53 protein-coding genes and 2 pseudogenes (1 of these 55 running past the window's edge) are annotated in these 55,239 nt (G+C 64.7%); 23 read left to right on the top strand and 32 right to left on the bottom strand.

The genetic code is table 11. The annotated features are described in order from the left end of the window. From PFLCHA0_RS25950 to PFLCHA0_RS25935, 4 genes are all read right to left on the bottom strand, one after another. A protein-coding gene (locus PFLCHA0_RS25950; protein ID WP_015637037.1) for a J domain-containing protein crosses the window boundary here: on the bottom strand, window positions 1-220 show its 5' end (the start). 1,502 nt of this gene lie to the left of the window's left edge; the window shows 220 of its 1,722 coding nt (coding positions 1-220); the start codon lies at window positions 218-220; its stop codon lies off the left edge, out of view. Between the two features lie 11 nt (window positions 221-231). Next, window positions 232-1,929, bottom strand: a complete 1,698-nt coding sequence (locus PFLCHA0_RS25945) for a molecular chaperone HscC (RefSeq protein WP_011063474.1) — start codon at window positions 1,927-1,929, stop codon at window positions 232-234. A 192-nt stretch (window positions 1,930-2,121) separates the two neighbouring features. Beyond that, window positions 2,122-3,825: an acid phosphatase gene (locus PFLCHA0_RS25940; RefSeq protein WP_015637036.1), complete on the bottom strand. Its 1,704-nt coding sequence runs from the start codon at window positions 3,823-3,825 to the stop codon at window positions 2,122-2,124. A 186-nt stretch (window positions 3,826-4,011) separates the two neighbouring features. Further along, window positions 4,012-5,430: a short-chain fatty acid transporter gene (locus tag PFLCHA0_RS25935; protein ID WP_015637035.1), complete on the bottom strand. Its 1,419-nt coding sequence runs from the start codon at window positions 5,428-5,430 to the stop codon at window positions 4,012-4,014. Between the two features lie 115 nt (window positions 5,431-5,545). Between PFLCHA0_RS25935 and PFLCHA0_RS25930 the strand changes: the two genes are divergently transcribed. Both PFLCHA0_RS25930 and PFLCHA0_RS25925 read left to right on the top strand, forming a co-directional pair. Then, window positions 5,546-5,779, top strand: coding sequence for a hypothetical protein (locus PFLCHA0_RS25930; RefSeq protein ID WP_041752579.1), 234 nt, complete (start codon window positions 5,546-5,548; stop codon window positions 5,777-5,779). Between the two features lie 4 nt (window positions 5,780-5,783). Beyond that, window positions 5,784-7,172, top strand: a complete 1,389-nt coding sequence (locus PFLCHA0_RS25925) for an aminotransferase-like domain-containing protein (RefSeq protein ID WP_041752577.1) — start codon at window positions 5,784-5,786, stop codon at window positions 7,170-7,172. Here the strand turns inward: PFLCHA0_RS25925 and panB are convergent. After that, window positions 7,160-7,987 (bottom strand): 3-methyl-2-oxobutanoate hydroxymethyltransferase, encoded by an 828-nt coding sequence (gene panB / locus PFLCHA0_RS25920; protein WP_011063469.1) that lies wholly within the window; start codon window positions 7,985-7,987, stop codon window positions 7,160-7,162. The genes PFLCHA0_RS25925 and panB overlap by 13 nt on opposite strands. A gap of 175 nt (window positions 7,988-8,162) precedes the next feature. Between panB and PFLCHA0_RS25915 the strand changes: the two genes are divergently transcribed. Beyond that, the gene (locus PFLCHA0_RS25915; RefSeq protein ID WP_041752574.1) at window positions 8,163-9,491 is read left to right on the top strand and encodes an MFS transporter; all 1,329 of its coding nucleotides are present in this window, start codon (window positions 8,163-8,165) and stop codon (window positions 9,489-9,491) included. A gap of 168 nt (window positions 9,492-9,659) precedes the next feature. After that, window positions 9,660-10,178, top strand: coding sequence for a hypothetical protein (locus PFLCHA0_RS25910; RefSeq protein ID WP_015637032.1), 519 nt, complete (start codon window positions 9,660-9,662; stop codon window positions 10,176-10,178). Window positions 10,179-10,250: 72 nt separating this feature from the next. On the opposite strand, the gene PFLCHA0_RS25905 is transcribed toward PFLCHA0_RS25910, so the two are convergent. Continuing rightward, the gene (locus PFLCHA0_RS25905; protein ID WP_015637031.1) at window positions 10,251-10,667 is read right to left on the bottom strand and encodes a lysozyme inhibitor LprI family protein; all 417 of its coding nucleotides are present in this window, start codon (window positions 10,665-10,667) and stop codon (window positions 10,251-10,253) included. An 87-nt stretch (window positions 10,668-10,754) separates the two neighbouring features. After that, window positions 10,755-12,125, bottom strand: coding sequence for a GntT/GntP/DsdX family permease (locus tag PFLCHA0_RS25900; RefSeq protein ID WP_011063465.1), 1,371 nt, complete (start codon window positions 12,123-12,125; stop codon window positions 10,755-10,757). Between the two features lie 248 nt (window positions 12,126-12,373). Between PFLCHA0_RS25900 and PFLCHA0_RS25895 the strand changes: the two genes are divergently transcribed. After that, a complete protein-coding gene (locus tag PFLCHA0_RS25895; RefSeq protein ID WP_015637028.1) occupies window positions 12,374-13,270 on the top strand; it encodes a cation diffusion facilitator family transporter in 897 nt (298 codons plus the stop codon). A gap of 57 nt (window positions 13,271-13,327) precedes the next feature. On the opposite strand, the gene PFLCHA0_RS25890 is transcribed toward PFLCHA0_RS25895, so the two are convergent. Then, complete coding sequence (locus tag PFLCHA0_RS25890; RefSeq protein ID WP_011063463.1) at window positions 13,328-14,002, bottom strand: heavy metal response regulator transcription factor; 675 nt, start codon at window positions 14,000-14,002, stop codon at window positions 13,328-13,330. A gap of 386 nt (window positions 14,003-14,388) precedes the next feature. Here PFLCHA0_RS25890 and PFLCHA0_RS25885 point away from each other — a divergent pair, with 386 nt between their 5' ends. The 3 genes from PFLCHA0_RS25885 to PFLCHA0_RS25875 all read left to right on the top strand — a co-directional run bounded on the left by PFLCHA0_RS25885 (window position 14,389) and on the right by PFLCHA0_RS25875 (window position 20,173). After that, on the top strand, window positions 14,389-15,639 hold the full coding sequence (locus tag PFLCHA0_RS25885) for a TolC family protein (RefSeq protein ID WP_015637027.1): 1,251 nt from the start codon (window positions 14,389-14,391) through the stop codon (window positions 15,637-15,639). Window positions 15,640-15,839: 200 nt separating this feature from the next. Further along, window positions 15,840-17,009 carry an efflux RND transporter periplasmic adaptor subunit gene (locus PFLCHA0_RS25880; protein ID WP_015637025.1) on the top strand — a complete coding sequence of 390 codons (1,170 nt, stop codon included), beginning with the start codon at window positions 15,840-15,842 and terminating at the stop codon, window positions 17,007-17,009. Window positions 17,010-17,035: 26 nt separating this feature from the next. Continuing rightward, a complete protein-coding gene (locus PFLCHA0_RS25875; RefSeq protein ID WP_041752572.1) occupies window positions 17,036-20,173 on the top strand; it encodes a CusA/CzcA family heavy metal efflux RND transporter in 3,138 nt (1,045 codons plus the stop codon). Window positions 20,174-20,346: 173 nt separating this feature from the next. Here PFLCHA0_RS25875 and PFLCHA0_RS25870 read toward each other — a convergent pair whose 3' ends face one another. After that, a complete protein-coding gene (locus tag PFLCHA0_RS25870) occupies window positions 20,347-20,568 on the bottom strand; it encodes a hypothetical protein (RefSeq protein WP_011063459.1) in 222 nt (73 codons plus the stop codon). Window positions 20,569-20,744: 176 nt separating this feature from the next. Continuing rightward, on the bottom strand, window positions 20,745-22,073 hold the full coding sequence (locus tag PFLCHA0_RS25865; protein WP_015637023.1) for an OprD family porin: 1,329 nt from the start codon (window positions 22,071-22,073) through the stop codon (window positions 20,745-20,747). Window positions 22,074-22,394: 321 nt separating this feature from the next. On the opposite strand from PFLCHA0_RS25865, the gene PFLCHA0_RS25860 reads away from it, so the two are divergent. Beyond that, window positions 22,395-22,727, top strand: a complete 333-nt coding sequence (locus PFLCHA0_RS25860; protein ID WP_015637022.1) for a DUF2790 domain-containing protein — start codon at window positions 22,395-22,397, stop codon at window positions 22,725-22,727. A gap of 60 nt (window positions 22,728-22,787) precedes the next feature. Here the strand turns inward: PFLCHA0_RS25860 and PFLCHA0_RS25855 are convergent, their stop codons facing one another. Next, on the bottom strand, window positions 22,788-23,282 hold the full coding sequence (locus PFLCHA0_RS25855) for a RidA family protein (RefSeq protein ID WP_011063456.1): 495 nt from the start codon (window positions 23,280-23,282) through the stop codon (window positions 22,788-22,790). A gap of 216 nt (window positions 23,283-23,498) precedes the next feature. Between PFLCHA0_RS25855 and PFLCHA0_RS32470 the strand changes: the two are divergent. The 4 genes and pseudogenes from PFLCHA0_RS32470 to PFLCHA0_RS32455 form a co-directional block, all read left to right on the top strand. Next, window positions 23,499-24,269, top strand: a pseudogene (locus tag PFLCHA0_RS32470) (PAS domain-containing protein); the annotation flags it as partial. After that, entirely contained in the window at window positions 24,255-24,815 is a 561-nt protein-coding gene (locus tag PFLCHA0_RS32465) for a methyl-accepting chemotaxis protein (protein WP_256656579.1), read from the top strand. The pseudogene PFLCHA0_RS32470 and the gene PFLCHA0_RS32465, both read left to right, overlap by 15 nt. A gap of 273 nt (window positions 24,816-25,088) precedes the next feature. Beyond that, window positions 25,089-25,865, top strand: a pseudogene (locus tag PFLCHA0_RS32460) (PAS domain-containing protein); the annotation flags it as partial. After that, entirely contained in the window at window positions 25,860-26,405 is a 546-nt protein-coding gene (locus PFLCHA0_RS32455) for a methyl-accepting chemotaxis protein (protein ID WP_370059450.1), read from the top strand. The pseudogene PFLCHA0_RS32460 and the gene PFLCHA0_RS32455, both read left to right, overlap by 6 nt. Before the next feature lie 39 nt (window positions 26,406-26,444). On the opposite strand, the gene PFLCHA0_RS25840 is transcribed toward PFLCHA0_RS32455, so the two are convergent. From PFLCHA0_RS25840 to PFLCHA0_RS25830, 3 genes are all read right to left on the bottom strand, one after another. Next, complete coding sequence (locus PFLCHA0_RS25840) at window positions 26,445-26,972, bottom strand: GNAT family N-acetyltransferase (RefSeq protein WP_015637021.1); 528 nt, start codon at window positions 26,970-26,972, stop codon at window positions 26,445-26,447. A gap of 53 nt (window positions 26,973-27,025) precedes the next feature. Continuing rightward, on the bottom strand, window positions 27,026-27,934 hold the full coding sequence (locus PFLCHA0_RS25835; protein WP_015637020.1) for a LysR family transcriptional regulator: 909 nt from the start codon (window positions 27,932-27,934) through the stop codon (window positions 27,026-27,028). A 109-nt stretch (window positions 27,935-28,043) separates the two neighbouring features. Then, window positions 28,044-28,817 carry an SDR family oxidoreductase gene (locus tag PFLCHA0_RS25830; RefSeq protein WP_015637019.1) on the bottom strand — a complete coding sequence of 258 codons (774 nt, stop codon included), beginning with the start codon at window positions 28,815-28,817 and terminating at the stop codon, window positions 28,044-28,046. Window positions 28,818-28,982: 165 nt separating this feature from the next. Between PFLCHA0_RS25830 and PFLCHA0_RS25825 the strand changes: the two genes are divergently transcribed. Next, complete coding sequence (locus tag PFLCHA0_RS25825) at window positions 28,983-29,588, top strand: flavin reductase family protein (protein WP_011063450.1); 606 nt, start codon at window positions 28,983-28,985, stop codon at window positions 29,586-29,588. Between the two features lies 1 nt (window position 29,589). On the opposite strand, the gene PFLCHA0_RS25820 is transcribed toward PFLCHA0_RS25825, so the two are convergent. Further along, a complete protein-coding gene (locus PFLCHA0_RS25820; protein ID WP_015637018.1) occupies window positions 29,590-30,672 on the bottom strand; it encodes an SDR family oxidoreductase in 1,083 nt (360 codons plus the stop codon). A gap of 95 nt (window positions 30,673-30,767) precedes the next feature. On the opposite strand from PFLCHA0_RS25820, the gene PFLCHA0_RS25815 reads away from it, so the two are divergent. After that, window positions 30,768-31,670, top strand: coding sequence for a LysR family transcriptional regulator (locus PFLCHA0_RS25815; RefSeq protein WP_015637017.1), 903 nt, complete (start codon window positions 30,768-30,770; stop codon window positions 31,668-31,670). 68 nt (window positions 31,671-31,738) lie between these two features. Next, window positions 31,739-32,245 carry a YbaK/prolyl-tRNA synthetase associated domain-containing protein gene (locus tag PFLCHA0_RS25810; protein WP_011063447.1) on the top strand — a complete coding sequence of 169 codons (507 nt, stop codon included), beginning with the start codon at window positions 31,739-31,741 and terminating at the stop codon, window positions 32,243-32,245. Between the two features lie 6 nt (window positions 32,246-32,251). Here PFLCHA0_RS25810 and PFLCHA0_RS25805 read toward each other — a convergent pair whose 3' ends face one another. After that, window positions 32,252-33,136 (bottom strand): LysR family transcriptional regulator, encoded by an 885-nt coding sequence (locus tag PFLCHA0_RS25805; RefSeq protein ID WP_019093555.1) that lies wholly within the window; start codon window positions 33,134-33,136, stop codon window positions 32,252-32,254. Window positions 33,137-33,233: 97 nt separating this feature from the next. On the opposite strand from PFLCHA0_RS25805, the gene PFLCHA0_RS25800 reads away from it, so the two are divergent. Continuing rightward, complete coding sequence (locus tag PFLCHA0_RS25800) at window positions 33,234-34,640, top strand: MFS transporter (protein WP_015637015.1); 1,407 nt, start codon at window positions 33,234-33,236, stop codon at window positions 34,638-34,640. Between the two features lie 5 nt (window positions 34,641-34,645). On the opposite strand, the gene PFLCHA0_RS25795 is transcribed toward PFLCHA0_RS25800, so the two are convergent. Then, a complete protein-coding gene (locus PFLCHA0_RS25795; RefSeq protein ID WP_011063444.1) occupies window positions 34,646-35,578 on the bottom strand; it encodes a DMT family transporter in 933 nt (310 codons plus the stop codon). A 102-nt stretch (window positions 35,579-35,680) separates the two neighbouring features. Here PFLCHA0_RS25795 and PFLCHA0_RS25790 point away from each other — a divergent pair, with 102 nt between their 5' ends. Next, window positions 35,681-36,580 (top strand): LysR substrate-binding domain-containing protein, encoded by a 900-nt coding sequence (locus PFLCHA0_RS25790; RefSeq protein WP_011063443.1) that lies wholly within the window; start codon window positions 35,681-35,683, stop codon window positions 36,578-36,580. A 36-nt stretch (window positions 36,581-36,616) separates the two neighbouring features. Here PFLCHA0_RS25790 and PFLCHA0_RS25785 read toward each other — a convergent pair whose 3' ends face one another. From PFLCHA0_RS25785 to PFLCHA0_RS25770, 4 genes are all read right to left on the bottom strand, one after another. Further along, window positions 36,617-38,857: an ATP-binding protein gene (locus PFLCHA0_RS25785; RefSeq protein WP_015637014.1), complete on the bottom strand. Its 2,241-nt coding sequence runs from the start codon at window positions 38,855-38,857 to the stop codon at window positions 36,617-36,619. Further along, window positions 38,854-39,468: a biliverdin-producing heme oxygenase gene (locus PFLCHA0_RS25780; protein ID WP_015637013.1), complete on the bottom strand. Its 615-nt coding sequence runs from the start codon at window positions 39,466-39,468 to the stop codon at window positions 38,854-38,856. Before PFLCHA0_RS25780 ends, PFLCHA0_RS25785 begins: the two co-directional genes overlap by 4 nt. 258 nt (window positions 39,469-39,726) lie before the next feature. After that, window positions 39,727-40,113 carry a cupin domain-containing protein gene (locus tag PFLCHA0_RS25775; protein ID WP_011063440.1) on the bottom strand — a complete coding sequence of 129 codons (387 nt, stop codon included), beginning with the start codon at window positions 40,111-40,113 and terminating at the stop codon, window positions 39,727-39,729. Window positions 40,114-40,194: 81 nt separating this feature from the next. Next, the gene (locus PFLCHA0_RS25770; protein ID WP_015637012.1) at window positions 40,195-41,004 is read right to left on the bottom strand and encodes an AraC family transcriptional regulator; all 810 of its coding nucleotides are present in this window, start codon (window positions 41,002-41,004) and stop codon (window positions 40,195-40,197) included. 242 nt (window positions 41,005-41,246) lie between these two features. Between PFLCHA0_RS25770 and PFLCHA0_RS25765 the strand changes: the two genes are divergently transcribed. The 4 genes from PFLCHA0_RS25765 (at window position 41,247) to PFLCHA0_RS25750 (ending at window position 43,963) form a co-directional block, all read left to right on the top strand. Next, window positions 41,247-41,888 (top strand): LysE family translocator, encoded by a 642-nt coding sequence (locus PFLCHA0_RS25765; protein WP_011063438.1) that lies wholly within the window; start codon window positions 41,247-41,249, stop codon window positions 41,886-41,888. 73 nt (window positions 41,889-41,961) lie between these two features. Further along, on the top strand, window positions 41,962-42,441 hold the full coding sequence (locus PFLCHA0_RS25760; protein WP_015637011.1) for a GNAT family N-acetyltransferase: 480 nt from the start codon (window positions 41,962-41,964) through the stop codon (window positions 42,439-42,441). Between the two features lie 43 nt (window positions 42,442-42,484). Beyond that, on the top strand, window positions 42,485-43,579 hold the full coding sequence (ddlA, locus tag PFLCHA0_RS25755) for a D-alanine--D-alanine ligase (RefSeq protein ID WP_011063436.1): 1,095 nt from the start codon (window positions 42,485-42,487) through the stop codon (window positions 43,577-43,579). 30 nt (window positions 43,580-43,609) lie between these two features. Next, complete coding sequence (locus PFLCHA0_RS25750) at window positions 43,610-43,963, top strand: gamma-glutamylcyclotransferase family protein (RefSeq protein WP_011063435.1); 354 nt, start codon at window positions 43,610-43,612, stop codon at window positions 43,961-43,963. Window positions 43,964-43,972: 9 nt separating this feature from the next. On the opposite strand, the gene PFLCHA0_RS25745 is transcribed toward PFLCHA0_RS25750, so the two are convergent. The 9 genes from PFLCHA0_RS25745 to ggt form a co-directional block, all read right to left on the bottom strand. Beyond that, entirely contained in the window at window positions 43,973-44,554 is a 582-nt protein-coding gene (locus PFLCHA0_RS25745) for a membrane protein (RefSeq protein ID WP_011063434.1), read from the bottom strand. A gap of 96 nt (window positions 44,555-44,650) precedes the next feature. After that, window positions 44,651-45,106 carry a GNAT family N-acetyltransferase gene (locus PFLCHA0_RS25740; protein ID WP_015637010.1) on the bottom strand — a complete coding sequence of 152 codons (456 nt, stop codon included), beginning with the start codon at window positions 45,104-45,106 and terminating at the stop codon, window positions 44,651-44,653. Further along, window positions 45,103-45,819 carry a purine nucleoside phosphorylase YfiH/LACC1 family protein gene (locus PFLCHA0_RS25735; RefSeq protein WP_015637009.1) on the bottom strand — a complete coding sequence of 239 codons (717 nt, stop codon included), beginning with the start codon at window positions 45,817-45,819 and terminating at the stop codon, window positions 45,103-45,105. Before PFLCHA0_RS25735 ends, PFLCHA0_RS25740 begins: the two co-directional genes overlap by 4 nt. Window positions 45,820-45,952: 133 nt before the next feature. Then, entirely contained in the window at window positions 45,953-46,765 is an 813-nt protein-coding gene (locus PFLCHA0_RS25730) for a MerR family transcriptional regulator (RefSeq protein ID WP_015637008.1), read from the bottom strand. Between the two features lie 78 nt (window positions 46,766-46,843). Continuing rightward, entirely contained in the window at window positions 46,844-47,215 is a 372-nt protein-coding gene (locus PFLCHA0_RS25725) for a helix-turn-helix domain-containing protein (protein WP_015637007.1), read from the bottom strand. Next, window positions 47,212-47,523, bottom strand: a complete 312-nt coding sequence (locus PFLCHA0_RS25720) for a type II toxin-antitoxin system HigB family toxin (protein WP_015637006.1) — start codon at window positions 47,521-47,523, stop codon at window positions 47,212-47,214. Before PFLCHA0_RS25720 ends, PFLCHA0_RS25725 begins: the two co-directional genes overlap by 4 nt. Before the next feature lie 115 nt (window positions 47,524-47,638). After that, entirely contained in the window at window positions 47,639-47,905 is a 267-nt protein-coding gene (locus tag PFLCHA0_RS25715; protein ID WP_015637005.1) for a DUF3077 domain-containing protein, read from the bottom strand. 463 nt (window positions 47,906-48,368) lie between these two features. Continuing rightward, window positions 48,369-48,863 carry a GNAT family N-acetyltransferase gene (locus PFLCHA0_RS25710; RefSeq protein ID WP_015637004.1) on the bottom strand — a complete coding sequence of 165 codons (495 nt, stop codon included), beginning with the start codon at window positions 48,861-48,863 and terminating at the stop codon, window positions 48,369-48,371. A gap of 154 nt (window positions 48,864-49,017) precedes the next feature. Beyond that, window positions 49,018-50,853 (bottom strand): gamma-glutamyltransferase, encoded by a 1,836-nt coding sequence (gene ggt / locus PFLCHA0_RS25705; RefSeq protein ID WP_015637003.1) that lies wholly within the window; start codon window positions 50,851-50,853, stop codon window positions 49,018-49,020. 235 nt (window positions 50,854-51,088) lie between these two features. Between ggt and PFLCHA0_RS25700 the strand changes: the two genes are divergently transcribed. Next, a complete protein-coding gene (locus PFLCHA0_RS25700; protein ID WP_015637002.1) occupies window positions 51,089-52,081 on the top strand; it encodes a cytochrome-c peroxidase in 993 nt (330 codons plus the stop codon). 49 nt (window positions 52,082-52,130) lie between these two features. Here the strand turns inward: PFLCHA0_RS25700 and PFLCHA0_RS25695 are convergent, their stop codons facing one another. Together PFLCHA0_RS25695 and PFLCHA0_RS25690 are read right to left on the bottom strand one after the other, a co-directional pair. After that, a complete protein-coding gene (locus PFLCHA0_RS25695; protein WP_011063424.1) occupies window positions 52,131-52,817 on the bottom strand; it encodes a T6SS immunity protein Tli3 family protein in 687 nt (228 codons plus the stop codon). Between the two features lie 118 nt (window positions 52,818-52,935). After that, entirely contained in the window at window positions 52,936-53,775 is an 840-nt protein-coding gene (locus PFLCHA0_RS25690; RefSeq protein ID WP_015637001.1) for a 5'-nucleotidase, lipoprotein e(P4) family, read from the bottom strand. Window positions 53,776-55,239 lie beyond the last annotated feature (1,464 nt).

The raw sequence follows: 55,239 nt of genomic DNA, 5'->3' as shown, positions 1-55,239 counted from the left end.
GCGGTGCCTTAGTGGAGGCGGTCTGGATCACCGCGACTTCATCCGCGATCTCTTCCCGCCAGCGGGCCAGTTGCAGCGCCCGCTCATAGGCTTCACGCAGGCGCTGGAAGCCTTCGGCATCCTCGTCCGGACGGGTGATCTTCAACTGCCGGGCATAGCTGCGCTTGATGCTGCGTTCGTCGGCGTCCTCGGGCAACTCCAGCAGGGACCAGCAATCCATGTTGCCGCTCCTCAGTGCCAGTGGCCGTTTTCCAGGTGTTGCAGCTGTTCACTGAGCTGGCTGCGCACTTCGCGGATCTTGCGCTCGTCCTGGGTTTCCAGCACTTGCTGGAATTGCCCGGCCCAATAGCCGATCTGTTCGCGCAACTCCCCCAGGCTCTCCTGATACAGGCGTTCCAGTCGGGCGCTGAGCAGCGTGTTGACCTGCTGGTCGCGGGGGTGAATCTTCAATTGCGCCAGGGCCTTGAGGCGCTCCTGGATTTCTTCCGGAGTCAGCACGCCGGGGTTGTTTTCGATCACCAGGGAATGGCTTTCCCCGGTCAGCGGGATGCTCACCTGGGCTTCCAGCAGGCCGTTGATGTCGTAGGTGAAGCGCACGTCCAACGAGACTTCGCCGGCGGGGCGCTTGGGCACGCGCATTTCCAGCTGGCCCAGGGCGACGTTGTCGCGCACCAGGCGGCTTTCGCCCTGGAAGATCTTCAGCAGCACCTGCTCCTGGTTGTCATGCAAGGTCTGCACGGTCTTGACCCGGCTTACCGGCACCACGCTGTTGCGCTCGATGATCGGCAGGTAGTGCCCGCTCTCGATCTGGTTGCCGTATTGCTGGGAGGTCTCGATCCCCAGGGTGTAGGAGCAGACGTCGGTCAGCACCACTTCTTCCAGGGCCGCCGAGCGTGCCTTGAGGGCCGCCTGGACCGCCGCGCCCTGGGCCACCACTTGGTCGGGATCGAGGCTGATGGAGGGAAAGCGCCCGAACAGCCCGGCCGCCAGCTTGCGCACCAGGGGCATGCGGGTGGCGCCGCCCACCAGGAGGATTTCATCCAGGTCGCTGACGCGGATCCGTGCATCGCGCAGGGCGCGTTCGATGGGCGCCCGCAGGCGTTCCAGCAGCGGCGCATAGAGGCTGGCCAGTTGCGCCTGGGTGATGGTCTGGGTCCATTGCCGGCCATCGACCCGCAGGCTGAATTCGGCACTGGGCTCCTGGCCGAGGGCGCGGCGCACGCGCTCGGCTTCCCGGCGCAGTGCCTGGAGCACGCTCTGGCGTTCGGGAAAGCCCGCGGCCTGGGCCTGCTGTTCGAGGAAGTGTTCCAGCAGCAGGTTGTCGAAGTCCTCGCCGCCGAGGAAGTTGTCGCCGGCGCTGGCGCGGACTTCCATGACCCCGTCGAACAGCTCCAGAATCGACACGTCGAAGGTGCCGCCACCGAGGTCGAAGACCAGGAACGAGGTTTCCCGGTCACGCTGGTGCAGGCCGTAGGCCAGGGCTGCCGCGGTGGGTTCGTTGATCAGTTTTTCCACCTTGAGCCCGGCCAGTTCGCCGGCAATCCGCGTGGCCTTGCGCTGGGCATCGCTGAAGTAGGCTGGCACGCTGATCACCGCTTCCTCCACCGGTTCGCCATAGGCCCGCTCAACGTCTTCCTTGAGGCTCTTGAGCACCAGGGCCGAGAGTTCTTCGGGGCGGTAGGTACGTTCCCCCAGGCGCACTTCGGTGGCGCTGCCCATGTAGCGCTTGAACAGCGCCGTGGTGAGCTGCGGGTGCGTGTGCAGGCGCTCCCTGGCGGCTTGCCCCACCAGGATCCGGCCTTCGTCGTCCAGGCCCACCACGCTGGGGGTCAGCAGTTCGCCCAGGGCATTGGGCACCAGCTCGCTGGCGGTTTCGCGCCAGACCGCGACCAGGCTGTTGGTGGTCCCCAGGTCGATACCTACGATCATGACGACGAACTCCCTTTCCAATCGGAAAACAGATGAAACAAATAGGTGGTGCGCAGGATATTACCCGCCGGGTGGATGGGTAAAGTGGGTGATGTTATATGGCTATCATTTGTGCCGGTGCCGCAGAACCGAAGCCGGGCTTGGGTTTCGGTTCTGCGGTGGCAGGTGGGCCCGTTGCGGGCCCGGCCGGGGTCAGGCCGTGAAGTGCAGGGCGTTGGTCAGGTCGCCCATGGGCTTCTGGCCCCGGGCGATCATGGCCTGGTCACGTTCCTTGATGCCGTCCAGGGTTTCCAGCTGGAACACCCGGGTGATCAGCCGCAGGATCGAGGCGGTGTCGTAGACCGTGTGGTCCACCGTGCCCTTGCGGGCGAACGGCGATACCACCAGCGCCGGAATCCGCGTGCCCGGGCCCCAGCGGTCGCCCTGGGGCGGTGCCACGTGGTCCCACCAGCCGCCGTTTTCGTCAACGGTGACGATCACCACCATGTTTTTCCACTGCGGGCTTTCCCGCAGCACTTTCAATGCCCGGTCGATATGCCGGTCGCCGGCGGCCACATCGGCATAGCCGGCGTGCAGGTTGAGGTTGCCCTGGGGCTTGTAGAAGGTCACCGCCGGCAGCTTGCCGGCCTCGGCGTCGGCGAAGAACTTGTTGGTGCTCGACTCGTCCCCCAGGCCGCCGTCCCGCAGGCGCTTGGCCCGTTCGGCGGGGTTTTCCGGGCCCTGGCGCACGAAGTAGTTGAAGGGCTGGTGGTGGTACTGGAAGTTGGGGATCTTGGGAATCCCGCCGGAATCCTTGAACTGCTCCAGGGTCGCCTGCCAGGCGCCGCCGTACCAGGCCCAGTCGACGTTCTTCTTCGACAGCTTGTCGCCGATGTGTTCGTGGGTTTGAGGCACCAGTACGCTGGGCAGGTCCGGCTTGGCGTAGTCCGGGCGCTCCGGGTCGCGGATCCAGGTCGGCCAGTAGGGCGGGGCCATGGTATTGACCGCGTAACCGTCCGGGGTCAGGGCGCTGGGACCGAACTGCGGAGCGCCGTCCATGGCACTGGCCGGGGACTTGTCCAGGGGCTTGAGGCGGGTGCCCTTGGGGTCGTCGCCCTGCAGGGTGGCGATCTGCGACTTGGCCACCGAGTTGGCGGCATCGGGGTAGAACGGCACCTTGGCGCTGATCAGGTACTGGTGGTTGAGGAACGAGCCACCGAATGCCCCCTGGAAGAAGTTGTCGCAGAGCACGAACTCCCGAGCCACGTCCCACAGGCGCAGGGAGTAGCGGGTCTGGGCGTAGTGGCCCATGGTCAGGGCGCCGGAGTCGGCCCAGGCCACGAAGCTGTCGTTCTTGCCGCCGTTGATCTGCATCTGGTTCTGGTAGAACACGTGCCACAGGTCGCGGGTCACCAGGCCCAGGGGCAGGTCCTCGCCACTGGGCCCCTTGAGGGCGAAGGGGGCATTGGGCAGGTTTTCCTGGAACTGGGTTTCCACCGGGTAGGTGATGCCGTCCAAGGTCTGCGGGCCCACCTGGAGAATGCCGCCCCAGATCGGCGGCAGTTTCTGCAACAGGTTGCCGTCGCGGTCGCGCTGCTGGAAGTCTTCGGGCTTGAGGGCCGAGAGCGGTTTCTCCACCCCGGGAAAGTTGGCGAACAGGTTGTTGAAGCTGCGGTTCTCGGCGAACAGTACCACTACGTTTTTCACCTGCTCCTGCAGCGCCTTGTCCAGTTCGGCCGGGGACAAGGGGCGTTCCACCGGCGGTTTGCCTCCTGGCTCGCCGGGCTGGCCGCAGGCGCTCAGGGTGGCGCCGACCCCCAGAACCGCAACGCCGCCTAGGAAGCGGCGGCGGCTGGTATCGGCAGGCTGGTCGGTGGCGGATTCGGGGGTGTCGCGCAGGTCGGTATCGTCGCTCATGTCGGCTCCTTGCTCGGCTCTCTGAGGATTCGTTACAAAGTATTTCGGTCGCACGGTAACAACCGAATATGACGCAAAGGCTACAGGAATGCGGCACGGCCTGGCTGTCTGGGCCCTGGATAAATCTGCGATTGGGCCGGCGGGCCGTTATCCACAGGCCCGCTGTGCAGCGGGCCTGTGGCTCTGTCAGGGAATGACCGGCGGCAGGTAGGACAGGGTGGTCCCCAGGGCCCAGAGCAGCACCAGCACCAGGGGCGCATGCACCAGCAACTGGACAAAGGAGAAGCCGATCAGGTCCCGGGCCTTCAAGCCCAGCACCCCCAGCAGCGGCAGCATGTAGAAGGGGTTGATCAGGTTCGGCAGGGCCTCGGCGGCGTTGTAGATCTGTACCGCCCAGCCCAGGTGGTACTGCAGGTCATTGGCCACCTGCATCACGTAGGGCGCCTCGATGATCCACTTGCCGCCGCCCGAAGGAATGAAGAAACCCAGCACCGCCGAGTACAGCCCCATCAGCAGCGCGTAGGTGTCGTGGGAAGCGATCTGCACGAAGAAGGTCGAGATGTGGTGGGCCAGGGTCTGGCCATCCACGCCCTTGACCACGGTCATCAGCGCGGCGATCGAACCGTACAGCGGGAACTGGATCAGCACCCCGGTGGTGGTGGGTACTGCCCGGGCCACGGCATCGAGGAAACTGCGCGGGCGCCAGTGCAGCAGGGCGCCGGCCATCAGGAACAGGAAGTTGTAGGTGTTGAGCCCGGAGATCGCGGTGATCGCCGGTTTGGTGGCGAACTCGTGATACAGCCAGCCGGCCGCCAGCAGCGCCAGGAGAAGGGTCAGCAGCGGGCTGTATTCCAGCCATTCGCCAGGGCGGGTCCGGGGTTGCGGCTTGGGCATGCTGAAGCTCGGGTCGACCCCGCAGGCCTGGGCATCCCGGGCGCTGCCGGGGCCGGGCGCCGTGGCGTAGGCGACGATCAGCGAGACCACCACCAGGGCCAGCAGCAGGACGCCGGATTGCCAGAGAAAGATGGTCTGGGAGAAGGGAATGACCCCGGTGATGGCCAGGATCGACGGTGGCAGGCTGCCGGGGTTGGCCTGCAACTGCGCCGCCGAAGACGACAGCCCCAGGGCCCAGACCGCGCCCAGGCCCAGGTAGGCGGCAGCGCCGGCGGCGCGGTAGTCCATGCGCAGTTCGGTACGCCGGGCCAGGGCCCGCACCAGCAGGCCACCGAACACCAGGGACAGGCCCCAGTTGAGCAGGGAGGCGACCATGGAAATCAGCGCCACCCAGGCCACCGCCGAGCGGCCGTTCCTGGGAATGCGCGCCAGCTTGTCGATCAGCTTCACCGCCGGCGGCGAGCTGGCTACCACATAGCCGCCAATGACCACGAAGGCCATCTGCATGGTGAAGGGGATCAGGCTCCAGAAGCCGTCGCCAAACGCCATGGCGGCATCGGTGGGCTTGGCGCCCATGGCCAGCGTGGCCAGGGCAACGATGATCACCGCCAGCGCGGCGAACACCCAGGAGTCGGGAAACCAGCGTTCGGCCCAGTTCGAGCAGCGCAGGGCAAAGCGGGCGGAGCGGCTATCTTGAATATCAGCGGCCACGTGAGTACCTCGGATTTCTTATGTTTATAAGGAGGTCGGCCGCCCCAGGCAGAGGCGGCCGAGAACTGTGCAAGAATGCGGCAATTGCCACGGACTGCAAAGGATCTCAACGCCCATGTCATTTTCCCCCGAAGAACGCGCCGCACTGCTCAAGGTCAAGGGTGTCGGTTCTACCGTGGTCGCTCGCCTGGAACAACTGGGCATCACTTCCCTGGCCCAGCTGGCCGCCGCCGATGCCCTGCACATCGTCACCCAGGCTGCGGCTCTGGTGGGTTCCAGTTGCTGGAAGAACAGCCCCCAGGCCCGCGCGGCGATCCAGGCGGCGATCGCCATGGCCAAAGGCAACTGAAGCGGTGCAGCGCCACCCGTCTTTCGCCTATCAGGCGGTCTACCGCTACCTGTTGCAGTGGATCGACAACGCCGCCAGCGATCAGGAGCAACGCCTGCCGTCATTGCGCGAACTGGCACAGCGGCTGAAGGTTTCCCTGTCCACCATCAAGTACGCCTACGCCCTGCTGGAAGACGAGGGGCGCATCTGTTCGCGGCCGCGCCAGGGCTATTTCACCCGGGCCCTGGCCGCCGCGACCGTGCCCGAGGCCGGTGAGGATCTGCTCGACAACCTCTATGCCCAGGCCCGCCTGCCGGGGCGCCTGGCGCTGTGCAGCGATGCGCCGGCGATGCTGCTGTCGCTGGAGCAACCCTTGCTGATGACCGAGCGCGAACTGGCCCGCCAGTACCCGCGCAACCAGGCACCGCTGTACCAGCCCCTGGGCGAGCAGGAGCTGCGCAGCGAACTGGCCCGGCGCTACACCTGCTCCAGCCGCGACTACTGGCAGGCCGACCAGGTGTTCCTGGGGGCCGATCTGCACAGCGTGGTGGAGTTGGCGTTGCGGGCGCTGGACCTGGACGGCGGCGTGGTGCTGGTGGAGTCCCCGTGTTCCTGGGCGATCCTGCGCCAGTTGCGGGCGGCGCGCCTGCGGATTATCGAGCTGCCCCTGGATGCCGGCGGGCGCTTCGATCTGCAGCAGGTGCAAGCGCTGCTTCAGCGCGAGCCGGTGCGCCTGGCGGTGTTCTCCTCGACGGTGAACATCCCCCACGGCAGCCTGATGCCCGCCGCCGACAAGCAGCAGCTGTGCCGCTGGTTTGCCGAGCGGGGGATCTGGCTGCTGGAGAACGACAGCTACGGAGCATTCAGCTTCGTGCCCGGCGCTGCTCGCTATCGGGATTTCGCCGACCCCGAGCGCCTGCTGGTGTTCGCCAGCCTGGACAAGGCCATCGGCGCCGAGGCGCCCTTGAGCTACGTGCTGAGCCGCAGCCTGGGCCCGGCCTTGCAGCGCCAGTGCCTGGAGCGGCGCTTTCGCCTGTCGCCGATCCGCCAGAAGGCCGTGGCCCGGCTCTTGAGTTCCGGTCGCGTAGACCAGCACGTGCTGAAACTGCGGGGCATGCTGCAACAGCGGATGAAGCAGTTGCAGCAACTGCTGGACGAGCAGGCCGGCGGGCTGTTGCATGCGCCGCTTGCCGCCGGCGGCGCGACCTTGTGGGTCGAAGCCAGGCGCCCGGTGCCGATGACCCGGGTCTACGAGCGCCTGCTGGCCGACGGCATCGTCATCGCCCCGGGGGCGATCTTCAGCCAGCAGGGCTTGTGGCAGCAGCACCTGCGCCTGAGCTTCACCCTGGACTGGAGCAAGGATATCCAGGGCGCCCTCGGGCTGTTGGCGCGGGCGGTGAGTCAGGCCTCCTGAACCACCCCATAACAATGCTGCAACTGCGGAAAGGCCTGCTCCCGAACCTCTGCGGCGAAGCGTTCGCAGGCCTGGCTGATCAGGGCGCCGGCATCGGCGTATTGCTTGACGAAACGCGGCACCTGGGGCCCGCCCAGCCCCAGCAGGTCTTCGGTCACCAGTACCTGGCCGTCGCAGGCCGGGGAGGCGCCGATGCCAATGGTCGGCATCGGCGAGAAGTCGCTGATGCGCCGCGCCAGGGGCTCCGCAACCCCTTCCAGCAACAGGCTGAAGGCGCCGGCCTCAAGGTGGGCCCGGGCATCTTCCTCGATCTTGCGGGCCGCCTCGCTGTCGAGCCCCTGGGCCTTGAACCCGCCCATCTGGTTGACGAACTGCGGCATCAGGCCGATATGCGCCATCACCGGAATGCCCCGCTGCACCAGGAACTCCACGGTGGGCGCCAGGGCCCGGCCGCCCTCCAGCTTGAGGGCGGCGCAACCGGTGCGGGCCATCACCTCGGCGCAATTGCGGTAGGCCTGTTGCGGGGATTCCTGGTAGCTGCCGAAGGGCATGTCGGCAATCACGCAGGCCAGGCGGCTGCCGGCCACCACCGCGCGGGTGTGGGCGATGATTTCCGCCAGGCTCATGTCCAGGGTCGAGGTGCGCCCGTAACCGACCATGGCGGTGGAATCACCGATCAGGATGAAATCCACGAAGGGGTCCATCAGCCGCGCCATGTGGCTGGTATAGGCGGTGAGGGAAACGATCTTCTGCCGGCCTTTCATGGCCACCAGTTGCGGGACGCTCAGGCGCTGGGTGCGGGTATGGCTGCTCATGACGACTTTCCTGATTCTGCTTGGGTGGGAAAGTGCCCGATTATTGGCCTGGCGCGCGGCCGTTCAAGGTACAGAAAACCCCGGAAAACCAACCCAGGGCCGGGAACGGGTTGTTCCCCGGATCTTTTGCGTAGACCATGAGCGCCTTTGCTTTGTGCTGCCATCGAGTTGCTTTATGACCCCTTCCACTGAGTCGTCGCCGGCGCGCTTTTCCCGCTCCGACTACAAGACCCTGGGCCTGGCCGCCCTGGGCGGTGCCCTGGAAATCTACGACTTCATCATCTTCGTATTTTTCGCCCTGACCCTGAGCCAGCTGTTCTTTCCCCCGGAAATGCCCGAGTGGTTGCGCCTACTGCAGAGCTTCGGAATCTTCGTCACCGGCTACCTGGCCCGGCCCCTGGGCGGCATCCTCATGGCCCATTTCGCCGACCGCCTGGGGCGCAAGAAGGTCTTCAGCCTGAGCATCCTGATGATGGCGCTGCCCTGCCTGCTGATCGGCATCATGCCGACCTATGCCCAGATCGGTTATTTCGCGCCCTTGCTGCTGCTGGCGCTGCGGGTGCTGCAAGGTGCCGCCGTGGGCGGCGAAGTGCCCAGCGCCTGGGTGTTCGTCGCCGAGCACGCGCCGCGGGCCCATCGCGGTTATGCCCTGGGCTTTCTCCAGGCCGGGCTGACCTTCGGCTACCTGCTGGGCGCCCTGACCGCGACCCTGCTGGCGCGGGTCTTCAGCCCCGAGGAAATCCTCGACCACGCCTGGCGCTATCCCTTCCTGCTGGGCGGCGTGTTCGGCGTGATCGGCGTCTGGCTGCGCCGCTGGTTGAGCGAAACCCCGGTGTTCGTGGCGCTGCAGCACCAGCGCGATGCCGCCGCCGAACTGCCCCTGCGCACCGTGTTGCGGGAACACCGGCTGGCGATCCTGCCGGCGCTGATCCTCACCTGCGTGCTGACCTCGGCGGTGGTGGTGTTCGTGGTCATCACCCCGACCATGATGCAAAAAAACTTCGGCATGAGCGCCAGCCACACTTTTGCCCTGAGCAGCCTAGGGATTGTCTTTCTCAACATTGGTTGCGTGCTGGCGGGGCTGATCGTCGACCGCCTCGGTGCCTGGCGCACGGTGATGCTCTATAGCCTGCTGCTGCCACTGGGCATCGCCGTGCTCTATGGCTGCCTGATCAGCGGCGGCGCCTGGATCGGCCTGGCCTATGCCATCGCCGGCTTGGGCTGCGGCGTGGTGGGGGCGGTGCCGTCGGTGATGGTGGGCCTGTTTCCGGCGCGGATTCGCGTGTCGGGGATCTCCTTCACCTACAACATCGCCTATGCCCTCTGGGCCAGTACCACGCCGTTGCTGCTGATCGCACTGATGCCCTGGAGCCCCTGGATCTGCGTGATCTACTGCGCAGTGATGGGAGCGGTGGGGGTCGTCAGCGCCGCTTACTTCGGCGGCCGTGTGGGTGAGGAAGGGCCTGCGGCAGCGAGAGAAAGCTGCATGGCTGACCAACGCTAGGACTTTTCTTCGGCCTGCTGTGATTCAGCGAGGCGGCGAGCTAGAGCCTTCACCAAAACGCCTCTTGATCCCGCGTGAAACCGGGCTGAAAAAGGGCTTTCAGCCCCCGGTTTTTTCCCGCTAATCTCCCGGAACGCGCGGCCTGCGCTTGGGTTTCCGGGAGCTGTCTTGATTCGTTCGACGCTGTGTTCCTTGCGAAATTTCTCCGCCTTGGCGCCACTGTTACAAGTGGCGCTGATGAGCTTCGTGCTGGGGTTGGTGTTTGCCCTGATCCAGGCCTGGACCTGCACTCAACTGGACTACGGCCTGGAGGGCGCCAGCCCCGACAGCTTGCGCTCCCGGGTGATCGCAGTGGAGGCCGGGGCGCTGCTGGTGGAGGAACTCGACACCGGGGAGCGCCAACGCTTGCGCCTGAACCGCGAACTGACCCGGCTCCAGCTGCCACTCGCTCAACTGCCGGGGCAGACCCTGGTTCTCAGCCACCTGCGGGGGTACCTGCTCAGTTGTCGCCGCGACGATCAACCCGGGTGCAGCGCCCTGTGTTCCAGCGCCGCAGAGTGCCAGCAGCGCCTGCGCCAGGGCGACTCGTGTGTTGGCATGCTGGGCTTTGCCTGGCTCGTCAGCCTGATCTGCGGGCTGCTGCATGGCTCGGGGCATCGACCGTTCTGGCCGCGAGCGGGCTCCTGAGGCCGCTTTCGCGGGCAAGCCCGCTCCTGCAGGTGCTCCGGCTTGCCGGCGAAGAGGCCCCCGGGCCTGCTGTCATTCGGGCAGCAGTTGTTCCAGATAGCGGGTGCGTTCGGTGCTCAGGCGGGTCACGCAGAGGTTGATCAGGGTCACATGGGCCGGCTTGCCCGGTTCCACTTCGAAGGCCTCCAGCACGCAGGTGCTGTCGCGGTATTTGATCCAGGCGCGTTGGGCGTTCTTCAATTTGCCGAGGTATTCCTGTTCTTGCAGCAGGCTGCTGGGGTACAGGTTGTGCACCCGGACCAGCAGCGCCTGATAGCTCTGGTTGAGTGCGGCGTCGGCCCGCTCCTTGTCCTGCTGGGCGCAGCGGTCGACCTGTTCGCTGACGCTGATGTGCTCGCAATCCAGCGCTGCGGCCTGGGCAGGCGCCCAACCAGCGGCGCCTGCAATTACGGCGATGACGAGGCCAAAGATCCAGGGCTGATAAGGCATGTCGGTCCCTTGCGCTGAGAATGAAGCGGGCATTCTACAGCGCTGTTCCCAATGCAGAAGGGCTGGCCTGCCCACCACGGCCAGCGGTTATTGCAACCAGTGCCAGAGCAGCAGCGTCCCCACCAGCCCGACCACGGAAACAATGGTCTGCAGCACCGACCAGACCCAGAGTGTCTGCTTGAGTTGCAGGCCGAAATACTCGCGCACCATCCAGAACCCGGCGTCGTTCACGTGGCAGAAGAACACCGAGCCGGCGCCGATGGCCAGCGCCACCAGGGAGCTTTGGGTGGCGGCCAGACCGGCCATCATCGGCGCCAGGATGCCGGCGGTCGTGGTGGTGGCCACGGTAGCCGAGCCGGTGGCCTGGCGCAGGGCCACGGCGATCAGCCACGCCAGGAGGATATACGGCAGGTGCGCGCCTTCGGCCACCTTGCTGATGGTCTGGCTGACCCCGGCATCCAGCAGCGTCTGTTTGAGCCCGCCGCCGGCGCCAATGGTCAGCAGCAGCACGGCAATCGGTGCCAGGCTTTTGCGCAGGGTGTTGCCGACCTGGTCCCGGGCCATGCCGTTGGCCCAGCCCAGGCAGATCACCGCGGCGATCACCGCCAGGCCCAGGGCGATCAGGGGTTCGCCGAGAAACTTCAGGGTCAGGGCCAGGGTGTTCTCCGGGCTCATGGCGACCTTGGCCAGGGTGCTGCCGAGCATCAGCAGCACCGGCAGCACAATGATCAGCAGCGACACGCCGAAGCCCGGCTGGCGCGGGGCCTTGGGCGCAGCACTGAACAGCGCGCCGAGCTCCGCCGGTTCGCTGACCTGCAGGCGCTTGGACAACCAGTTGCCATACAGCGGGCCGGCCAGGATCACCGCCGGCACGGCCAGGCACAAGCCCAGCAGCATGGTCAGGCCGAGGTCGGCGTGCAGGGCGCTGACGGCAATCAGCGGGCCCGGGTGCGGGGGCATCAGCGCGTGCAGGGTGGTCATCCCGGCCAGGGCCGGAATGGCGATTTTCAGCAGCGGCAGGCCCGAGCGGCGGGCCATGACGAAAATGATCGGCACCATCATCACCAGCCCCACTTCGAAGAACAGCGGCAGGCCGATGACCATCGCCACCAGGGCCATGACCCAGGGCAGCGACTTGCCCTTGCCCAGGCCCAGCAAGGTCGAGGCGATGCGGTCGGCGGCGCCGGACTCGGCCATCAATGCGCCGAGCATCGAGCCCAGGGCAATGATGATCCCGGCCTCGCCGAGAATCGCCCCGGCGCCCTTGCTGAAGGCCTTGGCCACTTCCTCCGGTGGCAGGCCTGCGCCCACCCCGGCAATGAAGGTGCCGATCAGGATCGACAGGAACGGCGGCAGTTTGGTGGCGCTGATCAGCACAATGATGCTGGCGATGGCCACCAGGCAGCAGATGATCAGGCGGGTGTCGTGGACCATCCAGGCGGCAGTCGATACATCCAAGGCGGGACTCCTCAATCGGCTATTTTTATCTGTTACGTTTTGTTTCACTTTTTTGGGAGCATACCCGAGGCGCCCGCCGCAGAGGGCTTATGCGCACTTTTGGTGCATTCGTTAGCCGGCTAACTATGGGCCTGCCCTGGATAACCGGCGGATAACCGGCAGATGACAATTCGCTTATCCAGCCCTGGGCACCTGGCCAATCGAACTATCATCAGAGCCACGCTTTACCAGCCAAACGAGGATCTTTCATGGGCGCAGGACACAGTCACGGCCAGGTACGGGCCGGGCATGAACGCAAGTTGTGGATGGCCCTGGGGCTGACCGGCAGCTTCATGCTCGCCGAGGTCATCGGGGCCTTTGTCACCGGCAGCCTGGCGCTGCTGTCGGATGCCGCGCACATGCTCACCGATACCCTGGCGCTGGCCATCTCCCTGGTGGCGATCCAGGTCGCCAAGCGCCCGGCTGACCGCAAGCGTACTTTCGGTTATGCGCGCTTCGAGATCCTCGCCGCGGCGTTCAACGCCCTGCTGCTGTTCGTGGTGGCGTTCTACATTCTGTTCGAGGCCTGGCAACGCCTGCAGGCACCGGCCGAGATCCAGTCCACGGGAATGCTGGTGATCGCGGTGCTGGGGCTGATCGTCAACCTGATCTCCATGGGCCTGCTGGCCTCCGGCAGCAGCCAGAGCCTCAACGTCAAGGGTGCATACCTGGAGGTATGGAGCGACATGCTCGGTTCACTGGGGGTGATCATCGCCGCGCTGGTGATCATGTTCACCGGTTGGGGCTGGGTCGATTCCCTGGTAGCCGCGGCCATCGGCCTGTGGGTGTTGCCACGGACCTGGACCCTGCTCAAGGAGAGCATGAACGTGCTGCTGCAAGGGGTGCCGGACGGGGTCGACATCGACCAGGTGGAGCAGGCCATACGCCAGGTGCCGGGGATCAGCGACGTGCACGACCTGCATATCTGGGCCCTGACCAGCGGCAAGAACGTGCTTAGCGCGCATCTGGTGGCGCACCTGCAAGGGCGGGATGAACAGGCGATCCTGGCCGAGGTCACCGAGCTGCTACAGGAGCGCTTCGACATTGCCCACGTCACCTTGCAGGTGGAGCAGGCAGGGTTTCATGAGCAGGTGCATGAACATTGAGGGAGCCGCGCTTGCGTCTTGTGCAGGAGCCGGCTTGCCGGCGAACACGGCCGTGCCTCAGTCGCGTTCTTCAAGGACATAACCCACACCGCGCAGGGTGTGGATCAGCTTGCGTTCGAAAGGGTCGTCGATCTTGGCCCGCAGGCGGCGGATCGAGACTTCCACCACATTGGTGTCACAGTCGAAATTCATGTCCCAGACAAAGGAAATGATCTGGGTCCGCGACAGCACCACGCCGCTCTGGCGCATCAGCAGGTGCAGCAGGGCGAACTCCTTGGTGGTCAGGTCGATGCGCTGCTTGCCGCGAAAGGCCCGGTGCCGGCCCTGGTCCAGCTCCAGGTCGGCGACCCGCAGCACATCCGGCACCGGCGCCTGTTCGCTGCGGCGCATCAGGGTGCGGACCCGGGCCAGCAATTCCGGAAACTGGAACGGCTTGACCAGGTAATCGTCGGCGCCCAGGTCCAGGCCACGGATCTTGTCCGCCAGCCGGCCCTGGGCGGTGAGCATCATCACCCGGGTGCTGCTGTCCTGGCGGATCTGCCCGAGCACGCCCCAGCCGTCGATGTGCGGCAGGTTGATGTCGAGGATCACCAGGTCGTACGCATGCTGGCGAGTCAGGTGCAGGCCGTCCGCGCCGTTGTTGGCGCAATCCACCACGTAGCCACTTTCAGTCAGCCCCTGATGCAGGTAGTCAGCGGTCTTGGGTTCGTCTTCGATGACCAGAATACGCATGAAAATGAGGTTCTCGGCAGGTGGGGGACAGTAACGAAAAGACGCGAATAATCAGCGGGCCAATGCTCGAAAGTTGTGCGGCCCCGTGCCGTATTCGTGTTCTTTAAAGTTCGCTTGCTGGCACTTGAAAAGTGCTCTTGATGTTCACTTCGAATAGCCGGATGTTAATACAGAACCTTGAGCCAGAGCCTTTGCTAACGGATTTGTAATCTTTGCGCCACCCTGCTGATAAGCACTGAAAGTTACAGTTGGCCGAACTTGAAACTCTCCCTGTCAATGGGCGAACTGCTGCAGTTTCATATCGGCCGGAACTCCTGTGGATAAGCGTCGATATGGTGCGCTGCAACTTCGCAGACACTTTGCCTCCATAGGGGCCGGAACTTGTTATGCCGACTTTCCCGAGAATATCTGCCCGGGCAGCACGCACCTGCGTCCTGACCCTGTTGCTGGCCCTGGCGAGCCAATCTGCAAGCGCCGTTGAGCAACCGCTGTTGAGCCTGGACAGCGCCCTGGCCCGAGCCTTTGCCAACAACCCTGAACTGGCCGCCGCACGCTGGGAGATCGACATCGCCCAGGGCGCCCGCCAGCAGGCCGGGCTCATCCCCAACCCGGTGCTGTCGGTGGACGCCGAGGACACCCGCCGGGATTCGCGCACCACTTCGGTCAAGCTCAGCCAGGCCCTGGAGCTGGGGGGCAAGCGCGGAGCACGGATCGACGTGGCCAGTCGCGGTCAGGAACTGGCGGCCCTGGAGCTGGAGCGGCGTCGCAACCAGTTGCGTGCGGATGTTCTGGATGCCTATTACACGGCGCTGCGGGCCCAGGAACGCACCCAACTGGCCGGGCGCTCCCTGGCCCTGGCCGAACGGGGCGTGGCGGTAGCCCAGGGCCGGGTCAACGCCGGCAAGGCCTCGCCGGTGGAAGCCACCCGGGCCCAGGTGCAACTGGCCGAGGTGCGCCTGGAACTGAACCGGGGGCAGATGGAGCAGGACAATGCCTACCGACGCCTGGCCATGGTCACTGGCGCGGCCACCAGCGACTTTGCCGGGGTGCAGGAGCAGCCCCTGGCACTGGCGGCGCTGCCGGCTCCGGCACAGTTGCTTGGCCGCCTGCCGGAAACCACCGAACTGCGCCTGGCGGAGCAGGAAGTGGTGCAGCGCGAGGCGTCCCTGGGGCTGGAGAAGGCCCAGCGCATTCCCGACCTGGACGTCAGCGTGGGCAGCCAGTACGACGCCAGCGCCCGGGAGCGGGTCAACCTGGTAGGGCTGTCGATGCCTTTGCCGCTGTTCAATCGCAACCAGGGCAACGTGCTGTCCGCCGCCCGCCGCGCCGACCAGGCCCGGGACCTGCGCAACGCCACCGAATTGCGCTTGCGTACCGAAACCCGCCAGGCCCTGGAACAGTGGAACACCGCCCGGGGCGAGGTGCAGTCCTTCAACCAGACCATCCTGCCCGCCGCCCAGCGTGCGGTGGACAGCGCCACCCAGGGCTTCGAGATGGGCAAGTTCAGCTTTCTCGACGTTCTCGATGCTCAACGCACCCTGATCGGCGCGCGTACCCAGTACCTCGCCGCGGTGGCGCAAACCACCGATGCCTGGGTACGGATCGAGCGCATCTACGGCGACCTCAGCCGTTGGTGAAACCCTGGCTGATGGGCCTGGCGTGCCTTGCCGCGTTGCTGGTGAGCGACTGCAGTGGCGCACCCCCGACAGCCCCCGAAGACCCACCCGCGCATTGGTGCGTGCATGAGCTGCATCGGGCCATTGGTCAATGGCTGTTTCCCTCTACCCCGTAAGGCAGCGCCTGGCGCTACCGACCCTCGATCGATTCAGGAGTCCCCATGGATAAAAAACGCAGCCTTGTTCTGGCCAGCACGGCAGTGGTCGGCCTCGGGCTGGCGGCCTTGCTGCTGCCGGGCCTGTTCGCCAGCCCGGCAACGGTGCCCCAGGCCGAGGAGGCCGGGCACGGCGCCCAGGAGCCCGAGGGCCATCTGGAACTCAGCCCGGAACAGATCCAGGCCGCCGGCATCGAGCTGGCCGCAGCCGGTCCGCGGCGCCTCAACCGGGTACTCAGCCTGCCGGGAGAGATCCGCTTCGACGAGGACCGTACCTCGCACATCGTGCCCCGGGCCGCCGGTGTGGTGGAGTCGGTACAGGTCAACCTCGGCCAGGCGGTCAAGCGCGGCGAACTGCTGGCGGTGATCGCCAGCCAGCAGATCTCCGATCAGCGCAGCGAGCTGGCCGCCGCCGGGCGGCGGGTGGAACTGGCCCGTACCACCTTCCAGCGCGAGCGCCAGTTGTGGGTCGACCAGATCTCCGCTGAGCAGGATTACCTGCTGGCACGCCAGGCCCTGCAAGAGGCGGAAATCGCCCTCAACAATGCCCGGCAGAAGATGAATGCCCTGAGCGGCAGCGCCCAGTTGGTGGGTGGCAATCGCTATGAAATGCGCGCGCCGTTCGACGGTGTGGTGGTGGAAAAACACCTGAGCGTGGGCGAAGTGGTGGGCGAAACCAGCGCCGCGTTCACCCTCTCGGACCTGTCCCGGGTCTGGGCCACCTTCGGCGTGTTTCCCAAGGACCTGGACAAGGTCCGGGTCGGCCAGCCGGTGCAGGTCAGCTCCAGTGAGCTGGGGACCCAGGTCCAGGGCCAGGTGGCCTACGTCGGCAGCCTGCTGGGGGAACAGACCCGCACCGCCACGGTGCGGGTGACCCTGGCCAACCCCAATGACGCCTGGCGCCCGGGGCTGTTCGTCTCGGTACAGGTGGCCACCGAAGCCTTCGACGCACCGGTCAGCGTGCCGCAGACGGCGATCCAGACCGTGGAAGACCGGCCCTCGGTGTTCGTCCGCGTGGCCGAGGGGTTCCAGGCCACGCCTGTGGTCACCGGGGCCAGCCAGGACGGTTTTGTCGAGATCCGCGAGGGCCTCGAAGCCGGGGCCCAGGTAGCCGCCCGCGGCAGCTTTACCCTCAAGTCCGAACTGGGCAAGGGCGCGGCCGACCACGGCCATTGATCGGCCTCATCAGAGAGTGACTTCCCATGTTTGAACGCATCATTCAATTCGCCATCGAGCAGCGCATCATCGTCCTGCTGGCGGTGCTGCTGATGGCCGGCGTCGGCATCGCCAGCTACCAGAAGCTGCCGATCGACGCGGTGCCGGACATCACCAACGTCCAGGTGCAGATCAACTCCGCGGCGCCGGGGTTCTCACCCCTGGAAACCGAACAGCGCATCACCTTTCCCATCGAGACGGCCATGGCCGGCCTGCCGGGGTTGCAGCAGAGCCGGTCGCTGTCGCGCTCGGGGTTGTCCCAGGTAACCGTGATCTTCAAGGACGGCACCGACCTGTTCTTCGCCCGCCAACTGGTCAACGAGCGCCTGCAAGTGGCTCGCGAGCAATTGCCCGACGGTGTGGAGGCGGTGATGGGGCCGATTTCCACCGGGCTCGGGGAGATCTTCCTGTGGACCGTGGAGGCCGAGGAGGGCGCCCGCAAGGAGGACGGCACGCCCTACACCCCCACCGACCTGCGGGTGATCCAGGACTGGATCATCAAGCCGCAACTGCGCAACGTGCAGGGCGTGGCCGAGATCAACACCATCGGCGGCTTTGCCAAGGAGTACCAGATTGCCCCGGACCCCAAGCGCCTGGCGGCCTACAAGCTGACCCTGAGCGACCTGGTGACGGCCCTGGAGCGCAACAACGCCAACGTCGGCGCCGGCTACATCGAGCGCAGCGGCGAGCAGTTGCTGATCCGCGCGCCGGGGCAACTGGCGTCCATCGAGGACATCGCCAACATCGTCATCAGCAGCAGCGACGGCACGCCGATCCGCGTGCGCAACGTGGCCGACGTGCAGATCGGCCGCGAGTTGCGCACCGGCGCGGCCACCGAGAATGGCCGGGAAGTGGTGCTGGGCACCGTGTTCATGCTGATCGGCGAGAACAGCCGTACCGTGTCCCAGGCGGTGGCGAAGAAACTTGAGGAGATCAACCGCTCGCTGCCCGAAGGCGTGGTGGCGGTCACGGTGTACGACCGCACCAACCTGGTGGAAAAGGCCATCGCCACGGTGAAGAAGAACCTCTTCGAGGGCGCGCTGCTGGTGATCGTGATTCTGTTCCTGTTCCTGGGCAATATCCGCGCGGCGCTGATCACCGCCCTGGTGATCCCGCTGTCCATGCTGTTCACCTTCACCGGCATGTTCAGCAACAAGGTCAGCGCCAACCTGATGAGCCTCGGTGCCCTGGACTTCGGCATTATCGTCGACGGCGCGGTGGTCATCGTCGAGAACGCCATCCGCCGCCTGGCCCATGCCCAGCAGCACCACGGGCGCATGCTGACCCGCTCCGAACGCCTGCATGAAGTCTTTGCCGCGGCCAAGGAAGCCCGGCGCGCGCTGATCTTCGGCCAGTTGATCATCATGGTGGTGTACCTGCCGATCTTTGCCCTTACCGGGGTGGCCGGGAAAATGTTCCACCCCATGGCCTTCACTGTGGTCATGGCGTTGCTGGGGGCGATGATTCTCTCGGTGACCTTCGTTCCGGCAGCCATCGCGCTGTTCGTCACCGGCAAGGTCAAGGAAGAGGAAAACCTGCTGATGCGCAGCGCCAAGCGCGGCTACGCCCCGGTGCTGGACTGGGTGATGGCCCGGCGTGGCCTGACCTTCGCCCTGGCCGGCTTGATCCTCGCTGGCAGTGCGCTGCTGGCCAGCCGCATGGGCAGTGAATTCATCCCCAGCCTCAGCGAAGGCGACTTTGCCCAGCAGGCCCTGCGGGTGCCCGGCACCAGCCTCACTCAGTCGGTGGACATGCAGCAGCGCCTGGAGAAAACCCTGCTGGCGCAAGTGCCGGAGATCGAGCGGGTGTTCGCCCGCACCGGCACCGCGGAGATCGCCTCGGACCCGATGCCGCCGAATATTTCCGACAGCTACCTGATGCTCAAGCCCAAGGCCCAGTGGCCGGACCCGAACAAGTCGCGGGAGGCGCTGATCGCTGATATCCAGCGTGCCAGTGCCCTGGTGCCGGGCAGCGCCTACGAGCTGTCGCAGCCGATCCAGCTGCGCTTCAACGAGCTGATTTCCGGGGTGCGCAGCGATGTTGCGGTGAAGGTGTTTGGCGATGACATGGCGGTGCTGAACAAGACCGCTACGCAAATTGCCACGGCATTGCAGAGCTTGCCTGGCGCCTCGGAAGTCAAGGTCGAGCAGACCTCGGGGCTGCCGGTGCTGACCATCAATATCGACCGCGACAAAGCCGCGCGTTTCGGCCTCAACGTGGGGGACGTGCAAGACACCATCGCCGTTGCGGTGGGCGGGCGCCAGGCCGGCACCCTGTACGAAGGCGACCGGCGCTTCGATATGGTGGTGCGCCTGTCCGATCAACTGCGCACCGATATTGACGGCCTGTCCCGGCTGCTGATTCCCATACCGGCGACGGCGGGCACGGCCAACGGGCAGATCGGCTTCATCGCCCTGTCGGAAGTGGCCAGCCTCGATCTGGTGCTGGGCCCCAATCAGGTCAGCCGCGAGAACGGCAAGCGCCTGGTGATCGTCAGCGCCAACGTGCGCGGGCGCGATATCGGTTCCTTCGTCGAGGAAGCCACGGCGTTGATCGGCGAGAAGGTCAAAGTCCCGGCGGGGTACTGGACCACCTGGGGCGGCCAGTTCGAGCAATTGCAGGAAGCGTCCCAGCGCCTGCAAGTGGTGGTGCCGGTGGCGCTGCTGTTGGTGTTCGGGTTGTTGTTCATGATGTTCAACAACCTCAAGGATGGCCTGCTGGTGTTCACCGGGATTCCCTTCGCCCTGACCGGCGGGATCATGGCCCTGTGGCTGCGGGACATACCGCTGTCGATCTCGGCGGGGGTGGGCTTCATTGCCTTGTCCGGGGTCGCCGTGCTCAACGGCCTGGTGATGATTGCCTTTATCCGCAACCTGCGAGAGGAAGGGCGCTCGTTGTCCCTGGCGATTCATGAAGGCGCCCTGACCCGACTGCGCCCGGTACTGATGACCGCCCTGGTGGCCTCCCTGGGCTTCATCCCCATGGCCCTGGCCACCGGCACCGGCGCCGAAGTGCAACGGCCCCTGGCCACGGTAGTGATTGGCGGCATCCTGTCCTCCACCATCCTCACCTTGCTGGTGCTGCCTGCCCTGTACCAATGGGCGCATCGCAGGGAAGAAGACTGATCGCGCGCCGCTTCTTGTAGCCGCTGCCGCAGGCAGCGGCTACAGGTGTCAGTCCTGCGGCAATTTTCGGGCAAAAAAAAGCGCCCCAAGGGGGCGCTAAAAATTCATCTCTTTCCAAAGGAGCATCAGAAAAAACGCTTCAAGAGATGAATGTGCTCGGTAGGCAATCGCTGTCAGATGTCTTCTTCGGCCGTGGTAGGCGCAGAAGCATCGCGAGGGGCTTTGCCGGTGCTGCCGGTGGCGGCTGTTTCCTGGTTGGCGTCGCCGTGGATCTGTTCCTGGCTGGCCAGGAAAGCTTCGCGGACCTGCTGTGGGCGTTCGCTGCCATCAGCGGCCCAGGTGGCGGAGCTGGTTGTGGCCAGTAGGCCGATCAATAACAGTTGGGTTGGGCGCATGAGCTTCTCCTGACACGTTGGGCGGCCGTGAAAAACACGGTGGCTGCCAGTGTGTCCGGGAGTATATGAAGGCCAACCTAACGAGAAGGTGAGGCCGATATTACAGTTCTGAAAGGCATGAGTCTGTGAAGAAGTTTTAACACCGGGCAGGCCTGGCGCCTGCCCGGAGCCGCTCTCTAGAGCAGGGCCAGGGGGTACTCGACGATCAGGCGAAACTCTTCCAGGTCGGATTCGAACTGGCTGGAACGGATGGTCGCCTGGCGGATGCGCAGGGACAGATCCTTGAGGCTGCCGCCCTGGAACACGTACTTGGCTTCGATATCCCGCTCCCAGCGGCGCTGGTCGGTCAGTGGGTCACCTGCCGCATCGCGGCGCATGTACACCGAGTTGGCGTGGCTGTAGTCGGCGCCGCTGCCGCGGGCGTAGCGGGTCATGAACGACAGGCCGGGAATGCCCAGGGGCTGCATGTCGAGGTCGTAGCGGACCATCCACGAGCGTTCCTTGGGCGAGTTGAAGTCGCTGTACTGGATCGAGTTGTCGAGGAAGATCGAGTCCGACTGGCGCAGGTAGTCGAAGTCGTCGTTACCGTTGTTGCGCTGATGCGACAGGGCCAGGGTGTGGGCGCCGTAGGTGGCGCCGACCTTGGCGCTCCAGATGTTGTTGTCGAGCTCGCCCAGGAGCTTCTTGCCCTCATCGACGGCCTTGTAATAGTTGAAGCCGCTGAACAGGCTCAGTTGGTCGGACAGCGGGTAGTTGCCCGCGACGCCGAAGTAGTACTGGTCCCAGGCGTCCTTCAGGCGGCTGCTGTAGAGGCTGAAGTTGAGATTGGAGTTGAGCCGGTAGTCGCCGCCGAAGTAGCCGACCCAGGGCGAGTCCACCTTGCCGGCGTAGAAGGTGGCGAAGCCATCGCGCATGCCACTGCTGTCGGGCTGGCTCATGGCATGCAGGCGGCCGCCCTGCAGGTTGAGGCCGTCGATGCTGGTGTTCTCCAGGGTCACCCCGCGAAAGCTTTCCGGCAGCAGGCGGGAGTCGCCGTAGTGCACCACGGGGGTCTTGGGAAACACATCGCCGACTTTCACCACGGTATCCAGGGCTCGCATTTTCACCGCCCCCCCAGCCTTGCCGTAGCTGTCGGCGGGCCGGTTGTCGTGGTTCAGCGGCAGCATGCCGAAGGAGCCACCGCCGCCGCTGCGGCCGGTGCCAGAGTCGAGCTTGAGGCCGTACATGGCAAAGGCATCGAGGCCAAAGCCCACCGTGCCCTGGGTGAAGCCGGATTCGAACTGGCCGATCAGGCCCTGGGCCCAGGCTTCGGAATAGCCGTTGCCGGTGGGGCTGGACTGGCCCTTGCGGTCGTCGCGGTTGAAGTAGAAGTTGCGCAGCAGCAGGTCGAGGCGGCTGCCTTCGACAAAGCCTTCGGGCCGTTCCTCGGCGGCCACTGCCGCCATAGGGCTGAGCCCCAGTACCGCAGCGAGCACGGACAGGGACAAGGGGGGATTGATACGCATGGGGGTCGCTCCTGAGGGTTGGCAGCTATCAACTTTTATATCGCCAGAGGCGTTCTTATTGGGCTCGACCGGCAGGCGTCGCAACGCCTGCCCAGTCGCTGTCGATAGTTGCAAACGGCAGATAACGGCGGGGTGACCCGGTCATTACAATTGTGCAAGAAAGCCGTCCAGGGCCCGGGCCAAAACCCCGGCGGGCCGGGGGTTATCTCGGGTAGGGCGGGCTGTCGGCAGCGCCCATTACAGATAAGTAATCTGCCCGCGATCATCCTGACAGGGTCGGTTGCTTATCCTCGCTGGCGTCAACTGGACGAGGAAACTGTGATGAAAGCAATCAACCTGAGTCTCGCCGCGCTGCTGTTGAGCCTGGCTTCCCTGGCGCAGGCCGAAGGGGGAGGCGACCGTACGTTCGCCCGGGCCATGGTGGAAAACCAGAAGGCCATGGAGCGCTATGCGGCGAACCAGGGCAAGCCGGCGCCGGTGGTGCAGGCGTACCGCTACGGCATGAAGCTGGATGTCGCCAAGGTGGTCAACGTGACCCCGCCGATCAAGTCCTGCGAGGTGGTGCCTTCGCGCATGACGTATGAGGATTCCGCCGGCCAGCTCAAGACCATCGAGTACCAGGTCATGGGCCAGTGCCGCAACAACGGCAGTTGATGGGCCGCCGGCGCTGCTGTGCCGGGCCCGCAGGGGTGGGCCCGGCCAGCGTGGCTGCACTCAGTCGTTGCCGGAGCCGGGGTGCAGGGCGACGATCATGTCCACTTCCACCGAGGCATTCTTGGGCAATTGATAGACCCCCACCGAGGTCCGGGTGTGTACGCCGGCGTCGGCAAAGATCGAATACAGGACTGCGGAGGCGCCGTCCGCCACTTCGCTCTGCTGGGTGAAGTCCGCCGCGCTCTGTACATAGACGTTGATCCGCAGGATGCGCTTGATCCGCTGCAGGTCGCCGAGCATCTGCTCGAGGATCGCCAGGGCCCGCAGGGTGCAGATCTGCGCCCCGTGCCGGGCCTGCTCCAGGGAGGTTTCGGCACCGACCCGGCCAACCACCATCACGGTATTGTCGATACGCGGGATCTGCCCGCTGACATACACCTCATCGCCATTGCGCACCGCCGGCACGTAATTGCCGCCAATGCGCATCTCGCCTTCGAAACTGTGTCCGACCTGTGCTGCGGCCTGCTGGAAAAGTGCCTTGCGTGATGCATCCATAGTCCAACTCCGTCGATCGCCCTGGAATTTCCCGTCGCCGACTATACGCGCTCCTTGGTTGCGCGAAATCCCCGGCTGCGGGCCCGAATTCCGCGGCCTTGCTGGCTGCGGAATTATTTTTGTCAGACAAGCCTTAATGGCTATTAAGAAAAATCTTTCAGGGCCGATGTTAGGCCCAAAGCAGTCCACTTTTTCAGCCCCCCCCGGTACATCCTCATGTTCAATAAACGCTTGAAGCAGGAGTTGTCGACTCTACGCGAAGAACTTTCGAGCCTTCAGCAAGTGAAGGAGAGCCTTGAAAGCGAGATGCTCGTCATCAACCTGAGCGCCGATGGACGGATTCAGTCGGTCAATCACAATTTCGCCCAGGAAATGCTCTACAAGACTGGCGATCTGGTGGGCCGGGCCCTGGAGGACATCGTCCCGGAACACGTCAAGCATGATGAGTTTCACCTGCGGTTCAAGGCGACCCTGACCCGGGGCGAACACTTTGCCGGGGCGGTGCGGCTGCTGCGCGGCAATGGCCAGGAAGCCTGGCTGCGTTCCATCTCCCAGCCGGTTCGCGACTCCGAGGGGCGGATCAAGTATTTCGCGATCTTCTCCAGTGACCTGACCCGCACCATCGAGGCCTCTCGGGAGCACGAGAACCTGATTGGCGCGCTGATGCGTTCTACCGCGCTGATCGAGTTCGACCTCAACGGCAACGTGCTGACGGCCAATGACCGCTTCCTTTCCAGCATGGGCTACAGCCTGGCGCAGATTCAGGGCAAGCATCACCGCATCTTCTGCGAGCCGGAGGAGTACAACAGCCAGGCCTACCAGGCCTTCTGGAAACGCCTGAACGCCGGTGAGTTCATCGCCGAGCGCTTCAAGCGCATCGACGCTCATGGCCGGGTGGTCTGGCTGGAGGCTTCCTACAACCCGGTCATGGACGCCAACAACAAACTCTACAAAGTGGTGAAGTTCGCCACCGTGATCACCGACCAGGTAAACCAGGAACTGGCCGTGGCCGAGGCGGCGAGCATTGCCTACAACACCTCGTTGCAGACCGACAACAGCGCCCAGCGCGGCACCACGGTGGTTACCGAGGCGGTGAACGTGATGCGCGATCTGGCCAAGCACATGCAGGAGGCCGGCGAAGGCATTGGCGCCCTCAACGAGCAATCCCTGGTGATCGGCAGCATCGTCAAGACCATCAGCGGGATTGCCGAACAGACCAACCTGCTGGCACTCAACGCGGCCATCGAGGCGGCCCGGGCCGGTGAGCAGGGACGTGGTTTCGCCGTGGTGGCCGATGAAGTCCGGCAACTGGCCTCGCGCACCAGCAAGGCCACCGAGGAAATCGTCGGCGTGGTGCGCCAGAACCAGGACATGGCCCGCGAAGCCGTGGAACTGATGGCCGAAGGCAAGCTGCAGGCCGAGCAGGGGCTGGCCCTGGCGGCGGAAGCCGGCACCGTGATCGTCGAGATCCAGGACGGCGCGCAGAAGGTGGTCAGCGCGGTCGGCCAGTTCGCCAACCAACTGTCCTCCTGATTGCTCCCCAGCACAGTGCTCCCGTCACGGGGCACTGTGGATTTCAGGGCGGCATCGGCCAGCCCCGGCGCCCTTGGCGCCATTCATTTCCCACGCTGAGACACTCGGGCATGACCGATAGGGCCCCGGGCGACGGCTGCGCCCAAGAAAAACCAAGAAATTTCCTAGAGGCTTGTAGGAAGTATCTGGAAAGCGCTGCGGGGCTTGGAGAAAGCCCAAACTGCGCCGATGGCTAGGGGTTGTTGTATCCACTCCTAGTCTGTCGGTGTATCCATGTTCAACAAACGTTTGAAGCAGCAACTTGCCACCCTGAGCGACGAGCTGAACGCTCTGCAGCAATTCAAGGCCTGCCTGGAAAGCCAGGTGCTCAATCTCGAACTCGATGGCGAGGGGGCCATCCGCCGGGCCAACCAGAACTTCATCCAGGCCCTGGAACTCGATGGCCAGCCACTGGCCGGCGTGGCCCTGGAGAGCATCATCTCGCGCCACCCGCAGGCTGTGCCGTTGTATCGCGAATTCAAGGCGGCCCTGGGGCGCAACGAAAGCTACACCGGCCAATTGCGCCTGCAACGCGGAGGCGGCCGCGAGGCCTGGCTGCAGGTCTGCGTGCAGCCGATCCGCGATGGCGCCGGGCGGCTCGATCATTACAACCTGATCTGCACCGACCAGAGCGCTTCGGTGGAAAGTGCCTGCGAGCATGAAAACCTGATGGCGGCGCTGCTGCGCTCCTCGGCGGTGATCGAGTTCGACCTGCAAGGCCGGGTGCTGACGGCCAACTCGCGGTTTCTCGCCTGCATGGGCTACCGGCTGGATGAGGTCCAGGGCCAGAACCACCGCCTATTCTGTGAACCGCAGGAATACGAAGGGCCCGGCTACCAGGAGTTCTGGGCACGGTTGAACGCCGGCGAATACATCGCCCAGCGGTTCAAGCGCATCGACAGCCAGGGCCGGGTGGTGTGGCTCGACGCTTCCTACAACCCGGTGCTGGACGCCAGCGGCCAGCTCTACAAGGTGGTGAAATTCGCCATCCTGATCACCGATCAGGTGAACCAGGAGCAACGGGTGGCCGAGGCGGCGGACATCGCCTACAGCATCTCCCGACAGACCGACACCAGCGCCCAGCGCGGCTCGGCGGTGGTCACCGAGACCCTGGACGTGATGCGTGACCTGGCTACCTGCATGCAGCAGGCCGGGGACGGCATCGAAGCCCTGAACGAGCAGTCCCTGGTGATAGCGAGCATCGTCAAGACCATCAGCGGGATTGCCGAACAGACCAACCTGCTGGCCCTCAATGCGGCCATCGAAGCGGCCCGGGCCGGTGAACAGGGGCGGGGTTTTGCGGTGGTCGCCGATGAGGTCCGGCAACTGGCCTCGCGCACCAGCAATGCCACCGACGAGATCGTCGGCGTGGTGCGCCAGAACCAGGACATGGCCCGCTCGGCGGTGGAGCTGATGGCCGAGGGCCGGCAGCAGGCGGAACAGGGCCTGACCCTGGCAGCGGAGGCCGGCACGGTCATCGTCGAGATTCAGGACGGTGCGCAGAAAGTGGTCAGCGCGGTCGGCCAGTTCGCCAACCAGCTGTCGGCCTGAGGGCGTGGGCGTGCGCCTTGGGGGCGCACGCCCGGGTTGCTAGCGTGGCGCAGGCCCATGGCACTCGTAGTGCAAGCGGTCGAACCACTCGCCGTGCAACAGGAAGCTGCGCCGCGAATGGCCGTAGCAAGAGAAGCCGCAGGCTTCCAGCACCCGCACCGAACCGGTGTTCTGCGGCCGCGCATTGGCTTCGATGCGGCTCAGTTGCAGTTCGCCGAAGGCGCGCAGCAGCACCTGCTGCACCGCAGTGCGGGCAATGCCGCGGCCGTTGAAGCGGGCGCCGACCCGGTAGCCCAGTTCCGCGCAATTGAAGTAGGGGCGCTGCACCCGGTGCAGGTTGACGCGCCCCACCAGCACTGCGTTGTCGCGGATCAGGAACTGATAGCCGCGGTCTGCCTCGGCATCCTCGCACGCCTGGTTTATGGCTTCGGCGACCCCTTCGCGGGAGTAGTAGGTGGCAGGCCGGGCGTTGATCGAGGCTTCGAAGAACGCTCGGTTTTCCCCTTCGAAGGCCAGCAGGTCATCCAGGTCGTCGAGGTGGGGAGCGCTGATGTGCAGGTGGGTCATGGTGCCAGTGCCTCAATCCGTGAAGGCGCTTTCTTCTCACGATCCGCGGGTGTTCAGCAAGCCTCCAGGTGCGGTTTGATCAGTTCGGCGAACCATTCGATGAACACGTTGAGGCGGCGCGAGCGATGGCGCCGGTCGGGGTATAGCGCGCAGATATCCATGGGCGCCACCGGCAGTTCACGGAGCACCTGCACCAGCTCGCCACGGTCCAGCAGGTGCTGCACGTCGAAGCGTGGCACCTGGATCAGCCCCAGCCCCTGACGGCAGCAGGCGATGTAGTTCTCGACGTTGTTGACGATCACCCGGCTGGGCAGCCCCAGCAGGTGCTCGCGACCTTCCAGCAGGTATTCCCAGGGCTGCTCGCGGCCAGTGTCCGGGGAGGCATAACCGACCATCCACTGGCCGTTCTGCAGGTCCTGGGGGGTGTGGGGCTCGCCCTGTTCGGCCAGGTAGACGGGGCTGGCGCAGTTGATCAGCGCCAGTTGCCCCAGGGGGCGGGCGACCAGGCTGCTGTCGGCCAGGCTGCCGACGCGGATCGCGCAATCGATGCCTTCCTGGACCAGGTCGATGCTGCGATCGCTGGCGCCCAGGGCCAGTTGCAGGCCGGGGTATTGCGCCAGCCATCGGGGCAGGGCGGGGACGATCAGGCGCCGGGCGATGCGGCTGGGCACATCGATGTTCAAGCGCCCGCTGACGTCTATCTGGCGGTGGTGGAACAACTGGTTGAGTTCGGCGGCGTCTGCCAGCAGGCGCCGCGCCCGTTCCAGCAGAATGGCGCCGTCGGCGGTCAACTGCACGTGGCGGGTGGTGCGGTGCAGCAGTCGGGTGCCGAGGCCGGTTTCCAGTTGCTGCACGGCGGAAGAGACGGTGGCCCGTGGCAGTTCCAGGGCATGGGCAGCCTTGATGAAGCTACCCATGTCGGCCACCTGGATGAACACGCGGTATTGCTCAAGCTTATCCATCGTTTGAACGATCCTGGTTCGGGGGCGCCTGACGGCAGTGGATCGCAGCATCGGCCGAGGCGATCGATGCTGCGGCTCGGCAGGCCAATTTACCCCTTGGGCGCCAGGATTACTTGGTGGTGTAGCCGCCGTTGATCAGTAAGGTCTGGCCAGTGATCCACCAGCCTTCGGTGACCAGGTGGCGAATGAAGGGCACCACGTCCTCGATATCGGTGAGCCCGGTCTTGCTCGAAGGCGACAGGGCTGCGGCGCTCTTGTGGTACGCCACGGCGTCGGCGCCTTCGGCCGGGTAGAAGAATGGGGTATCCATGGGCCCGGGGCCGACGGCAGTCACTGAAATGCCGCGGGCACCGAACTCCTTGGCCGCGGCCCGGGTGAAGTGTTCCACCGGCGCCTTGGAGCCGCCATAGGCGGCATAGAACGGAGTGAAGGCCCCCAGTAGCGAAGTCACCAGGGTCACCAGCTTGCCGTTGTCCTCCAGGTGCTTGCCGGCTTCCTTGATAAAGAAGAAGGCGCTCTTGGCATTGACCGCGAACATCTGGTCGTACTCGTCCTCGCTGATTTCAATGATGGGTTTCTTCAGCACCTTGCCCACGGTGTTGATGGCGATGTCGATCTTGCCGAAGCGCGCCTTGGCCTCGTTGAACAGCTGCTCTACGGCACTGGCGCGGGTGAGGTCGGCCTGCCACGCCTGGGCCTCCACACCCAGGGCCTTGAGTGCCGCCACCGTGGCCTCGGCGTCGGCCCGGCTGGCGTTGCTGTTGTAGTGCACGGCCACCGCCCGGGCACCGTGGCTGGCCAGGTCGCGGGCAATCAGGCCGCCGAGGTTCTTCACGCCACCGGCGATCAGCACGACTTTGTTGTTCAGGGAGTGATCGGTCATGGCGCGGGTCCTTCAACAATTGGGGTGAAGGCTGAGTCTAGTGTCTGCACCGCTGTTGATAAGCCGTCGGCGGCGGGACGGATTATCCAGAAAATCCGGCCAATGACCTTGCCTGCCGACGGCCGCGATGGGGCTACAATCGCAGTTTTTTTTCAGGAGCCAGTCATGTCCGATCTTCGTCGCCCGGTACCGCTGGATAAGGCGTACCGCTTGCTCAACCACGGCCCAACGGTGCTGGTCAGCGCAGCCCATGGCGGGCAGCGCAACATCATGGCCGCGGCCTGGGCCATGCCCCTGGATTTCGAGCCGCCGAAAGTCGCCGTGGTGCTCGACAAGTCCACCTGGACCCGACAACTGCTGGAGGCCTCGGGCACCTTCGTGCTCAATGTGCCTTGCGTGGCCCAGGTGGATATCGTGCAGAGCCTGGGCAACAGCTCCGGGCTTGAGCTGAGCCAGGGCGGTAGCGACAAGTTCGCCGCCTACGGTCTGCAGGCCTTTGCCGGCGAGCAACTGGCGGCGCCGCTGCTGGAAGGTTGCGTGGCCTGGCTGGAATGCCGGCTGCTGCCCGAGCCCCACAACCACCAGCAGTACGACCTGTTCCTTGGCGAAGTGATTGCCGCCCAGGCCGATGCCCGGGTGTTCAGCGAAGGGCGCTGGCACTTCGACGGGCACGACCGGCTGCGTACCCTGCACCATGTTGCGGGCGGGCATTTCCTGACCATCGGTGACGCCGTTGACGGTCGGCAACTGCCCCTGGTCGGCGAGCCCTGAGTCAGGGAATCAGCCGGTAATCACGCAGCCGCTGCAACTGTTCGAGCACGCTCTGGTGGCTGTCGATGCAACCGGTAAAGCCGGCCTGGCGGATCTTGATGGTGCTTTGCACCATGTCGTAGCCGGTATTGAGCCAGCCATCGACGAAGGGCCAGGCGGCGATCTGCTCCCAGGGCGTGGGGCGCAGTTGCTGTTCCTGGACAATGCGCGCCCACAGCGGCGCCTTGTCGGCCATCTGCACCCCCAGGTTCATCGGTTGCGGCGCGGCGCTGGCAAGGCCGAAGAACCCGGCGATCTGTGGCCACAGGTGCTGCCAGCGAAAGTGATCGCCATTGGTCACGTTGAAGACCTGCTGCTGTGCATTCGGTGAAGTCAGGGCCCAGAGCACGGCCTGGGCCAGCACCCGGGAATCGGTGGCCTGGTGCAGCGCCGACCAGGCCTGCAGGCTGCCGGGAAAACGCAGTGGCAGGTTCAGTGCCTGGCTGATGGCGGCGAAGCTGGCGATGCCGGTGAGGATGTTCATCGGTGAGTTGAGGCTGGGGCCCATGACCCCGTCCGGGCGCAATACCGTCCAGGCAAAACCCTCGCGTTCGGCTTCATGCCACAACAGGTCTTCCTGATCGTTGTAGAAGATCGGCCCCATGAAGCGCGGGTCGTTTTCCTTGGCTGGCGTCTTATAGGGCCCCAGGTGTTCACCGTAGGATTTGCCGCCACCGATCAGCACCACCTGGCGCAACCTGGCTCCGGCCTGGCGCAGGGCCTTGAGGCTGTGCTCCAGCATCGCCAGGTTCGGCGCCACCGTGGCGGCCATGCTTTCCCGCTCGCTGTAGGCGCAGAACACCAGGTCGGTGACGCTGCCCAGTCCGGAAAAGGCGCGAGCGGTGCCGGCGGCGTCCAGCAGGTCGGCGCTGATGTGCGCCGGTGCCGGGCTGCCGTCCAGCAGGCTGGTCGGTGGGCGGCGACGGGCGGCGGCGGTCAGTTGCCAGCCCGGGGTACGGTGCATCAGCTCGACCACTGCGGTGCCCACCACGCCATAGCCGCCGATCACCAGCAAGTGACGGTCCGGGGAAGTTGAAACGCTCATCTGGGATACCTCGAATAAAGGGATCGCCAGCATAGATTCGGGTCTTTGAGTGAAATAGACTGCCGGCCGGAACAGCAGCTGTGAGTTGAATTCATATGGCGGGCAGCGAGATCAACCGGTTTGCCGAGATGGAAACCTTTGTCGCGGTGGTGGAGTGTGGCGGCTTGTCGGCCGCTGCGCGGTTGAGGCAGGTGACGCCTTCCTCGGTGAGCAAGCTGCTGGCGCGGCTTGAAGCACGCCTGGGCGTACGCTTGCTCAACCGCTCCACTCGCCAGTTGCAACTGACCGCGGAAGGCCGCGGCTTCTATGAAAACAGCGTGCGCCTGCTGGCAGACCTGCGAGAAGTGGAGGGTGAGGCCAGCAGCGCCCGGGCTCCGGTGGGCCGGGTGCGGGTCAACACCAGCGCCTCCTTTGGCCTGCATGTACTGGCGCCCCTGGTGGCGGAGTTTCTCCAGCTGTACCCGCAGGTGTCCCTGGACCTGGTGCACAGCGATGCCCTGGTAGACCTCTTGGGGGAACAGACCGATGTGGCGATCCGCACCGGGCCGCTGGCGGATTCGCAGTTGATTGCCCGCAAGCTCGGGGAAACCCGTGGCGTTGTCGTTGGCTCCCCGGCCTACCTGGCTCGCTGTGGCGTACCGCAGACCCCGGAGGATCTGGCCGCGCACCACCTGCTCGGTTTCGACTACGCGCGGGCCGTGCCGGGCTGGCGCCTGGGCGCGGCGGGCGAGAGCCAACTGCTGCAGCCCAATGGCCGGGTGCAGGCCAGCGACGGCGAAGCCTTGCGCCATCTGGCGCTACACGGTGCCGGGCTGGCGCAACTGGCGGCTTTCACCATCGCCGATGACCTGGACAGCGGCAGGCTGGTACCGGTACTGGAAGCCTTCAACCAGGCGCCGCTGGAAAGTTTTTATGCGCTGTATGTCGGCCAGGGCGGCCACGTGCCGTCGCGGGTGCGGGTGTTCATCGACTTCCTGGCGCAGCGGGTGCGCTTGTAGCCGCCACTGGTCAGGCGTGGCGACGGATGCTTGAATCAACCCCCTGGCGACTTTTCCAAGGACAGAACATGCATGCAGTTTTCCAACGACTGGTGAGCCTGCTGGACAGCCACCAGGCGCGCTATCGGGTGATTTTTCACCCGGCCGAAGGGCAGTCGGCGCGGGTTGCCGAGATCCGCGGCACCGAACCTGGGCAGGGGGCCAAGGCCATGCTCTGCAGCCTCAAGGGCACAGACGAGGTGTATGGGCTGGTGATTCTCAGCGGCGACCAGAAGCTGGACATGAAAAAGGTCGGCGCGGCCCTGGGGGGCAAGAAGGCGCAACTGGTATCGCCGGAGCTGGCCAGGGAGCTGACTGGTTGCGTGATCGGCGCCATAGCTCCGCTGAGTTTCGATCCGCGCATCCGGCTGATCGTCGACCCGCAACTGACCTCCCGCTACAGCGAGATCGCCTTCAACGCCGGGCGCCTGGATGCCTCCATGGTGCTCGATACCCAGGACTACCTGAGGGTCGCCCAGCCGCTGCTGCTGAGCGTGACCCGGGACCTGGAGAGCGACAGCGCCCAGCCCGGTTGAAGGCGGCTACCAGCTCAACCGAACCAGGGCCTCGGCAAAGGCGGTGAGCTTCGGCGAGCACTGGCGCGAGGGCGGATACACCAGCGACAGCTCGCGGCTGCGCCCGGCATGCTCCTGCAGCACCGGCACCAGCCGGCCGGTGTCCAGGGCTTCGCGTACCGCGAACTCCATCAGTTGGGCAATGCCGAAGCCGCCGAGCACCGCGTCCACCAGGGCATCGCCGATATCGAAGATCAGCCGGCCCTGGACGGCCAGGTCCAGGGGCTTGCCCTGGTCCATGAACTGCCAGTCCACCAGCCGGCCGCTGCGCAGGTTACGCACGGCCAGGCAGTTGTGCTGCTGCAGGTCGGCCAGGTGCCGGGGCGTGCCATGGCGCTCCAGGTAGCCTGGCGCCGCCACCGTGACCCAGCGCAGGGGCGCCAGGGGCCGGGCAATGAGGCGCTGGTCCTGGATCACCCCGGTGCGCACCACCGCGTCGAAACCTTCATCGATGATGTCCACCACCCGGTCGGTCATCACCGCTTCGATGCTCAGCCCCGGGTGCTGGGCCGTCAGCTCGCCGATCACCGGCATCACCACCTTGCGCCCGAACAGTGACGGGGTACTGATCTTCAACATTCCACTGGGGGATTCGCGCCGGTCCAGCAGCAGGTGTTCGGCATGGGCCAGTTCCGCCAGCAGGGGCGCGGCGCGCTCGACCAGCACTTGGCCGTCCGGGGTCAGGCTGACACTGCGGGTGTTGCGTTGCAGCAGGCGTACACCGAGCTGCTGTTCCAGGCGGGAAATGGCTCGGGACAGGCCGGACTGGGTCAGCCCCAGGTCACCGGCGGCACGGGTGAAACTGCGGGTTTCGGCAACCCGGACCAGCAGGCGAAGGGCGTTCAGATCCATGATTAAAGTCATTACTGAAAGAGAGAATGGCTTGTTTATCATTTAAACGGCATCGATGACACTGGCCGCCGGTTATTTCCACACAAGGATCTTCGCGATGTCCGCGACCCCGTTAGCCAAGCCGTCGGGCTGGATGCTGTTACTGCTGGCCACCGCGCAATTGATCATCGCCCTGGACGCCACCATCGTGTTTGTCGCCCTGCCGGAAATCGGCAGCCACCTGGGCTTCTCCGCCCAGCAGTTGCAATGGGTGGTTAGCGCCTACAGCGTGGCTTTCGGTGGTTTCCTGCTGCTGGGCGGACGGGCGGCGGACCTCCTGGGCAAGCGGCGTTTCTACATCGTCGGCCAGTCCTTGTACGCCCTGGCCTCGCTGGCCGGCGGCCTGGGCGGCAGCGCGCTGCTGCTGGTGCTGGCCCGGGCGGTGCAGGGCGTGGGCGGGGCAATGCTGTTCCCCGCGACCCTGGCCCTGATCAACACCTGGTACGCCGAGGGGCCGGCGCGCAACCGGGCCTTTGCGGTGTGGAGCGCAGCCTCGGCGGCGGGGCTGGCCCTGGGGGCGCTGCTGGGCGGGGTGCTGACCCAGTACTGGGGCTGGGAGGCGGTGTTCCTGGTCAACGTGCCCCTGGCTGGGGCCTGTGCGTTGCTGGCCCGGCACTGGATACCCGCCGACCCTGCGCGCCAGCGCGGCCGTCAGTTCGACTTGCGCGGCGCGCTGACCGTGACCCTGGGTGGCACCCTGCTGGTGTTCTCCATCGTCCAGGGCCCGGAGTGGGGCTGGAGTGCCCCGGCGACCCTGGGCTGCCTGGCGTTGTCCCTGGCCCTGCTCGGGCTGTTCGTGCGCCTTGAACAGCGTAGCGCCGACCCGCTGATGCCCCTGCGCCTGCTGGGTTATCCACAACTGCGCATGGCCATGGTGATTACCGCGCTGTTCATGAGCAGCTTCGGCGTGCAGTACTACTTCCTCAGCCTGTATTTCCAGCAGGTCTATCAGTTCAGTGTGTTGCAGAGCGGACTGGCGTTCCTGCCCTCGACCCTGCTGTGCACGGCCGGGATCTGGGTCGCGGAGCGGGCCCTGCTGCGCGTAGGCTTGCGGGCGACCCTGGTCAGCGGCTTGCTGCTCGGGGCGCTGGGCATCGGCCTGATGTACCTGGCCCTGCCGGGCAGTAGCGGCTTTGTCGGCCTGCTGCCGGGGATCGTGATCATGAGCATCGGCCAGGGCATGACCTGGACCTCGATGTGGGTCTCGGCCGGGCAGGGTATCGCGGCGTCCGAGCAAGGGGTGGCTGCGGGCGTGGCCTCCACCAGCCAGCAGATCGGCGGCGCCCTGGGGCTGGCGCTGCTGGTGTCCCTGGCCAACACCTTGAGCGCCGGCGGCAATCAGGCCTATGGCATCGAGATGGCTACCGCCGCCAGTGCCCTGCTGGCGCTGTTCGGGGCCTTGCTGGCGCTGCGCCTGCCCCGGGCTGGAGTGGCCTTGCCGGCCTGTTCCGTGGCCCAGGGCTGAGGGCGTCAGCCATGGGCCTGTGGCAGGTGGCGGCGCACCGCCCACAGCACCCCGGCCAGGAGCAACAGGGCGGCGCTGCTTTGCAGCAGGCTGGGCAGGTGCTGCAGGCAGATGAAGCCATAGAGCAGGGCGAACAGGGTCTCGAACACGATCAACTGGCCGCTCAGGGTCAGCGGCAGGCGCCGGGTCGAGGCATTCCACATGCGATTGCCGAACCAGGAGCCGAGCACCGCGCTGGACAGGCTCAGGCCCCAGAACAGCATCCAGCGCTGCTCGCTGGCCTCGGCCCGGGTGCCGGGCAATGAGAACCCGTCCGCCAGCAGCCAGACCAGGGCGCTCATCAGCCCAGTGGTAATGCCCCACAGGGTCGACCACTGGCTGCTGTTGAAACGGCTGCCTTTGAGGTAGCGGGCGTTGTCGGTGGCAAACCAGGTCCAGCACAGCAAGGCGCCGAAGGCGCAGAGCAGGCCCAGGGCGCGCTGGCCCAGTTCCACCGAATCGCTGTGGGCGGTGAGCAGGGTGTCGAGGTTGATGCAGCAGATGCCGGCGAACACCAGCAACAACGGCCAGCGCAGCCGGCGCAGGGGCACGGCATCGGCATCGCCGCGGCCGGCCAGGGTGATGGTCAGCGGCAGCAAGCCGACGATCAGTGCGGTGCTGGCTACGCCGGCCCACTGGATGGCGCTGGCCAGGAGCATGAAATAGATCAGGTTGCCGGTCAGCGCCAGCTTCACCAACAGTACGGCATCGCCCCAGGTCAGGCGTTGCAGCAGCTCCCGGGCCTGAGGCGCAGCCAGGAGCAGGGAGAATGCACCGTAGAGGCTGAAGCGCGCGCAACTGAGCAGCAACGGGCTGAACTCAGGCAGCAGGCTGGGCACCACAATCGCCAGGCCCCAGACCGCACCGGCCAGGGCGGCATAAGCAACTCCACGTTTCATGCAAACACTCGTACCTAGTCATCAAGCTGCGCAGGCTAGTCATTGCTGACCGGATGGACAAAGGATATATAGGCACCTACCTATTCTCCTGGGGAATGCCTTGTGAGCCGCTTCGCCCGTCATCTGCCGCCGCTGGAAACCCTGGTCACTTTCGAGGCGGTGGGCCGCAACGCCAGCTTCACCCGTGCGGCCACCGAGCTGTGCCTGACCCAGAGCGCGGTGAGCAAGCAGATCCGTGCCCTGGAGCTGTCGCTCAAGACCGAACTGTTCGAGCGCCAGGCCCGGGGGGTGAAGCTCACCGCCAGCGGCGCCTCGCTGTTCGTCGAGGTCAGCACCCAGCTCGAAGCCCTGCTGCGCAGCGTCAGCCGCCTGCGGGCCGGGCGCGACGCCAATACCATCACCGTGCAATGCACCCACGCGGTGGCGCAGTTCTGGCTGTTCCCGCGCCTGCTGGCATTCAACAAGCAGCACCCGGACATCACCGTGAGCATCCATGCCAACAACGACATGGACGAGTCCAGCGTGGCCGAGCATGACTTCGGCATTCTCTATGGTGCGGGGCACTGGTCGTCCCTGGCGGCGGTATCGCTGTTCGCCGAGATGGTCTACCCCATCGTCAGCCGGCGCCTGGAGCTGCCTGTGGTCAAGGAGCTGGCGCAACTGGCCGAACTGCCGTTGATCCAGCTGGACGCCTCGGAGTGGAACTGCATCGACTGGCGGGACTGGTTCCATCATTTCGGGCTGGACTACAGCGCGCCACCGGGGGCCCTGGGGTTCAACCAGCTGACCCTGATGTTCAGCGCGGTGCAGCAGGGCATGGGCGTGGGGCTGGGCTGGGATTTCATGGCCAGCCAGTTGGTGGCCCAGGGCGAGTTGCTGCGGGTTGGCGAGTGGGCGTTCCGCACCGGGCAGGCGGATTTTCTGGTGCATCCGCGGCACAAGCGCCTGTCCGCCAGCGGCCAGTTGTTTCGCGACTGGCTGGTGGCCCAGGCGGCTGAATGAGCGCCCGGGGCCCAATGGCCAGCCCCGGGCTATGGGTCAGAGGCTGGCGCGCGGCACGCTGAAGCGGAACTCGCTGCCCTTGCCCACTTCGCTGTGGGCTTCGATCTTGCCGCCGTGGGCGTGGATGATGCCCTGGGTGATGTACAGCCCCAGGCCGGTGCCGTTGGGGTTGCCTTCCTTCAGGGTCCAGTAGCGGTCGAAAATGAATGGCAACTGGTCGGTGGGAATGCCCTCCCCGGAGTCGCGCACGCTGAACACGATCTGCTCGCCGTCGGACATCGCCACCACCCCGACCTTGCCCTGTTTGGGGGTGAACTTGATGGCGTTGCCCACCAGGTTCGACAGCACCTGGAACAGGCGCTCGGGGTCGGCGTTGATCCTGAGGTCCGGTTCGGCGTGGAAGCTGATGTCGATGGCCTTGTCCAGGGCCAGTGGCGCCAGCAATGAATAGGCCTCTTCGAACATCTGGCTGACGTCCAGCGGCTGCGGGGCGATGCTGTAGCGCCCGGCCTCGATCTTGGAGGTGTCCAGCAGGTCTTCCAGGAGATTGTTCATGCGGCTGGCGGCCTGCTGCATGGTGTCGATGGCCGATGAAATGCGCCGTGAGGTATGCGGGCCATCGGAACTGAAGGCCTTCTGCATCATGCCGCAGAGCATGGAGATCACGGTCATCGGGTTGCGCAGGTCGTGGGACACCACCGCCACCAGTTCGTCCCGGGCGCGCACGGCCTGTTGCTCGCGCAGCACCTGGCGCGCCAGGTCGTGCTCCAGGGCCGAGCGGCGCAGGTCATTGGCGGCGAAGCGGTCGCCGTGGCTCCACTTGGTGGCGATCCCGGCCATCTCCACTTTCCAGATCTCGAACGAGGTACGCGGCCGCAGGCGCAGGCCGGCGTCGGAGTTTTCCAGGTCCAGGGGCTTTTGCGGGTTGCCGCTCCAGTTGATGTTTTCCTTCACTTCCGGGCGGAACCACAGCACGCCGTTATCCACAGGCTTGGGCAGGGTCATGGCCAGGACCCCGCTGGCCACCTGTTGATAACTCGCCGCCGGCGGGTAGACGCTGGCCAGGTGATGGCTGGCGAACACCGCCTGCCCGGTGCCTTGCAGCCAGCGGTGCAGGGCGCGGATTTCGTCCTGGGGCGGGCAGTTGCCGAAGCAGTGCAGTTGCTTGTCTTCGATGATTGCCACGCCACCGGCCTGGGTCAGCTCCAGCAGTAGTTGCGGCACCTGGGTCAGGCCGTCGAAGACGCTGTCGGGGGTGTCGCGCATGGCCTGGTCGAGGCTGGCCAGGGCGGCGACTTTCTCTTCCCGCTGGCGGCTGATATCCAGGGCTTCCATGGCGCTGATCTGCAACGACAGCACCTGGCCGATGGTCTGGCAGGCAATGCGCAGCTCGTGGGGCACCAGCAGCGGCTGGCGGTTGCCGCAACTGATCAGGCCCCAGAGCTGGTCGCCCTTGAGCAGGGAAATGCTCATGGAGGACAGCACGCCCATGTTCTTCATGTACTGGCAGTGGATCGGCGACACGCTGCGCAGGGTGGCGAAGCTCAGGTCCAGGGCCTGCTGAGTGTCCGGGCGCAGCGCCGGCAGCAGGGGCACCGGCTGGTAGTCGGCGTTGGGGATGATCCGCAGCCAGTTGCTGCGGTACAGCTCGCGGGCTTGCTGGGGAATGTCCGAGGCCGGGAAGAACAAGCCATTGAACACTTCCATGGTGGGGCGGGTGGCTTCGGCGATCACCTGGCCGTGGCCTTCCTCTTCGAAGCGGTAGATCAGCACCCGGTCGTAGCCGGTCATCGCCTGGATTTCGCTGACGCTGATGGTGTACAGCTCATTCAGGGTCTTGGCCGTCTGCAAGCGCCGCAGCAGGCGCCCCAGGTTCTCGGTCTGCTCTTTCAGGTGCTGGGGCTGCAGGTGTTCGAGCTGGATTTCCAGCTCCAGCATCAGCACTCCCTGGTGGCGATGCAGCAAGCCTTCGAAGCGCGCGCCATTGACGGCCAGGTGCAGCGGCGGCGCATCGGACAAGCGCGGCAGTTGCAGCACCTCGCGGATGCGCTGGCCGTCGGTGTCTCCCAGCAGTTGCTCCAGGGGCTGGCCGAGGACCTGCGCGGCAGGCTGGCCCAGCAGGGCCTCGACGTTGGCGCTGATCTGCTGGATGCGCAGCTCCGGCTCCGACAGCGTCAGCAGCACGCCATGGGGCTGGATCGCCCCGGGGGAGCGGATTGGCTCATCGGCGCAGTTGGCCAGCAGTTGTTCGAAGGCTTGGGCGTCTTGTGGGGTCATAGCAGCACCTCGCGGCTGTCGAGCCATTGCTCGAAACAGGCAAATGTGGATTGCGCGGCGCTGACCACTTGTTGTCGTGCGCTCGCGTCCTCGGGCATGCGCCCCAGGTAGTCGAGAAAGTCTTTCCAGCGCCGCCCGGTGGCGGCGCCATACACGTCGAGGAAAGCCCCGCCGTTATCCCCGTGCAGGTCCAGGCGCTGGGCCATTTCCCGGCGCAGGATCTGCCCGCCCAGGGTCGCGCCCTCCAGTACATAGAGGGCGCCCAGGCACGCGCCGGGGCTGGCCAGTGCGGGCAGATGGTCGCAGCGGGGCAGGGCGTCGATGCGCTCCGGGGCCAGGCCCAGGGCCTGCAGGTCGCCGGCCAGGGCCGGGGTCTTGCGGCGCTGCTCCGGGTCGTAGCCGGCAGGGATCAGGCCGCTGTCATGCAGGGCCGCCTCCAGGGGCTGATAGAAGCCGAAATAGGCCTGGATCAGGCGCCGGTACCAGGCCGCATCGAGATGCTCGGAGAAGAACGGCAGGCGCTTTTCCAGGGCCACGTGCAAGGTCGCGGTGCCGGCGCGCAGGTCTTGAAGCAGGGTGGGGGCGGTGGTGTCTTGGTGCGGTTTGGGCATTCAGGGATCAGGGGTCGCAACAGGTAATGGACGCGCCATGGGCGTCATCGAAAGCTGGGACCAGGCTGTAGTCCCTGCACTAGAGCCATCGCACAGAAAAATAAGAGCGTCACTCTACCTGTGCTTTTTGCACTGACGTACAGTTTTTGACGCACCATTGGTCGGCCAAGGGTAGTCGATCGATGACGTGTTGCTGTGTCTGACTGTGTTCAAGAGGCAGAAATTCCTTTTTCCGTCTCGCAGGTTCAGCGGTGAGGATCAGATCCAGACGTCGTTCTGGGCGGTGCGTTCGCCACCTTGATCGCCGGTGTTGAGCACGCCCTTGGGTTCGATCAGCAGCAGTTTGACCTCCTGCTCGGCCCAGGGTTTGTGCTCGACGCCCTTGGGCACCACGAACATCTCGCCACTGCCGATGGCCACCCGGCCGTCACGGAAGTCGATGTACAACTGGCCGTCGAGCACGATGAAGGTTTCATCGGTGTCGGCGTGGGAGTGCCAGACGAATTCGCCCTGCAACTTGGAGATCTTGAACTGGTAGTCGTTCATCTCGGCAATCACCTTGGGGGTCCAGTGTTCGCTGAACAGGCCGAGTTTGCTGGCGAAGTTGATGCTCTGGTAGGCGTCTTGCGGGGCAGGGTTTTGCATGGTGTGGTCCACCTCAGTGATGAATGAGCGCTGAGGGTAAACAGCCAGGGGCTAGGGCTTCTTGAACGATCGTGTGTGGCCTCAGCGGCCGAGCATCTTCAGCCAGCGCGCCGGTGGCAGGCCGTAGGTCTGGCGAAACTGCCGGCTCATGTGGCTCTGGTCGGTGAAGCCGGCGATCAGTGCGGCGTTGGCCAGGCTCTGGCCCTGCACCAGCAGCGCGCGGACCAGGTCCAGGCGGCGCATGCTCAGGTAGCGGTAGGGGCTGGTGCCGAACAGCAAACGAAAATCCCGGGACAGGCTCCAGCGGTCGCGCCCGCTGTGGGCCGCCAGTTCCTCCAGGGTCAGGGTGCGGTCCAGGGCACTGTGGATGTATTCCCGGGCCCGCTCGGCCGCCACATAGTCGAAACGTTGCCGTGATTGGGCGACCCCGGAGACGCTGTTCAGGGCATGGGCCAGGTCGAACAGGGCGTCTTCCTGTTCCAGCGGGTCCAGGGGGCTGTCGACCCCACGCAGCAGGGCCTCGGTGGCGGCAAACAGCCGCGGGTCGTTGGACAGGCCGCCAGTAATGAAGGGCAGCGGCTGGCCGCCGAGGATCTGCTGGATCAGCGCCGGCTCGACATACAGCATGCGGTAGTGAAAGCCGTCGTGGGTGCCGGCCTCGCCGTCGTGGGCTTCGTCGGGGTGCAGGACCATGGTGGCGCCGGGCAGGCTGTGGCGCCAGCCGCCGCGGTACTGGAAGCTCTGCACCCCGTGCAGGGTGCGGCCGATGGCGTAGGTGTCATGGCGGTGCATGTCATAGCCATGGCCGGCGAAATACGCCTCGATGCGCTCCAGGCCCCGGGCGGGCGGCGCGCGGTGAACCCAGTCGGTGACAGCTGCGGGTTTGGCCATGGAACGGTCCTGATGGATGAAACCAAGGGCCGTACGTTAACTCAGGGGCGCGCTGGCTGTCTTGCCCCTCGGTTCTACGCCGTAGCGGTTCTGCCCGAAGACGGGCGGCTTGCAGGAGGGTTCCGGCGCTGCACGATGGCTTGTTGCCTGAGCCGGGTTTCGAGGCCAATCGGCGGTTGCCTGGGCAGGCGCGAGTGGAGTAGCGTCGTTCCCCCGGACCCTCTTCATGGCCATCTGTTCCCATGTACACCTCGCACCTGGTTTACCTCGCCCCGTTGTTGTCGCTGGCCCTGCTCTGGAGCGTGGCGGTGATCACCCCCGGGCCGAACTTTTTCACCACTGCACAACTGGCGGCGGGCTGTTCGCGGCGCCATGGCCTGTTCGCCGCCCTGGGGGTGGCCAGCGGCACCGTGCTCTGGGGGCTGGCGGGAGGCTTGGGCATCAAATCGCTGTTCAGCGCGGCGCCGGCGCTGTTCGTGTTGTTCAAGGTTGCCGGTGGCTGTTACCTGATCTACCTGGGGCTCAAGCAGTTCAAGCGCAAGCCGGCCCTGGAGACCCCGACCACCGATGGCGCGAGCCATGCTGCGCGCAGCCTGTTCTCGGCCTACCGGCTGGGTTTTCTCGGCAACATGACCAACCCCAAGTCGGCGCTGTTCGTGGCCACCATTTTTGCCACTTCGATGCCGGCCTCCCCGCCACCTCTGCTACTGGGGCTGGCGGTGCTGACCATGGCTGGCCTGTCGTTGTCCTGGTACTGCTGCGTGGCGCTGTTTTTCGCCAGCAGCCGGGTGGCCGGGTTCTATGCCCGGGCCCGGCGCTGGCTGGACCGCCTGGCCGGTGGTTGCTATGTGCTGTTCGGCGGGCATCTGCTGGCCAATCGCTGAACGGCCGGTGCCTTGCGCCGGCCAGTATCCGCCCCCAACAAGGACGACCCGTCCCCGTATCAGGAGACCGAACATGGCTGTTGTTTTTCGCCCGGTGGCAGAGGCGGACATTCCGCGGATCTGCAGTTTCGTGGGCAATCCCCAGGAGCTGTATTTCTTCTTTCCCGCCGCCACCTGGCCGCTGACCCACGAGCAGTTGCGCGACTCCATCGCCCAGCGCAGCGACTCGACGGTGATCGAGCGTGACGGGCAGGTAGTGGGCTTTGCCAACTTCTACCGCTGGGCTCGCGGCGGCACCTGTACCATCGGCAATGTCATCGTCGACCCAGAGGTGCGCGGCGCGGGCCTGGCGGCGCAATTGATCGGGCAGATGATCCACATCGCCCACAGCAAGCACCAGGCCAGCGAGGTGACGCTGTCGTGCTTCAACAGCAACGTGGCGGGGTTGCTGCTCTATCCGAAGCTGGGCTTTGTGCCGTTCGCCATCGAAGAGCGCAAGAACAAGGAACAGGAGCGAGTGGCGCTGATCCATTTGCGTTACAGCCCCAGCTGAATTGAAGAACCGTCAGCAATCATTTTTTCAACGGGAAGCAGTCATGAGCAAGTTGCGGGTCGGGATTATTTTTGGTGGCCGTTCGGCCGAACACGAAGTGTCGCTGCAGTCGGCGCGCAATATCGTCGATGCCCTGGATCGCACGCGTTTCGAGCCGGTGCTGATCGGCATCGACAAACAGGGGCACTGGCACCTCAACGACACCTCGAACTTCCTGATCAACCAGGAAAACCCGGCGCTGATCGCCCTCAACCAGTCCAATCGCGAACTGGCGGTGGTGCCGGGCAAGGCCAGCCAGCAACTGGTGGAAACCTCCAGCCAGGAACTGCTGGGGCATGTCGATGTGATCTTCCCCATCGTCCACGGCACCCTGGGCGAAGACGGTTGCCTGCAGGGCCTGCTGCGCATGGCCGACCTGCCCTTTGTCGGCTCCGACGTGCTGGGTTCGGCGGTGTGCATGGACAAGGACATCAGCAAGCGCCTGCTGCGCGACGCCGGGCTGGCGGTGACCCCGTTCATCACCCTGACCCGGGCCACCCGTGCTCGCTACGGTTTTGCCCGGGCCCGGGAAACACTCGGCCTGCCGCTGTTCGTCAAGCCGGCCAACCAGGGTTCATCGGTGGGGGTGAGCAAGGTCGACAATGAGGCCGAATACGAGGCTGCGGTGGAACTGGCCCTGGGCTTCGATCACAAGGTGCTGGTGGAGTCGGCCGTGCGTGGGCGGGAAATCGAATGCGCGGTGCTGGGCAACGACCAGCCCATTGCCAGTGGCTGCGGCGAGATCGTGGTCAGCAACGGTTTCTATTCCTACGACAGCAAGTACATCGACGGGGAGGCGGCCCAGGTGCTGGTGCCGGCGGACATCAGCATCGAGCACAGCGAGCGCATTCGGGCCCTGGCCGTCGAGGCATTCCAGGTGCTGGGCTGCTCCGGGCTGGCTCGGGTCGATGTGTTTCTCACCGATGAGGGGGAAGTGCTGATCAATGAAATCAACTCGCTGCCGGGCTTCACCCGGATCAGCATGTACCCCAAACTTTGGCAGGCCACCGGCATGAGCTACAGCGAGCTGGTGAGCCGCCTGATCGAGCTGGCGCTGGAGCGTCACGCTGAACGGCAAGGGCTGAAAATCAACCGCTGAAGCGGATCATCGTGGTTAAGGACGTGACGAATGAGTTCGGCAACAGATGCATCGGTTTATCTTTTTTCCTACGGCACCCTGCAAGACAAGGCGGTGCAGATCGCCAACTTTGGCCGTGAGTTGAGTGGCAGCGCGGATGCCATGCTTGGCTACGAACAGAGCTGGGTGGAAATCACCGACCCCGAGGTGCTGGCGGCCAGCGGCAAGACCCACCACCCGATCCTGCGCCCGGGGGCGGCGGACAGCGCGCCGATTCCCGGCACCGTGTTCTGCATCACCCCCGAGGAGCTGGCAGCGGCCGACAGCTATGAAGTCTCGGACTACAAGCGGGTCAGCGTGACCCTGGCCTCGGGCATCCAGGCCTGGGTCTACGTCAGCGCCTGAGTCTTCGGCTCACTCCGGCGGCAGCATCACACCGATGCACGCCAGGGCCAGCAGCACCGCCCCGAGCACGATGAACACATAGTTCAGCGGCGTGAAACGGGCGTTGCTGCGGCCTTCGGGATCTTTCGCGGCGGCATTCAGGCCGCGCTGGCCGAGCCAGGTGATCCACGCCAGTACCGGCAGCAGCGCCAGGCTGGCAATGTCGGTCACCGGGTAGCCGATGTTCTTGCGCGACAGCGCGTCCACCACGTTGTTGATGATCACCCCCACCACAAACAGGGTTGCCAGTTCACCGGGCCGCCAGTCATGGCTGCGGCCGTCGCGCTTGAGCTGTGCATCGGCTTCGCGGTACAGCGCATGGGTGAAGAAGATCGCGAAGAAGGCCCGGGCCACCGGCCACAGCTCCTGGCCGCTGGCGTGCCTGAACTGATGCCAGTTCTTGTAGGCCCAGTACACCTGGTAGATACCGAAGGTGAGGATGTACAGGGTCAGGAACTTGGCCTTGGACACCACATAGAACGGCTGTTGCGCCGCTTCGGGCGAGGGGGCGACCAGATCCGCCTGGGGCGGGGCATAGAGGTTGTCAGACACGGGCACTCCTTGGGTTGGGCCTGAGGGGGGAGGCAACGTTAGCTCAGGTTGCTGGCCAAGAACCAGCAGGGGCTCGGTGGCCAACCGGAACCGGGTTCAGGCCTGGGGTGGATCCGCCGGCCGAACGTAGTGAATATCCCATTCACTTTCACCCACCTGAACAAAACCCAGGCGTCGATAAAAACGATTCGAGTCACTGCCGCGCAACGCATCCAGGTGGATGGGTAGCTGCTCGTTGGCGGAGCGTTCCAAAAGCTGCTCCAGGGCCTTGGCGCCGAGGCCCCGCCCTTGGAATTGCGGTAGGACGTACAGGTGCTGCAGGCGCAGATGATCGCCGTGTGATTGGCTCTGGATAAAGCCTGCGGGCTGTCCGTCACTGAGGATGAAGTGGCAGCGTTCGGCCGCGAAGCTTGCGGCAAAACGCTCCCGGGCCCGCTGCGGATCGAAGCGCCCCAGGCGCTCAAGGCTTTCGCGCATCGCCGCGATGCGCATCTGGACCAGGGTTTCCAGGTCGCTCAGGGAGGTTGGGAGTAGTGCACTCTCGAGGTTCATGTCCGGCCGATCCACGAGTACTGGAAGGCCTTGGCTTCACCCCGGTGCCCGCGTCGACGATAACTGGCCAGGGCCGGGGTCGAGCAGTAGGTGCACAGCTCGCTGATTTCGATCTGTTCATCACTGATTCCAGCGGCGTGCAGCAAGTGCACGGCATAGCGGCTCAGGTCGAACCACAGGGAATCGGCCTGGGTCGGTTGCGGTGGCGGAATCTGCGGCGGCAGCAGCGGGGCCGGTTGCTCACGGCTCCAGGGGGCCTGTGCGGCCGGCCACAGCGGGTCCTGAGTGGCGGACAGGGTGTCGATGAAATCGGCGCTGACTTCATAGCAGCAGGGTTTGATCGATGGGCCGATGGCCACCCGCAATTGCTGTGGGGTGATGCCCTTGCTGGCGAAGTGTTGCAGCACATTGGCGATGATCCCGCCATGCAGGCCTTTCCAGCCGCCGTGCACTGCCGCGACCCAGGAACCGTCCTCGCTGCTGATCAGCAACGGCAGGCAGTCGGCGGTGACCACTGCGATGGGCCGGCTGGAATGGGTGAGTACCGCGTCGCCGCGGATGATTCCGCTGGGCAGCGTGGTACTGGCTTGCACCACCTCGCCGCTGTGGATCTGCGAGCAGAAGAACAGGTTGGCCGGCAGGGCGGCGCCGAGGGTCGAAAACGCATGACGGATGCCGGATATCTGGTTCAACACACCTGCCTGGAAACTCATCGGGCCTTCGCTCGGTAACCTGGGAATGGCTGCAGAGCATAGCGGTATCCGAGGTACTTTTGCTGACAGACAACGCTGGATAGGCCGGGGCAGACCAGCGGTAGCCTGCTGGTCGGCCCCTTCACCGGGCGTTTCAGGCGCTCAGCGGGATATACAGTTCCACTACGCTGTCCGGGTGCATGGGCCCCAGAAAGCGCTCGCCGGTGTACTCGAACTCCACCGCGTCGATGGGCATCAGCCCGGCGGCGGGCAACCACTCGCTGTAGGCGGCGCGAAAGGTTTCCGGCAGGGTGGCCACGCTACCGTGATGCTCGACTCGCGCGTAATGGCGGGCAGGGATTTCCAGCTCCACCATGCCGGGCACCAGGGGCGCGTCGGCGGCGACCGGCAGGCCGGCCACATAACGCCACTGGCCGTCCTCCAGGGGCTGGCAGATGCCATAGGTGCCCACCGGCTCGGCCAGGCGCTGGATCTCCTGTTCCCGAGGTTCGAAACGTTGCCAGAGCTCGGCGATGGTGCCCGGGTCATCCTGCTGCCAGGCCATGCCGATGATCCGCTGCGACGCCAGGAATACCTTCTGTGGTGTCTGCGCGGCTGGGAGTTGGCGCTGCGGCTGGGCCAGGTAGCGCTGCAGATGGCCCAGTACTTTCTGGCTGCGGGCGATCTCGCTTTGCAACTGCCGGGCATGCGCCTGCAGTGACTGCTGCATGTGCAGCACGCTGTCCAGGCCGCCTTGGTCCGCGAGATGGCGGATGTCTTCCAGGGACATGCCCAACTGCCGCAGCCAGACGATGCGCCCCAGGGTCACGATCTGTTCCGGGCTGTAGTAGCGGTAGCCGTTGTCCCGGCCGGTGAGGGCCGGGGTGAACAGGCCGATGCTGTCGTAATGGCGCAGGGTCTTGGTGGTAAGGCCGTGGCAGCGGGCCATTTGTCCGATGGTGAGCATGGAGCGTCCTTGGTGTTGTTGGGATGCGGGGCATGCTGAGCCTTTACCCAAGGGCAAGCTCAAGCCCGGCAGCACGGCTCAGGACGATTTGATCGGCTTGATCAGGCTCTCGGCGGGAATGCCGAACAGCTGGTGCAGTTTCCAGATCATGGGCAGGGTCAGCGCGCGCTTGCCGTTGAGTACTTCGTAGACGCGGTTGGTGCGGCCGATGGCGGGCGCCAGGTCGGCGGCGGACAAGCCGGATTGCTCCATGCGGAACTTGATCGCCTCGATCGGGTTGGGCAGGTCCAGGGGAAACTGCCTGGCTTCGTACGCCTCGATCAGGGTGATCATGACGTCGAAGTAATCGCCTTCAGGTGTTCCGGGCTGCGGTTCGTTGTCGAACAGGGGCGAGACGCTTTTCAGCGCGGCGCGGTAGTCCTGGTCGGTGTGGATAGGGCGGATGTTCATGCGGGTTGCTCCATGTCTACGCTGTCGGCATCAATGGCGTCGTACTGTTGGTGAGTGCCCACGTACTTGATGTACAGCGCACCAAAGCGGTAGGCCACGGCAACGATCAGTCGATACTCGTTGCCCTTGATGTTGAAGACCACCCTGCGGCTTTTGAGAATGCTCGCGTTGCGATACTGGTCCTTGATCTGCGCAGGGTTGGACCACTCGGCTTTCTTTGCTTCATCGACCCAGGCCAGCAAGGGCTGTTCTGCGTCCGGGTACTTCTCCCAGAAGGCCTTCAACTGACTGACTGCAATAATTCTCATGGCGTGATCCTAGTCCCGTCCTGGGACTTAAACAAGTCGCTGAGTGCGTCAAGCGATGTACGGGCAGATCGCTGGATCTGCCCGCGCAGGCGACGTCGGTTCAGGGACGATCAGGTCATGCAGAGAGCGTGGCGTGCACGTCGTCCATCAGTGCCTTGCCCATCTCTGCCAGGTAGTGTGCCGCCCAAGCATAGCGGTCGCAGCCCGGCTCCATGGCCGCCTTCAGGGTGAATTGCTTTGCCGGATGCAACAGCGCCGAGGCATGTTCCAGGGCATCGCTGACCGGCACATCGGCATTCACGCGAAACAGCGGATGCGGGTGCTCGCCGCACTGGGAAAAGCGGATTTCACCGAGGGTGGTCAGGGCCGATTGAGTGGTCATCGGGCACCTCCGGCTTTTTGTGACGGGAGGTAATGGAGAAACAGATTGCAGAAGCAGTTCATGGTCACGACTCCTTGATTCGAAGGACCGTCACCGTCTGCCGCCAAGCAGATCAGGGTGGCGGATTGCGCAGGATTGGCGGACCGGGAATCAAGGAACCGGCGAACCCGAAGGTTCTCCCACGCAACCCGCCATAACGCAGGTATGCGGGCGCAAAAAAAGCGCCCGCATGTGGGTGGGGCGCTGTTGCGCCTCGATTCTATCAGGCCGCCAAGCCTGTTCGCTGATTTTGCAGCGACGGTCGAACCATAGGTTGGACTAGGGGGCGCCGCAACGGCATTACTGCGACATTTTGTGAACCAACCCTGTAGCCGCTGCCGCAGGCTGCGAACGACCGGAACGGTCGCAGCGATCTCCCAGGCGCCGAAGGCCCTTCGGTCCTTGTCGCAGCCTGCGGCAGCGGCTACAGAAAGCCCTGTTTCGCCATCTCGCTGGTCGCCGCCCAACCCAGCCCCTGATACAGCGGCTTGCCGGCCTCGGTCGCATGCAGCACGGCAAAGCCCAGCCCGCGCAGGCGGAACTCGGTCTCCGCCAGTTTCATCAGCGCCGAAGCCAGGCCGCGGCGCCGGTAGGCCGGTTCGACGTAGACGTTGAGCACGTAGCCGCGTTGATCCTGGGTTGGATGGGAAGGGTGGGGCGGCCAGTCGATGCTCATCAGGCCGATGCTGGCCACGCTCTGCTCGGCGTCCATCAGGGCGAAGCCGTAGTAGCGGCCGTCCTCCAGGCGTTCACGCAACCAGGGGCGAAAGTGCTCGGTCATCACCTGCAAGGTGCAGAGGTCCTTGCCGGCATCGAGAAACATCGCCTGGCGATGGCGGCAGATCAGTTCAAGGTCCTGGGGCGTCAGGCGTCGTGGGCTCAGGCCCGGGAGATCAAGGTTGGCGGCAATTTCGTTCATCGTCGGTTCCTCGGTGGACAGGGACGATGCTAGGGCAGATCCAAAGGCCGGGTCAGACACAGACCGCCGCAAAATCTTGCATACAGAGCCCTCGCTCACCGCCCACAAAAAAGGGCCAGCCTCACGGCCAGCCCTCGGGTTCATCCGATTACTCTCAATCCCCCAGTGCCTCCCCTTCGCGCCGTGGGTCGGCGCCGCCTGCCCAGGACGTCTTGCCCTGTGCATCACGCACGCGAACGATGGCCTGGGTGCCGCTGGTCATGTCGATCTCGTTTACCTCATGTCCCTGAGCTTGCAGTGCCTGCTTCAGGGCCGGGCTGAACTGGCCTTTCTCCAGTTCGGTCGGCCCGTTGCGGCTGCCGAAGTTGGGCAGACCGACGGCGGCTTGCGGGTCCAGGTTCCAGTCGAGCATGCCCACCACCGACTTGGCCACGTACTCGATGATCTGCGAGCCGCCGGGGGAGCCGACGCTGGCCAGCAGTTCGCCGCTGGCACGGTCGAAGACCAGGGTCGGCGCCATGGACGAGCGCGGGCGCTTGCCCGGTTGGACGCGGTTGGCCACCGGCTGGCCGTTTTCCTCGGGAATGAACGAGAAGTCGGTCATCTGGTTGTTGAGCATGAAGCCCTGGACCATCAGGTGCGAGCCGAAGGCCGCTTCCACGGTGGTGGTCATCGATACGGCGCCGCCCAGGTCATCCACTGCCACCACTTGCGAGGTGGAGATGCGCATTGGCGAACGGTCCGGGGCGTAGGCCACCTGGATGCCCTGGGGCTTGCCCGGTTCGGCCTTGCCCATGCTGCGCTCGCCAATCAGGGCTGCGCGTTTGGCCAGGTAGTCCGGGGCGATCAGGCCGGCCACCGGCACGGGCACAAAGTCGCTGTCGGCCACGTAGAGGCCACGGTCGGCATAGGCCAGGCGCTCGGCTTCGGCAATCAGGTGCACCGCTTGTGGCGCGGGCTCCAGGCCGGCGGGCAGGCTGGTTTTCTGCGGCTTGAGGTTGGCCAGGGTGTAGCGCGGGTCGCGCTGTTCCAGGGCCTGCAGGGTGCCGAGTATCTGCGCCACCGCCACGCCGCCGGAGGAGGGCGGCGGCATGCCGCACACCTGCCAGCGCTTGTAGTCGCTGCACAGCGGCGCGCGTTCCTTGGCGCGGTAGCCTTGCAGGTCGTTGAGCGACAGGCTGCCGGGGTTGGCGTGGCCCTGGACCTTCGCGACGATTTCCGCGGCCACCGGGCCCTTGTACAGAGCGTCCGGGCCTTCCTCGGCGATGCGTTTGAGCACCGCTGCCAGTGGCGGGTTTTTCAGCAAGGTGCCCACGGCTTTCGGCGTGCCGTCGGCATTCAGGAAATACGCGGCCATGTCCGGCGAGCGTGCCAGGAAAGGATCGGCGCTGATCATGGTGTGCAGCCGTGGCGAAATGGCGAAGCCTTGCTCGGCCAGGCGGATCGCCGGTTCGAACAATTGTGCCCAAGGCAGGCGGCCGTGTTTCTGGTGGGCCATTTCCAGGGCGCGCAGCACGCCTGGGGTGCCCACAGAGCGTCCACCGATCTGCGCCTGGGGGAAGGCCATGGGCTTGCCGTCCGCCTGCAGGAAGAGCTTCTCGGTGGCGCCGGCCGGCGCGGTTTCCCGACCGTCATAAGTGCGCACGGCCTTGCCGTCCCAGAGCACGATCATCGCGCCGCCGCCAATCCCCGAGGACTGCGGTTCTACCAGGGTCAGCACCGCTTGCATGGCAATCGCCGCGTCGATGGCCGAGCCGCCCTTGCGCAGCATTTCGCGCCCGGCCTCGGCGGCCAGCGGGTTGGCAGCGGCGGCCATGTGCTTGTCGGCATGGCGAGTCTGCATGTCGGTGCGGTAGCCCGAAGCGATTTCCGGGGCGGCAGGCAGAGCGTTGGAAGAAGGCGGGTTGTGGCAGGCGCCAAGGCTGAGGGCGGCAGCCAGCAGGCTGAGGCCGAGCAGTTGGCGGTGACGGGGAGGGAAGTTCGAGAACACGCGTTGAGCTCCGTTCACAGGGAAATGAGGGGTCGTCCGTGCGGGGGAATGTACAGCAGTGGCGCCGGCAGTTGGACCCGGATGTAGCCCTGGGCACGAGGCTGGAGTGGGCCATCTCCCCTGTACACAGGGTCGCAGGCAGTCTTTCACCCGGCCGTCGATTGATCTGAGTCAGGGCGGGAGGGGGGCGTTGGGTACAGGGTGAAACAAACTATAAGCCTGATGAGGGGACGTCATGCACCGTTGTAAGTGGTTACTTGTTTTCGGATTGCTGTTGGGGGGTGAGGTCAGGGGGGAAACGCCAAGCGAACCGATCCAGCCGGTACAGCCGGTGAAGATCACCGATGTGGCCAAGGTGGAGCTGGGCAAGCAGTTGTTCTTCGACCCGCGCCTGTCCAAGTCCGGTTTCATATCCTGCAACTCCTGCCACAACCTGAGCATGGGCGGCAGCGACAACCTGCCCACCTCCATTGGCCACAACTGGCACCAGGGGCCGATCAACTCGCCCACGGTGCTCAACTCCGGCATGAGCATCGCGCAGTTCTGGGACGGCCGCGCGGCCACGCTTCAGGAACAGGCCGGTGGCCCCATCGCCAACCCGGGGGAGATGGGCTTCACCCATGACCTGGCGGTGGACGTGCTGCGTTCCATTCCCCAGTACCGGGCCTCCTTCAAGCAGGTCTACGGCGACGACGGCATCAAGTTTGACGACGTGACCAATGCCATCGCTGCGTTCGAAGAAACCCTGGTTACCCCCAATGCGCCGTTCGACCGCTGGCTCAAGGGCGACAAGGCGGCCATCAGCCCCTCTGCGCTCAAGGGCTATCAACTGTTCAAGTCCATCGGCTGCGTGGCTTGCCACAACGGCGAGGCCGTGGGCGGTGGCTCATTCCAGAAGATGGGCATGATCGAGCCCTATGTCACCCAGAACCCGGCCCAGGGCGTGGCCGGGCTGACCGGCAAGGATGCCGACCGCATGCTGTTCAAGGTGCCGACCCTGCGCAACGTGGCGCTGACCTATCCCTACTTCCACGACGGCGCCTACTGGAAGCTGGAAGAGGCGGTGGACGTGATGGCCCGTCTGCAACTGGGACGCAAGCTGGGTACCGAGGAGGTCAGCCAGATCGTGGCCTTCCTTGAAACCCTGACCGGTGACCAGCCGGACTTCAAGCTGCCGATCCTGCCGCCGTCCTCGGCGCAGACACCGCGTCCGCAGCCGTTCAACTGAGCGAAAAAAACCGCAGCCTGCTGCGGTTTTTCAAGCCCTACGTGCTGGGTCAGCCCTGCCTGGCCCCCGTGGCGCAATTGAATCGGTCATCGATGGGGGCTTGGCGAGCGGGTTCGAAGTAGCCAGGTGTACGAGTGCTATCGGTGCGTTGCCAGCGTTGTGGGTAAGACAGCATCGAGTAGGGCGAGTGGTCCTTGAGCGTCTCGTAGTTCAAGGACAGGTCGATCTGCGCGGCGCCGTGCAGGAGGGGGCCTTCGATCGAAAGGACGGAGCCGGTCAGCCAGGTTCGCTCAGGGCTTTCCAGGTACCTGGGCGCGGTGATGCGCAGCCAGGTACGCCCGGCATCCTGGGAAAAGTACAGGCGCGGCAAGCCGGCCCCGCCCTTGCTGAAGCCCGGTCCTTGGGCAATCGGAATCACCAGGTAGTTGGAGTTGGCAGCATCGATCATCAAGTGCGAACCACGGCCATGCACGGTGATGCCGTTGAATGAGCCAAAGGGTGCAACCGGGGTGTGGATGCCGAGCCGGGTGTCGGTGTAGTGCACCATGTCGCCACTGCTGGCGATGACCGGCGAGGAACCGTTGCAGAGCTTGAAGGTGGTCCGGTCGATCTCGAAAAAGCGTGATGAGTCGATGCGGTAGATGACCCGGCCGGGCAGGTACTGGATCGGCTCGGGAGTGCTGCAGGCCCCAAGTACCCCGCACGAGATCAGCAACAGCAGCTTCCTTGCCCGCATGAGAAAACGACTCCTTGTTCCTGCCTGAGTGCAGGGGCTGGCGTTTATGACATCCCTGGGGGCTTGGCGCAACACTGGCCATGGCGGGCCAGCGTTGCGCTGATGTTGCGACGCCCTGTCAGGGCTTCATCTGCCAGGCCGTCGAGCTGGCCGCGGCCTTGAACTTGGCCCGATTTTCCGGAGTGGCCGGCGGTTCGGAGTCGCCGAAGATCGCCTTCAGCCAATGGCCGTCGGTGGGGTTGGGGAAGAGGATGAACTTGCGGCCGAACTGCTCCTTGTCCTCGGTCATCAGGCTGCTGCGCTGCTTGACGTCGGCCACGTAGTACTTGCGTTTGAAGTCGTTGAGGTTGTCGCCCAGCATCAGCACCACGTTGTGGTCCTTGGCGATCTCCTGCTGCCGCGGCTCCTTGTTGGAGCTGTCGCGGTACACCGTCAGGTGCTGCTCATCGGCATAGGGCAGCTGGTTCTTGCGCAGGTTGGCCAGGGCGTATTCGTAGGTCTTTTCGCCCTGGTCGCGGCTGGTGACGTAAAAGACTTCGACACCCTTGGACTGGGCGTACTTGAGGAACTCCACGGCGCCCGGGGTGGCCACCGGGCCATTGTCCGCGACCCATTTGTCCCAGGCCTCGTCGTCGAAGAACTCCTTGCCCGAATTGATCATGTAGCCCCAGTAGCTGTTGCTGCTGAGCACGGTGTCGTCAACGTCGCTGATGATCGCCAGGGGGCGGTCGCCGGCCTTGTGTTCCTGCAGGGCGCGGTCCAGTTGCAGACGGGCGATGTTGAAGCCCTGGTAGTACAGCGCCTCGAACTCTGCGGCGGTCTGCTTCCAGGCCACGGCGGCGGTCAGCAGGTTGGAGGGCGGGGTAGGGGCCTGTTCGGCGAAGGCTGGGGTACAGGTGATTGCCAGGAGCGAGAACAGCCAGGGGGCGACTGAAGTCCTGTGGTTTTTTATTGTCATTATCGAGCCCTTGAAGTGAGGATTGCGCAGCTCTCACAAACACTGCCGGAGTGTTCTATCCCAGCCAGTGGCGGTGCTCAATGCGGGTGTCGCGTTTGTGGATCAATGCGGCGTAATCCCCGGTACTTTTTCGCGGGCATAAAAAAACGGCCTACCTTGCGGTAAGCCGTTTTTAGTACTTGGTGGTACACAGTCATTTGAACTGATCTTGTAATGTGCTGTATTTAAAGGGTTTCGTGCGGTGTTGGTCATTTAGGCATACATGTAGGCATACACGCTGCATGTTTCTGCCTACGGATGTAGTGGTATCGCTGCTAGGTAAAGCACCACCAGTTGGAAGGTAATGTGTAGCCATTCGGTCAGGTAGTCACCTCTTCGTCCGACCTTCTGCCGACAGTGAGGCGAGGGCAAGGGACATGAATCCTGCATTCCCATTCATGATGTTCTCCCGCCGTGTTGTCAGGTATCAATCCACCTTGAGCCAGTGGCATTGCATATCAGCTGTCCTCATCACCCCGTCATCTTGATTCACGAGAGGCCAACAATGTGGTGTAGGTCCAATTTGGAAAGGCAGCAAGAGAGCACATATCCAGCCCCCCTCCAAAACTGGTGTAACCGGTGTTACGAGTGTAACGCCCTTCACCAAACGCCCGGTTTCATTGGCTCTCATGGCTGTTACACAGTTCAGCGACATAGCGTACACCCTATGTAACTCCACCCGTGCGTGTAACGCTAAAGTCAGCATCCTGGTGTTGTGGGCAGGCGCTTTTCGCTCCAGCCTACCAAGCGAATTTCGCCGGCTCCGCCTTTCGATGAGAGGAAATCACGCTGGGGACCCTGAGAGGTTTCGCTTCACACGGGGCATGAAACCCGCGGGATCTAGTTAGTGGGAGGCGTGGGAAGTTACTGAAATTTCAATCGTTGAAATTGAAATGATCTCCACGAAAAAGGGACATATTTACAGCTTCGGTAATGGTCTTCGGTTTTGATCGGAATTGTGAATGGATGGCTCAGCCCACTAGCTTTTTCGTCCAGATACCAACGATGTCCAGCGGGTTTCCTACCTAGTGATTGAGATAGTCTTCGAGGGTCGCATGTACGCCTCTAAGTGACAGCCGTGAACGAGTTCTCTCGCTGTGGGACACGCCTTTGAGGGGCTCGGGGGCAGACCCTCTAAAAAATCTTGTTACCTGTGTTGCATGTGCTAAAAATATTATAAGTATTTGATTTAAAACGGTTTAATTATCTTGTCGTCGCTATGGTTCAGTAGCACTTTTAGGTGTTGCATGGTCAAGAGGTATGACGTCAATACCGTACTTTGACGAGCAGTCTGTGCTTATCCAGCAGACTGCTATTGGATCAGAATTCTCAGCTGTGGAGGGCTATATCGGCTTAAGCGGGGCGGTAGGATAATTAAGGTAATACCCCCGTATAGCGTCTTTTTTGGAAGACTCATTTCTTGGA

This window comes from Pseudomonas protegens CHA0, assembly GCF_000397205.1.
GTDB classification, from domain to species: Bacteria; Pseudomonadota; Gammaproteobacteria; order Pseudomonadales; family Pseudomonadaceae; genus Aquipseudomonas; species Aquipseudomonas protegens.
Note: the sequence above shows the minus strand (reverse complement) of the source record. Positions and strands in the feature narration are given on the sequence as shown.

Coding starts and splice junctions, on each gene's coding strand:
- PFLCHA0_RS25945 (WP_011063474.1), bottom strand. CDS start 1,929: ATGATCGTAGGTATCGACCTGGGGACCACCAACAGCCTGGTCGCGGTC.
- PFLCHA0_RS25940 (WP_015637036.1), bottom strand. CDS start 3,825: ATGAGCGACGATACCGACCTGCGCGACACCCCCGAATCCGCCACCGAC.
- PFLCHA0_RS25930 (WP_041752579.1), top strand. CDS start 5,546: ATGTCATTTTCCCCCGAAGAACGCGCCGCACTGCTCAAGGTCAAGGGT.
- panB (WP_011063469.1), bottom strand. CDS start 7,987: ATGAGCAGCCATACCCGCACCCAGCGCCTGAGCGTCCCGCAACTGGTG.
- PFLCHA0_RS25915 (WP_041752574.1), top strand. CDS start 8,163: ATGACCCCTTCCACTGAGTCGTCGCCGGCGCGCTTTTCCCGCTCCGAC.
- PFLCHA0_RS25905 (WP_015637031.1), bottom strand. CDS start 10,667: ATGCCTTATCAGCCCTGGATCTTTGGCCTCGTCATCGCCGTAATTGCA.
- PFLCHA0_RS25895 (WP_015637028.1), top strand. CDS start 12,374: ATGGGCGCAGGACACAGTCACGGCCAGGTACGGGCCGGGCATGAACGC.
- PFLCHA0_RS25890 (WP_011063463.1), bottom strand. CDS start 14,002: ATGCGTATTCTGGTCATCGAAGACGAACCCAAGACCGCTGACTACCTG.
- PFLCHA0_RS25885 (WP_015637027.1), top strand. CDS start 14,389: ATGCCGACTTTCCCGAGAATATCTGCCCGGGCAGCACGCACCTGCGTC.
- PFLCHA0_RS25880 (WP_015637025.1), top strand. CDS start 15,840: ATGGATAAAAAACGCAGCCTTGTTCTGGCCAGCACGGCAGTGGTCGGC.
- PFLCHA0_RS25875 (WP_041752572.1), top strand. CDS start 17,036: ATGTTTGAACGCATCATTCAATTCGCCATCGAGCAGCGCATCATCGTC.
- PFLCHA0_RS25870 (WP_011063459.1), bottom strand. CDS start 20,568: ATGCGCCCAACCCAACTGTTATTGATCGGCCTACTGGCCACAACCAGC.
- PFLCHA0_RS25865 (WP_015637023.1), bottom strand. CDS start 22,073: ATGCGTATCAATCCCCCCTTGTCCCTGTCCGTGCTCGCTGCGGTACTG.
- PFLCHA0_RS25860 (WP_015637022.1), top strand. CDS start 22,395: ATGAAAGCAATCAACCTGAGTCTCGCCGCGCTGCTGTTGAGCCTGGCT.
- PFLCHA0_RS25855 (WP_011063456.1), bottom strand. CDS start 23,282: ATGGATGCATCACGCAAGGCACTTTTCCAGCAGGCCGCAGCACAGGTC.
- PFLCHA0_RS25840 (WP_015637021.1), bottom strand. CDS start 26,972: ATGACCCACCTGCACATCAGCGCTCCCCACCTCGACGACCTGGATGAC.
- PFLCHA0_RS25835 (WP_015637020.1), bottom strand. CDS start 27,934: ATGGATAAGCTTGAGCAATACCGCGTGTTCATCCAGGTGGCCGACATG.
- PFLCHA0_RS25830 (WP_015637019.1), bottom strand. CDS start 28,817: ATGACCGATCACTCCCTGAACAACAAAGTCGTGCTGATCGCCGGTGGC.
- PFLCHA0_RS25825 (WP_011063450.1), top strand. CDS start 28,983: ATGTCCGATCTTCGTCGCCCGGTACCGCTGGATAAGGCGTACCGCTTG.
- PFLCHA0_RS25820 (WP_015637018.1), bottom strand. CDS start 30,672: ATGAGCGTTTCAACTTCCCCGGACCGTCACTTGCTGGTGATCGGCGGC.
- PFLCHA0_RS25815 (WP_015637017.1), top strand. CDS start 30,768: ATGGCGGGCAGCGAGATCAACCGGTTTGCCGAGATGGAAACCTTTGTC.
- PFLCHA0_RS25810 (WP_011063447.1), top strand. CDS start 31,739: ATGCATGCAGTTTTCCAACGACTGGTGAGCCTGCTGGACAGCCACCAG.
- PFLCHA0_RS25805 (WP_019093555.1), bottom strand. CDS start 33,136: ATGGATCTGAACGCCCTTCGCCTGCTGGTCCGGGTTGCCGAAACCCGC.
- PFLCHA0_RS25800 (WP_015637015.1), top strand. CDS start 33,234: ATGTCCGCGACCCCGTTAGCCAAGCCGTCGGGCTGGATGCTGTTACTG.
- PFLCHA0_RS25795 (WP_011063444.1), bottom strand. CDS start 35,578: ATGAAACGTGGAGTTGCTTATGCCGCCCTGGCCGGTGCGGTCTGGGGC.
- PFLCHA0_RS25785 (WP_015637014.1), bottom strand. CDS start 38,857: ATGACCCCACAAGACGCCCAAGCCTTCGAACAACTGCTGGCCAACTGC.
- PFLCHA0_RS25780 (WP_015637013.1), bottom strand. CDS start 39,468: ATGCCCAAACCGCACCAAGACACCACCGCCCCCACCCTGCTTCAAGAC.
- PFLCHA0_RS25775 (WP_011063440.1), bottom strand. CDS start 40,113: ATGCAAAACCCTGCCCCGCAAGACGCCTACCAGAGCATCAACTTCGCC.
- PFLCHA0_RS25770 (WP_015637012.1), bottom strand. CDS start 41,004: ATGGCCAAACCCGCAGCTGTCACCGACTGGGTTCACCGCGCGCCGCCC.
- PFLCHA0_RS25765 (WP_011063438.1), top strand. CDS start 41,247: ATGTACACCTCGCACCTGGTTTACCTCGCCCCGTTGTTGTCGCTGGCC.
- PFLCHA0_RS25760 (WP_015637011.1), top strand. CDS start 41,962: ATGGCTGTTGTTTTTCGCCCGGTGGCAGAGGCGGACATTCCGCGGATC.
- ddlA (WP_011063436.1), top strand. CDS start 42,485: ATGAGCAAGTTGCGGGTCGGGATTATTTTTGGTGGCCGTTCGGCCGAA.
- PFLCHA0_RS25750 (WP_011063435.1), top strand. CDS start 43,610: ATGAGTTCGGCAACAGATGCATCGGTTTATCTTTTTTCCTACGGCACC.
- PFLCHA0_RS25740 (WP_015637010.1), bottom strand. CDS start 45,106: ATGAACCTCGAGAGTGCACTACTCCCAACCTCCCTGAGCGACCTGGAA.
- PFLCHA0_RS25735 (WP_015637009.1), bottom strand. CDS start 45,819: ATGAGTTTCCAGGCAGGTGTGTTGAACCAGATATCCGGCATCCGTCAT.
- PFLCHA0_RS25730 (WP_015637008.1), bottom strand. CDS start 46,765: ATGCTCACCATCGGACAAATGGCCCGCTGCCACGGCCTTACCACCAAG.
- PFLCHA0_RS25725 (WP_015637007.1), bottom strand. CDS start 47,215: ATGAACATCCGCCCTATCCACACCGACCAGGACTACCGCGCCGCGCTG.
- PFLCHA0_RS25720 (WP_015637006.1), bottom strand. CDS start 47,523: ATGAGAATTATTGCAGTCAGTCAGTTGAAGGCCTTCTGGGAGAAGTAC.
- PFLCHA0_RS25715 (WP_015637005.1), bottom strand. CDS start 47,905: ATGACCACTCAATCGGCCCTGACCACCCTCGGTGAAATCCGCTTTTCC.
- PFLCHA0_RS25710 (WP_015637004.1), bottom strand. CDS start 48,863: ATGAACGAAATTGCCGCCAACCTTGATCTCCCGGGCCTGAGCCCACGA.
- PFLCHA0_RS25700 (WP_015637002.1), top strand. CDS start 51,089: ATGCACCGTTGTAAGTGGTTACTTGTTTTCGGATTGCTGTTGGGGGGT.
- PFLCHA0_RS25695 (WP_011063424.1), bottom strand. CDS start 52,817: ATGCGGGCAAGGAAGCTGCTGTTGCTGATCTCGTGCGGGGTACTTGGG.
- PFLCHA0_RS25690 (WP_015637001.1), bottom strand. CDS start 53,775: ATGACAATAAAAAACCACAGGACTTCAGTCGCCCCCTGGCTGTTCTCG.